Source organism: Streptomyces bauhiniae (assembly GCF_004784475.1).
Lineage (GTDB): Bacteria > Actinomycetota > Actinomycetes > Streptomycetales > Streptomycetaceae > Streptomyces > Streptomyces seoulensis.
The window spans coordinates 629,274-686,944 of record NZ_SRRT01000004.1 but is presented as its reverse complement, the minus strand read 5'-3'; the positions used below and the strand labels follow the sequence as shown (position 1 = coordinate 686,944).

The following is a 57,671-nucleotide window of genomic DNA, read 5'->3' as shown; positions in this document are numbered from 1 at the left end:
ACCGGAGCAGCCGATCACCGTCGAGCAGCCGGAGGACACCGAGCGGCCGGTGCGCGCGGTGCGGTTCGGCGGCGAGAAGGTGCTCATCGTCGACGACGACATCCGCAACGTCTTCGCGCTCACCAGCGTCCTGGAACAGCAGGGCCTGTCGGTGCTGTACGCGGAGAACGGCCGCGAGGGCATCGAGGTCCTGGAGCAGCACGACGACGTGGCCGTGGTGCTGATGGACATCATGATGCCGGAGATGGACGGGTACGCGACCACGAACGCGATCCGCAGGATGCCGCAGTTCGCGGGGCTGCCGATCATCGCGCTGACCGCGAAGGCGATGAAGGGCGACCGGGAGAAGGCGCTGCAGTCGGGCGCCTCGGACTACGTCACCAAGCCGGTCGACCCCGATCATCTGCTGGGCGTCATGCGACAGTGGATGCGCCCCGAGTGACGGCCCGACAGGACCTGTCACGGGGGCGCGGTGCGAAGCGCGGGCCAGGTGTGGGAACCTCGGATTCCGGGAACCTTCCAGGCTCGGCCCGCGTTTGAGCTGTGTGCACCGTGACATCGCGGTGACAGGGTGTGGCGACGGGCGGGGTGCGGCTACGATGACCGGCACAAGGACGGGCGGCGAAAGGGAGTCGTCCCCTGGGGCGGCGCCCGGTGTACCGCCGGGGCGAGGAGGGCGGGCCATGGTGCAGAAGGCCAAGATCCTCCTGGTCGATGACCGGCCGGAGAATCTGCTGGCGCTGGAGGCCATCCTCTCTGCGCTCGATCAGACGCTGGTGCGGGCATCTTCCGGGGAGGAAGCGCTCAAAGCACTGCTCACGGACGATTTCGCGGTCATCCTGCTGGATGTCCAGATGCCGGGCATGGACGGCTTCGAGACGGCCGCGCACATCAAGCGGCGGGAGCGGACCCGGGACATCCCGATCATCTTCCTCACCGCGATCAACCACGGCCCGCACCACACCTTCCGGGGTTACGCGGCGGGCGCGGTCGACTACATCTCCAAGCCGTTCGACCCGTGGGTGCTGCGCGCCAAGGTCTCGGTGTTCGTCGAGCTGTACATGAAGAACTGCCAGCTGCGGGAGCAGGCGGCGCTGCTGCGGCTCCAGTTGGAGGGCGGGCAGAAGGACACGGTCGACGACAAGGAGCCCGCCGGGCTGCTCGCGGAGCTGTCCGCGCGGCTCGCGGCCGTCGAGGAACAGGCCGAGGCGCTCTCCAAGCAGTTGGACGACGAGTCCGCCGACGCGGCGGCGGTGGCCACGGCCGCGCATCTGGAGCGCAAACTCACCGGTCTGCGCCGGGCGCTGGACGCCCTGGAGCCGGGGGCCGACGGCTCCGCCCCACTCCCGCCGCCGAGTTGACGTCCCGCCGGTTCTCCGGCCACCCATGAGCGGGCGTCAATTCGGCGCCCTGCCAAGGGCGACACGAACGGGTGAAGCAGTGGGCACACGTGTCCGCTGTCGTCTCCCCCGGTAACCTCGTTCCCATGGCCTCACGTCCCTCCGCAGCCAAGAAGCCGCCCGCCAAGAGGGCGGCCGCTCCCGCGAAGGCTCCGGCGAGGAAAGCGGCCGCCAAGAAGGCCCCGGCCAAGAAGGCACCGGCCCGCCGGACTCCGGTCCGCAAGGCACCGCCCAAGCCCGCGCCGCGCCCACCCGGCGGCCTCTACCGACTCGTCCGTGCCGTCTGGCTCGGCATGGCGCACGCCGTCGGCGCCGTGTTCCGGGGCATAGGACAGGGCGCGCGCAACCTCGATCCGGCCCACCGCAAGGACGGGATCGCGCTGCTGCTGTTCGCCGTCGCGCTGATCGTCGCCGCCGGGACCTGGGCCGACCTGAGCGGACCCGTGGGCGACCTGGTGGAGATCCTTGTCACCGGCTCCTTCGGCCGCCTCGACCTGCTGGTGCCGATCCTGTTCGCGGTGATCGCCGTCCGGTTCATCCGGCACCCCGAGCAGCCGGAGGCCAACGGCCGGATCGTCATCGGTCTGTCAGCGCTCGTCGTCGGCGTGCTCGGCCAGGTGCACATCGCGTGCGGCTCGCCCGCGCGGGACGACGGCATGCGGGCCATAAGGGACGCCGGCGGCCTCATCGGCTGGGCCGCCGCCACCCCGCTGACGTACACGATGAGCGAGGTGCTCGCCGTACCGCTGCTGGTGCTGCTGACCGTGTTCGGGCTGCTCGTGGTCACCGCCACCCCGGTCAACCACATCCCGCGCCGGCTGCGCGCCCTCGGCATCCGCCTGGGCGTGCTGCACGACTACGCGGCCGACCTGGACGACGTCGAGGGCTACGACGAGCAGTGGCGCGACGAACCTCCCGCGCGCCCCCGGAGCCGCCGAGGCGACCCGCAGGACTACGACCCCGACGCGGCCGAGGACGAGGCGCTCAGCCGGCGCCGCCGCCCCCGCCGGGCCGCGCGGTCCGAGCCGCGCGAGATGGATGCGATCGACGTGGCCTCGGCGGCCAACGCCGCGCTGGACGGCGCCGTGCAGCACGGCATGCCACCGTCCCCGGTCGTCGCCGACCTCACCCAGGGCGTGAGCGTGGGGGACCGCGAGGAGACCACCCCGGTCCCCGTGCCCTCCCCGGCGCCGTCGTCCCGGCCCGTGCCGGGCAAGAAGAACACCGACTCCGGTGTTCTCGACCTCACCAAGGCGCCGCCCGAGCCGCCCCGCGAGATGCCCGCCCGCGCCGAGCAGCTCCAGCTCTCCGGGGACATCACCTACTCGCTGCCCTCGCTGGACCTGCTGACCCGCGGCGGCCCCGGCAAGGCGCGCAGCGCGGCCAACGACGCCATCGTGGACTCCCTGCGCACGGTGTTCTCCGAGTTCAAGGTGGACGCCGCCGTCACCGGCTTCACCCGCGGCCCGACGGTCACCCGGTACGAGGTCCAGCTCGGCCCGGCCGTGAAGGTCGAGCGGATCACGGCACTCGCCAAGAACATCGCGTACGCCGTCGCCAGCCCGGACGTACGGATCATCAGCCCGATCCCCGGCAAGTCGGCCGTCGGCATCGAGATCCCCAACACCGACCGGGAGATGGTCAACCTCGGTGACGTGCTGCGGCTCGCGCAGTCCGCCGAGGACGACGACCCGATGCTGGTGGCCTTCGGCAAGGACGTCGAGGGCGGCTATGTGATGCACTCGCTGGCCAAGATGCCGCACATGCTGGTCGCCGGCGCCACCGGCTCCGGCAAGTCGTCCTGCATCAACTGCCTGATCACCTCGATCATGATGCGGGCGACCCCCGAGGACGTCCGGATGATCCTGGTCGACCCCAAGCGCGTCGAGCTGACCGCCTACGAGGGCATCCCGCACCTGATCACGCCGATCATCACCAACCCCAAGCGCGCCGCCGAGGCCCTGCAGTGGGTGGTGCGCGAGATGGACCTGCGCTACGACGACCTCGCCGCCTACGGCTTCCGGCACATCGACGACTTCAACCGCGCCGTCCGCGAGGGCAAGGTCACCCCGCCGCACGGCAGCGAGCGCGAGCTGCAGCCGTACCCGTACCTGCTGGTGATCGTGGACGAGCTGGCCGACCTGATGATGGTCGCCCCGCGCGACGTCGAGGACGCGATCGTGCGCATCACCCAGCTCGCCCGCGCCGCCGGCATCCACCTGGTGCTGGCCACCCAGCGGCCCTCGGTGGACGTGGTCACCGGTCTGATCAAGGCCAACGTGCCCTCCCGGCTGGCCTTCGCCACCTCCTCGCTGGCCGACTCCCGCGTCATCCTCGACCAGCCCGGCGCCGAGAAGCTGATCGGCAAGGGCGACGGACTGTTCCTGCCCATGGGCGCCAGCAAGCCGACCCGTATGCAGGGCGCGTTCGTGACGGAGGAAGAGGTCGCGGTCGTCGTCCAGCACTGCAAGGACCAGATGGCGCCGGTCTTCCGGGACGACGTCACCGTGGGCACCAAGCAGAAGAAGGAGATCGACGAGGACATCGGCGACGACCTCGACCTGCTCTGCCAGGCGGCCGAACTGGTGGTCTCCACGCAGTTCGGGTCGACGTCCATGCTCCAGCGCAAGCTGCGGGTCGGCTTCGCCAAGGCGGGCCGGCTGATGGACCTGATGGAGTCCCGGAACATCGTCGGACCGAGCGAGGGTTCGAAGGCTCGTGACGTTCTTGTGAAGCCTGACGAACTGGACGGCGTGCTCGCCGTGATTCGCGGGGAGTCTGACGGATAGGGCTTCGGGCCACCCGGCGTGTCGGGACTGCGCCGGGTGGCGGCACCACCGTGATCCACCCGTTAAACATCGGCGGGCAACCGTTTCCCTTCGCAGTACGTCAAGTTGAGCGAGAGCAGGGGTACAGGTACCGGCCTGGGCCTCCCGCTCCCGTCCGCCGTCGGGCTGACCGGCCATCTCGATGGCGTACAAGTCCGTTCGCCCGCTTGCCCCACCCTTTCGTACCCCGCCTAGACTGAACGCTCAGCACAGGTGGCTCACACGCTCGAAAGGCGCCCCCGTGTCCATCGGCAGCAACTCCCCCGAAGACGAGCCCCCGTTCACCGACGCCCCCAAGGCCGACGGTCCCTCCGTCGGCACCGCCCTGCGCCAGGCCCGCGTCGCGGCCGGGCTGAGCGCGGATGACGTCAGCAACGCCACCCGCATCCGCCTCGCCATGGTGCACGCCATCGAGGAGGACGACTTCTCCTCCTGCGGCGGCGACGTATACGCGCGCGGCCACATCCGCAACCTGGCCAAGGCGGTCCACCTCGACCCCGCCCCGCTCATCGCGCGGTTCGACGCCGAGCACGGCGGCCGGCCCGCGCCCACCCCGGCGGCCCCCCTGTTCGAGGCGGAACGCATCCGTCCCGAGCGCCGGGGCCCCAACTGGACCGCGGCCATGGTCGCGGCGATCGTCGTCGTCATCGGCTTCGTCGGCTTCACCGCCATCAAGTCGCAGACCGGCGGCGACACGGACACCCAGGCCGTCGAGGGCAACGCCTCGCCGTCCGCCACCAAGTCGGCCGCGCCCACCCCGAAGACGGGGCAGTCCGCCACGCCGAAGTCCGACCCGTCCGACAGCGCCATCGCGGCCGCCCCGCAGGACAAGGTGACCGTCAGGGTCACCGCCCCCAACGGGCGGAGCTGGATCTCCGCGAAGGACCACAACGGACGCATGCTGTTCGACGGGCTGCTCAACCAGGGCGAGTCCAAGACCTTCCAGGACAGCACCAAGATCAACCTGATCCTCGGTGACGCCGGGGCGATCGAGCTGTACGTCAACGGCAAGAAGATCGACGACGACTTCCGGCCCGGTGCCGTGGAGCGGCTCACGTACACCAAGGGCGACCCCGAGGTCGGCTGACGGCCTTCCGGGCGCCAGGAGCGAGCGGACACAGACGGGGTTGGTCAACAACGGCCAACCCCGTCGACATGGGGTGCGGGACAGACAAAGTAGTCTTGAGCCCATGCCTGAACGCCGTACCGTCGCACTAGTCACTCTCGGCTGCGCCCGTAACGAGGTGGACTCGGAGGAGCTCGCAGGCCGTTTGGAGGCGGACGGCTGGCAGCTCGTCGAGGACGCCGGGGACGCCGATGTCGCCGTGGTCAACACCTGTGGGTTCGTCGAAGCCGCCAAGAAGGACTCGGTCGACGCCCTCCTGGAGGCCAATGACCTCAAGGACCACGGCAGAACCCAGGCCGTCGTGGCGGTGGGCTGCATGGCCGAGCGGTACGGCAAGGAGCTGGCCCAGGCGCTGCCCGAGGCCGACGGTGTGCTCGGCTTCGACGACTACGCCGACATCTCCGACCGCCTCCAGACCATCCTGTCCGGCGGCGTCCACGCCGCCCACACCCCGCGCGACCGCCGCAAGCTGCTGCCGATCAGCCCGGCCGAGCGCCAGGAGTCCGCGGCCGCCGTCGCCCTGCCCGGCCACGGCCCGACCGACCTCCCGGACGGCCTCGCGCCCGCCTCCGGCCCGCGCGCGCCCCTGCGCCGCCGGCTGGACGGCTCCCCGGTCGCCTCGGTCAAGCTCGCCTCCGGCTGCGACCGGCGCTGCTCCTTCTGCGCCATCCCGTCCTTCCGCGGCTCCTTCATCTCCCGCCGCCCCAGCGACGTCCTCAACGAGACGCGCTGGCTGGCCGAGCAGGGTGTGAAGGAGGTCATGCTGGTCTCCGAGAACAACACCTCCTACGGCAAGGACCTGGGCGACATCCGCCTGCTGGAGTCCCTGCTGCCCGAGCTGGCCGAGGTCGACGGCATCGAGCGGGTGCGCGTCAGCTACCTCCAGCCGGCCGAGATGCGCCCCGGCCTGATCGACGTGCTGACCTCCACCCCCAAGGTCGTGCCGTACTTCGACCTGTCCTTCCAGCACTCCGCGCCGAACGTGCTGCGCGCCATGCGCCGCTTCGGTGACACCGACCGCTTCCTGGAGCTGCTGGACACCATTCGGAACAAGGCCCCCGAGGCCGGCGTCCGCTCCAACTTCATCGTCGGCTTCCCCGGCGAGAGCGAGGGCGACCTGGCCGAGCTGGAGCGCTTCCTGACCGGCGCCCGCCTGGACGCCATCGGGGTCTTCGGCTACTCCGACGAGGAGGGCACGGAGGCGGCCACCTACGACACCAAGCTCGACGAGGACGTGGTCGCCGAGCGCCTCGCCCACATCTCCCGGCTCGCCGAGGAACTCGTCTCGCAGCGCGCCGAGGAGCGCCTCGGGGAAACCGTGCGCGTCCTGGTGGAATCCGTAGACGGCGAGGACGGGGTGTACGGCCGCGCCGCGCATCAGGCCCCGGAGACGGACGGCCAGGTGCTGCTCACGAGCGGCGAGGGTCTCGCCGTGGGACGTATGGTCGAGGCGAAGGTGGTCGGCACCGAGGGGGTCGACCTGGTGGCCGAGCCGCTTCCGGGCTCGTCGGTGTGTAGCGAGGAGGCGGCCAGATGACCGGAGTCCCGGCATCCGCCTCGGGCGGCTCCTCCGGCGCGCGCGGCGCGACCGGCCAGGCCGTCGACGGTGCTCCGGAGGTCTCCGACCCGGCCGTCGCCATGGAGGCGCGGCACCCGCGCGGCGGTAAGCTGGCGGCCGCGGCCGTCAACCAGGCCAGCGTCTGGAACGTCGCCAATCTGCTCACCATGCTCCGGCTGCTCCTGGTGCCGGGCTTCGTGGCGCTGATGCTGGCGGACGGCGGCTACGACCCGGCCTGGCGCTCGTTCGCCTGGGCGGCCTTCGCCGTCGCCATGATCACCGACCTGTTCGACGGGCACCTGGCGCGCACCTACAACCTGGTCACCGACTTCGGGAAGATCGCCGACCCGATAGCGGACAAGGCGATCATGGGCGCGGCGCTGATCTGCCTCTCCTCCCTGGGCGACCTGCCCTGGTGGGTGACGGTGGTCATCCTGGGCCGGGAACTCGGCATCACCCTGCTGCGTTTCGTGGTCATCCGGTACGGCGTCATCCCGGCCAGCCGGGGCGGCAAGCTGAAGACGCTCACCCAGGGCGTCGCCGTCGGCATGTACGTCCTCGCGCTGACCGGCTGGCTGGCCACCCTGCGGTTCTGGGTGATGGCGGCCGCGGTCGTCCTCACGGTGGTCACCGGCCTCGACTATGTGAGACAGGCCATGGTGCTGCGCCGCCGGGGAATCGCGGAGCGGGCGGCGGCGTTGGAAGAGCGAGAAGCGTGAACCCCACGGCCACCGAATTGGTGCGGCTACTCAGCGTGAACGGCGAGACGCTCGCCGTGGCCGAGTCGCTGACCGGTGGTCTGGTCGCCGCCGAGATCACCTCGGTCCCCGGCGCCTCCCGGGTGTTCCGGGGTTCGGTCACCGCCTACGCCACCGAGCTGAAGCACCGGCTCCTCGGCGTCGACGCCGCTCTGCTGGAGCGGTCCGGCGCGGTGGACCCGCAGGTCGCGGCCCAGATGGCGGCCGGTGTGCGGGAGGCGCTCGGCGCCGACTGGGGCATCGCCACCACCGGGGTGGCCGGCCCCGATCCACAGGACGGGCAGCCGGTCGGCACGGTGTACGTGGCCGTCGACGGACCCCTCGGCAAGGGCTCGCCTTCCGCCTCCGGCGGAAAAGTGGAGGCCCTGCGGTTGAACGGCGGCCGTGCGGAAATTCGTATGGAGAGTGTACGGAGCGTACTCGCACTGCTTCTTGCGGAGCTTGCGGGCGAACAGACCGGAAATGAGCGGGCACAGGATACGGAACGGAACGGGGGGTTTTGATGTTTGCAGCCCTGAGTGAACACGACATCGCTCCCCGCACGGCCGCGGCGCAAGGCGGTACGGTGGGGCGAGAAGGATGCGGCTACGCGGTCCGAGGAGGGAGCCACCGATGATTCTGCTCCGTCGCCTGCTGGGTGACGTGCTGCGTCGGCAGCGCCAGCGCCAGGGCCGTACTCTGCGCGAAGTCTCCTCGTCTGCCCGGGTCTCACTCGGCTATCTCTCCGAGGTGGAGCGGGGGCAGAAGGAGGCTTCCTCCGAGCTGCTCTCCGCCATCTGCGACGCGCTGGACGTACGGATGTCGGAACTCATGCGTGAGGTGAGTGACGAACTCGCACTCGCCGAGCTGGCCCAGTCCGCCGCCGCCAACGACGGCGTACCGGCACCGGTCCGGCCGATGCTGGGTTCCGTGTCGGTGACCGGTGTGCCACCGGAACGGGTGACCATCAAGGCACCCGCCGAAGCGGTGGACGTGGTCGCCGCGTGACCTGCGCGCACGCGGCCTAGCGCCCGATACGTGTGAGCCCCGGCCGGGCCTCCCTGGATCTTTCAGGTGAGGCGCGGCCGGGGCTTTCTCATGTGCCTGTCCAGGTGCTTTGCGGGTGTTTGCTCCGTTTGCCCGGTCCGGGCGGCCCGGTCATGGTGGGAGGGACCCCAAGCCCGCCGAGGACCCGAGGACAGCGCATGCACGTGGTGAAGAGTTCCCTTCCCGAGGCCGAGCTGAAGACCGTCTCCCAGGCCCTGCAGGGGGCGCTCGTGGACCTGGCCGACCTCTCGCTGGTCGCCAAGCAGATCCACTGGAACGTGGTCGGGCCACGCTTCCGGTCCATCCACCTCCAGCTCGACGAGGTGGTCCTCTCCGCGCGCACCGGCTCCGACCTGGTGGCCGAACGCTCCTCCGCGCTGGGCGTCCCGCCGGACGGACGCGCGGCCACGGTCGCCTCCGGCACCGGCATCAAGGTCCCGCCGGCCGGCTGGATCAAGGACACGGACGCGGTCGCCGGCATGGTCGCCGCCCTCGGCGCGGTCATCGGCCGGATGCGGGAGCGGGTGAATGCCACCGGCGACGCCGACCCGGTGACCCAGGACATGTTCATCCAGATCACGGGCGACCTCGAGAAACACCATTGGATGTTTCAGGCCGAGAGCGCTTAGAAGAAGCGGGTTTTCGCGCCGGTCGTTCCGGGCGTCTGCCCGGCGCTGCTCCGGTGAGCCCTTCGGTGCGCCTTCCGCAGGTGGCAGGCGGTGTTCTAGCTTCTCCGGCTGGAGGTGGCGGGTCCATGGACGGGCGAATAGTGCGCTGGGGGGCAGGACTGGGGTTCGGCGCGGTGTGGTGGTGGGCGGTGCTGCGGCTGACCCTGGGGGACGGGGCGGGAGTGCTGGAGGGGTCCGTGGTGCTCGGGGGATGGGGGCTGGGGGTACTGCCGGTGCACTGTGTCGCCAAGGACCGGGCCGAGGGGGCGGTGCGGACGGGGCGGTGGCGGGAGGCTTGGCGGGGCACGGGGGAGTTTTCCGGCGAGTTTTCCGGCGAGTTTTCCGGCGAGGGTGGGGACGCGGAAGCGGGTGCTGGGGTAACTCGTTCGGGTGAATCGGGGGCGGGGTGAGCGGGGGGTGCTTCGGGTGGGGTGGGGGCTTGGGTTTAGGCGGGGGCGCGCGTCTGCTTCGCGTGCGGTCGGCGGGGAGTCAGCGCGCGGGGCGGGGGTAGCGCTCACGCCAGCGCTGGGCGGTGCCGGGCGCGGGGGTGGGACCGCTCTGGCAGGTGGGGCACCAGTAGGTGGGGCGCTCCTGGGTGCCGTCGCCCTGATCGGCCACGCGGACCCGGGTGCGGCAGCGCAGGCAGGGGCGGGAGGCGCGGCCGTAGACGTAGAGGTCGTTCCGGGACAGGCCGGTGGTCTGGCGGACCGGGCGGGCCCGGTTGACCTCCAGCAGGCGCTGGGCCATGCCGGGAAGCTGGGCGGCGCGGTCCTCGGGGAGTGAGCCGACGGGGAGCCAGGGGGTGACGCCGAGCAGGAAGCACAGCTCGCTCTTGTAGACGTTGCCGATCCCGGCGAGATTGCGCTGGTCCAGCAGAGCCTCGCCGAGGGGGCGCTCGGGGTCGGCGTACAGGTTGGCGAGGGCGCGCTTCGGGTCCCAGTCGGGGCCGAGGAGGTCGGGGCCCAGGTGGCCCACGACGCTCTCCTCGTCCTCGGTGCGCAGCAGCTCCAGCACCGAGAGGCGGTAGCCCACGGCCATGCGGTCGTCGGCGCCCAGGACGATGCGGATCTGGTGTCCGGCGCCGCCCCGCCACGGTTGGCCGGTGCCGTACACCTTCCAGGCGCCCTCCATCCGCAGGTGCGTGTGCAGGGTGAGGCCGCCCTCGATGCGGGTGAGCAGGTGCTTGCCGCGCGGGGCGGTGTTCAGCACGGTGCGGCCGGTGAGGTCGACGGTCGCGTACTGCGGCACCCGGAAGTCGCTGTGGGTCAGCACCCTCCCCGCGAGCGCGTCGTGCAGCCGCTTCGCGGTCTGCCACACCGTGTCACCTTCGGGCATGCGTCCAGGGTGCCACGGCGCGCGGTCCTTCTCCGGCCGCCGGGCTCACGCGCGCAGGCGCAGGCCGCGCGGGGTCGCTATGAAGCCGGCGCCTTCCAGCAGGGGGCCCAGGGGCGAGGTCAGGGCCGCGGTGCCGTTGATCCGCTCCACGGTGACCGTGCCCAGGGAGCCCGCGCGGGCGGCCGCCGCCAGGGCCTCCGCCGCCGCGCGCAGGCGGGGATCGTCGGTCGCCGCGGAGTCCGGGTCGGTGGGCCAGGCCAGCAGGGTCTTGCCGCCGCGCTCCATGTAGAGGGTCAGCTCGCCCTCCACCAGGACGACCAGCGAGCCCGCCTTGCGGCCGGGCTTGTGCCCAGCGCCGGTGGGGGGCTCCGGCCAGGGCAGGGCGGCGCCGTACGCGTTGGCGGGGTCGGCGGCGGCGAGGACCACCGCCTTGGAGTCGGGGGCGGTGTCCCGCGCGCGCGGGCCGTAGCTCCGGTTCGCGGGGGAGCCGTAGCCCGAGCCGCCGCGCGGGCCGCCCTGGCCGGGGGAGTTGTACGGGTCGGGGATGGCCGCCGGGCCGAAGGGGCGCGGGAGACCGCCGTCGTCCCCGCCCTGGGGCGGCCACGCGAAGTCGCCGTCGAGGCTCGGGTGGCCGAAGCCGCCGGAGGGCGGGTCGAAGGGGTCGGACGCGGCGTGGCCGTCGCCCGGGAAGGGCGGGAGAGCGCCGTTGCCCGCAGGCGTGGGGGCGGGCACGATGCGCTCCCCTCGGTCGCGCGCGTTCGACACCGCGCGGAGGCGGTCCACGGCGCCGTCCATGGCGAACTGGGCGGCGCCGAGGCCCTCGACCACATAGCCGCGCCGGGCCTGGCCGCTCTCCTCGAACACGGACAGCACCCGGTACACGGCCGAGAAGCCGCCCTCGACGCCCTCCGCGCCCACGGCTCCGCGCGTCACCACGCCGTGCCGGTCCAGCAGGGCGCGGGCACGCGCGTGGGCGCGCACGGTGGCGTCCGGCTCGGGCACGGGCAGCAGCGACCAGCGGCCGCCCACGGTCGGCGGGCCGGAGCGGGAGGTGGCGCGGGCGGCGGCGGTCAGGGAGCCGTAACGCCCGCGCGGGACATTGCGTTTGGCGCGGTGGGCCGTCGCCCCGGCCGTACGGCCCGAGCCCAGCAGGGCGCGCATCGGGGCCAGGGTGTCGTTGGTGAGCCGGCCCGACCAGGCCAGGTCCCACAGTGCGTCGGCCAGGTGGGCGTCGCTCGCCTCGGGGTGCGTGGTGGCGCGGACCTGGTCGGCGATCTGACGGAAGAACAGGCCGTACCCGCCGGAGAGCGTGTCCAGGATCGACTGGTGGAGCGGGCTCAGCTCCAGGGGGTGCGGGGGCGGCAGCAACAGGGGGGCGGTGTCCGCGAGGTAGAGCGAGACCCAGCCGTCCTTGCCCGGCAGGGAGCCCGCCCCGGCCCAGACGACCTCGCCCGCGGCGGTGAGTTCGTCCAGCATCGACGGCTTGTAGTCCGCCACGCGGGACGGCAGGACCAGCTTCTCCAGCGCGGAGGCGGGCACCGAGGCGCCCTGCAACTGCTCGATGGCGCGCACCAGTCCGTCGGTGCCGCGCAGCGTGTGGCCCTTGCCGATGTGCTGCCACTGGGGGAGGAACTGGGCGAGCGCGGCGGGCGGTACCGGTTCCAGCTCGTGCCGCAGCGCGGCCAGCGAACGGCGGCGCAGCCGGCGCAGCACCGTGGCGTCGCACCACTCCTGGCCGATGCCCGCCGGATGGAACTCGCCCTGTACGACCCGGCCGCTGCCGGCCAGCCGCTGCAGGGCGCCCTCGGTCACCGCGACGCCCAGACCGAAGCGCGCGGCGGCGGAGGCCGAGGTGAAGGGCCCGTGGGTACGGGCGTAGCGCGCGAGGAGGTCGCCGAGCGGGTCCTTCACCGGCTCGGTGAACGCCTCCGGGACGCCGACCGGCAGGGCGGTGCCCAGCGCGTCGCGCAGGCGTCCCGCGTCCTCGACGGCCGCCCAGTGGTCCTCGCCCGCGACGCGCACCTTGATGACCCGCCGGGCGGCGGCCAGTTCACGCGCCCACTCCGGCTCGGCGCCCCGCTCGGCCAGCTCGGCGTCGGTCAGCGGACCGAGCAGCCGGAGCAGGTCCGCGACGCTCTCCGGGTCCTTGGCGCGCCGGTCCTCGGTGAGCCACTGGAGTTCGCGCTCCAGCTCGGTCAGCACCTCGGCGTCGAGCAGCTCCCGCAGCTCCGCCTGGCCCAGCAGCTCGGCGAGCAGCCGGGAGTCCAGGGAGAGCGCGGCGGCCCGGCGCTCGGCGAGCGGGGAGTCGCCCTCGTAGAGGAACTGGGCGACATAACCGAACAGCAGGGAGCGGGCGAACGGGGAGGGTTCGGGGGTGGTGACCTCGACCAGGCTGACCTTGCGGGACTCGATGTCGCCCATCAGCTCGACCAGGCCGGGCACGTCGAACACGTCCTGGAGGCACTCGCGGATCGCCTCCAGGACGATCGGGAAGGACCCGAACTCGCTGGCCACCTCCAGCAGTTGCGCCGCCCGCTGGCGCTGCTGCCACAGCGGGGTGCGCTTGCCGGGGTTGCGGCGCGGCAGCAGCAGCGCGCGGGCGGCGCACTCCCGGAAGCGGGAGGCGAACAGGGCCGAGCCGCCGACCTGGTCGGTGACGACCTGGTCGACCTCGCCCTTGTCGAAGGCGACGTCCGCCGCGCCGACCGGGGCCTGTTCGCCGTCGTACTCCGTGCCGCCCTTGCCGGGGCTCTGGTCCATGAGGTCCAGGCCCATCAGGTCGGCGTCGGGCAGGCGCAGCACGATGCCGTCGTCGGCGTGCATGACCTGCGCGTCCATGCCGTACCGCTCGGAGAGGCGGGCGCCGAGCGCGAGGGCCCAGGGGGCGTGCACCTGGGCGCCGAAGGGGGAGTGGATCACGACCCGCCAGTCGCCCAGCTCGTCCCGGAAGCGCTCCACGACGATGGTCCGGTCGTCCGGGATGTGCCCGCATGCCTCGCGCTGCTCGGCCAGGTAGGACAGGACGTTGTCCGCCGCCCACGCGTCCAGGCCGGCGGTGAGCAGGCGCAGCCGGGCGTCCTCCTCGGACAGCGCGCCGACCTCGCGCAGGAACGCGCCGAGCGCGCGGCCCAGTTCGAGCGGGCGGCCGAGCTGGTCGCCCTTCCAGAACGGCAGCCGGCCCGGCACACCGGGCGCGGGGGAGACCAGGACCCGGTCGCGGGTGATGTCCTCGATGCGCCAGGAACTCGTGCCCAGCGTGAAGACGTCGCCCACGCGGGACTCGTACACCATCTCCTCGTCCAGCTCGCCGACCCGGCCGCCGCCCTTCTTGGGGTCGGACCCGGCGAGGAACACGCCGAACAGACCCCGGTCGGGGATGGTGCCGCCGGAGGTGACGGCGAGCCGCTGGGCGCCGGGGCGGCCGCTGATGGTGCCGGCCACGCGGTCCCACACCACGCGGGGGCGCAGTTCCGCGAACGCGTCCGACGGGTAGCGGCCCGCGAGCATGTCCAGGGTGGCGGTGAACGCGGACTCGGGGAGCGAGGCGAAGGGGGCCGCGCGCCGCACGGTGGCCAGCAGGTCGTCGAACTGCCAGGTGTCCAGCGCCGTCATGGCGACGATCTGCTGGGCCAGGACGTCCAGCGGGTTGGACGGCACCCGCAGCGACTCGATCCCGCCGGAGCGCATCCGCTCGGTGACCACGGCCGCCTGCACCAGGTCGCCCCGGTACTTGGGGAAGACCACGCCGGTGGAGACGGCGCCCACCTGGTGCCCGGCGCGGCCCACGCGCTGGAGGCCGGAGGCGACCGAGGGTGGGGACTCGACCTGGACGACCAGGTCGACGGCGCCCATGTCGATGCCCAGCTCCAGGCTGGAGGTGGCCACCACGGCGGGCAGCCGCCCGGCCTTCAGGTCCTCCTCGACGAGCGCGCGCTGCTCCTTGGAGACCGAGCCGTGGTGCGCGCGGGCGATCACCTGCGGGGCGCCCTGGGCCGCGCCCGAGCCGCCCATCAGCTCTGCGGGGGAGTGGTGCTCGTCCAGCTTCTCGCCGGTGGCGCGCTCGTAGGCGATCTCGTTGAGCCGGTTGCACAGCCGCTCCGCCAGGCGGCGGGAGTTGGCGAAGACGATGGTCGAGCGGTGCGACTGGACCAGGTCGGCGATCTTCTCCTCGACGTGCGGCCAGATCGACGGCTTCTCCGCCTTGTCGTCGCCGTCGGCGGCGGGGGAGCCGCCCAGCTCGCCCATGTCCTCGACGGGCACGACCACCGAGAGGTCGAACTCCTTGCCCGACTCGGGCTGGACGATCTCCACCTTGCGCCGGGGCGAGAGATAGCGGGCCACCTCGTCCACCGGCCGCACGGTCGCCGACAGGCCGATCCGGCGCGCGGGCTTGGGCAGCAGCTCGTCCAGCCGCTCCAGGGTCAGCGCCAGGTGCGCGCCGCGCTTGGTGCCCGCGACCGCGTGCACCTCGTCCAGGATCACGGTCTCGATGCCGGTGAGCGCGTCCCGCGCGGACGAGGTCAGCATCAGGAACAGCGATTCGGGCGTGGTGATCAGGATGTCCGGCGGGCGCGTGACCAGGGCGCGCCGCTCGGCGGGCGGGGTGTCGCCGGAGCGGATGCCCACCTTGACCTCGGGCTCGGGCAGGCCCAGGCGCACGGACTCCTGGCGGATGCCGGTCAGCGGGCTGCGCAGATTGCGCTCCACGTCCACCGCGAGCGCCTTCAGCGGGGACACGTACAGCACCCGGCAGCGCTTCTTCGGGTCGGCCGGGGGCGGGGTGGAGGCGAGCTGGTCCAGCGCGGCGAGGAAGGCGGCCAGCGTCTTGCCGGAGCCGGTCGGCGCCACCACCAGGGCGTCCGACCCCTCGTTGATGGCCTTCCAGGCGCCCGCCTGGGCCTCGGTGGGCGCGTGGAACGCCCCCGTGAACCATTCGCGGGTCGCGGGGGAGAAGCCTTCGAGGGCCGGGTGGGCGGAACTGACCATGCCTCCATCCTGCACCCGCCCACTGACAATCGGCCTGACCTGGGCAAACAGGACAGATCAGGGCGTGCCGCGACCGGCGGACGTGGCCGACAATGGGCGTATGGCGGGATCGGACGAGCGGGCACGGCACTGGCGGTACGCGGAACTGCCCGGCGTCGACCTGCTCCGCGCCCGCTACATCCGCAAGACCTTCGTCCGCCACACCCACGAGAACTTCGTGATCGCGGCCATCACGGACGGCATCGAGGTCTTCCACCACCGGGGCTCCGACGTCTCCGTGGGCGCGGGTGCCCTCGCCCTGGTCAACCCCGACACCCCGCACACCGGCCGCGCGGGCGTCCCCGAGGGCTGGCGGTACGGGGCGGTGTACCCCTCGCCCGAGGTGGTGGCCCGGATAGCCGCCGAGACGACCACCATCCGGGGCACGCCCGGCTTCGCCGCGCCGATGGTGGACGACCCGTACACCGTCCGCCTCGTCCACCAGGTGCTGCGCGCCGCCGAGGAGGGCAACGCGCTGGCCGCCGACACCCTGCTGAGCGTCGCGGTGACCCGGCTGCTGCGGCTCAACGGCGGCCCGCTGCCCGAGCGCCGCATCCGCTCGGCGGGGGCGGGAATCGCCGCACGCGCGCGTGCCGTGCTGGAGGAGCGGATGGCGGAGCCGCCCGGCCTGGAGCGCCTCGCCACCGACCTCGGCACCAGCCGCTTCGCCCTGCTGCGGGCCTTCCGGGACGCCTACGGCATGCCTCCGCACACCTGGCTCACCGACGCGCGCGTGCGCCGCGCCCGGCTCCTGCTGGACACCGGCACCTCACCCGCCGAGGCCGCCGCGCTCGTCGGCTTCACCGACCAGCCCCACCTCAACCGCCACTTCGCCCGCATCGTCGGCGTGCCTCCGGGGGCCTACCAGCGCGAACGCGAGAACCGCGAGAGCGCGGGTGGGCGCAACAACGTACAAGACGGCGCCGCGCGGGCGGCCGTAGCGTCCGGGGCGTGGCACAGCGACAGACAGCACTCGCGGACAGAGCCGCCGAGGACGTGGGAAAGCCGGACAGCGCCGTCGTACGGGACGCCCTCGGGGTCGGCGTCGCCGTAGGGCTCTCCGGCTTCGCCTTCGGCGTCACCTCGGCCGGCAGCGGACTCGGACTCCTGCAGACCTGCACACTCAGCCTCCTGGTCTTCACCGGCGCCTCCCAGTTCGCCCTCGTAGGGGCGCTCGCGGCGGGCGGCAACCCGTTCACGGCCGCGGCGGGCGCGTTCTTCCTGGGCGTGCGGAACGCGTTCTACGGGCTGCGGCTCTCGCAGTTGCTCGCCCTCCCGCGCGCGTTGCGGCCGTTCGCCGCCCAATGGGTGATCGACGAGACCACCGCCGTCACCGTGGCCCAGCCCGACCGCCGCTCCGCGCGGCTCGGCTTCACCGTCACCGGGCTCAGCCTCTACGTGCTGTGGAACCTCACCACCCTGCTCGGCGCCCTCGGCGCGCAGGCCCTCGGCGACACCGACGCCTGGGGGCTGGACGCGGCCGGACCCGCCGTCTTCCTGGCGCTGCTCGCGCCCATGCTGACCACGTTCACCGAACGCGCGGTCGCCGCCCTCGCGGTCGTCCTGGGCCTCGGCCTGCTGCCCGTCCTGCCCGCCGGGGCGCCCGTGCTGGTGGCGGCCCTGGCAGCGCCGCTCGCCCTGTTCGTCCAAGGACTGAACTCCGCGCGGCGGCCGGACGCCCCGGAGGAGGACCGTTGAACACCTGGCTCGCCATCGGCGCCACCGCGCTCGGCTGCTACGCCGTCAAGCTCGCCGGACTGCTCGTCCCCGCCAGCGCCGTGGAACGGCCGCTGGTCAAGAAGCTCGCCGCGCTGCTGCCGGTCGCCCTGCTGGCCGCGCTCACCGCCCAGCAGACCTTCGCCGACGGCCACGCCCTCGTCCTGGACGCGCGGGCCGCAGGAGTGGCCGCGGCGGCCGTCGCGCTGCTGCTCCGGGCGCCGTTCCTGGTGGTCGTCGCGGTCGCCGTGGTGGTGACCGCCGGCGTACGCGCCCTGACCGGCTGAGCGCCGGGTCAGCCGACGTAGCGGCCGTACGCCCTGAGGGTGCGCAGCGCCTCGATGGTCACGCCGGCGCGCGCCTCCAGCGCCGGAGCCGGTGCCCATTGCCGCCATCGGACCGGCCACCCGCCGTCCTCCTCCTGCTCGGCGGCGAGGAAGTCCAGCGAACGCGCCATCTCCTCGTCGGTGAACCACGCGCGCGCGAGCGAGCCGGGGGTGCGCGCGAAGTCGTGCGGGAAGTGGTGCTCGCCGGGCGCGTAGCCGGGGGCGACGGGGTACGCGTCGAGCTTGTCCGGGTCCAGCGCCGCGAGCCGCCGCTCGCGCACCAGGCGGCCGAGCCGGTCGGCGGCCGCTTCCGCGCGGGCACGGTCGGGAGCGGCGTCCAGGAAGGCCACGGCGGCCTCGACCTCGTAGGGATGCGACGCCTCCAGGGCGTCCACGGCCTGCCAGCAGAAGTCGGTGGCCCGGAACAGCCACGCGTGCCACACCTCGTTGCGGTGCAGCAGGCCCACCACCGGGCCCGTCGCCAGCAGCTCGCTCGGCGGGTCGTCCACCACCGGCACGAAGGGCGCCGCCGGATAGCCGCGCTGGCTCGGACAGACCGCGGGCAGGGCGCCGTCGGCGGTGGACACCGAGGTCAGATAGCGGCACACCCGCTCCACCCGCTGCCCGCCGCACCGGCCGACCGCGTCCAGCACGTGCAGCGCGCGGGCGGTGTGCAGCGGCTGGCTCACCGGGCCGCGCAGGTCGGGCTCCAGGGCGTGGCCGTAACCGCCGTCCTCGTTGCGATAGGCGTCCAGCGCCCGCTCCACCGGGTCCGCGCCGCCGTTCAGGAAGCGGTGCGCGAAGAGCCGCTGCTCCAGCACGCGCGCGGTGAGCCAGACGAAACGCTCCGCGCGGAGGAGCGGGGTGTGCGCCGGGCGCGCGGAGGGGAGTGAGGGACCACCTGATTCGGCCATGGACCAGACCGTAGAGCCCCCGGACCCCGCCGAGAACGGTCCCGGCCACTCCCGCCCCCCGAGGCGGGATACTTGAGGCATGCGGTTGACGGTCTTCTGGCAGCGGATGGCGGAGCACTTCGGTGCGGGGTACGCCGACTCCTTCGCGCGCGATCACATCATGTCCGAGCTGGGCGGACGGACGGTGCACCAGGCACTGGACGCCGGCTGGGACGCCAAGGACGTGTGGCGCGTGGTGTGCACCGTGATGGACGTGCCGGGGGACAAGCGCTGAGCCGCGGTCGTCGCCCGGCGTCGGGCGACATCGGCCGAAAGGCGGGGGCGAAATACGCGGATCGCCGGTCCCCCGGTCGACGGACGGTCCGAGGGGTGTGTTGACGGCCACATACCGAGTAGGTCACCCGGGCCCTCATACGGTCCGCGCTGTCGGTGGCGTGGGCGAGACTTGGCCCGTGGCACGCATCGACGACATCGAGCCGACCGACCCGCAGACGGCACCTCCGGCCGGGGCGGCGGCCTCCGCCGACGGCACGCCGCCGCGCGAGCCCGCGGCCGGTGCGCCGGGCGGTGCCCGGATGCCGCGCTGGCTGCCGCGCGCCATGGTGCTCGCGCTCGCACTGGTCGCGCTGTTCCAGTTGGGGAGCTGGGCCTTCCACGAGCTGACCGGGCTCCTCCTCAACATCCTGATCGCGTTCTTCCTGGCGCTCGCCATCGAGCCCGCCGTCAGCCGCATGTCCGCGCGCGGGATGCGCCGGGGGCTCGCCACCTTCCTGGTCTTCCTCGGCCTGGCCGTCGTCACCGCGGGCTTCTTCACCCTGCTCGGCTCGATGCTCGCGGGCCAGATCATCAAGATGATCGAGGGCTTCCCCGAGTACCTCGACTCGGTCATCAACTGGGTCAACCAGACCTTCCACCTGGAGGTCCGCCGGGTCGACGTCCAGGAGGGCCTTCTCCACTCCGACTGGCTGCGCAAGTACGCGCAGAACAGCGCCGCCGGCGTCCTCGACGTGTCCGCCCAGGTGCTCGGCGGGCTCTTCCAGATCCTCACCGTCGGCCTGTTCTCGTTCTACTTCGCCGCCGATGGCCCCCGCCTGCGCCGCGCCCTGTGCTCGGTGCTGCCGCCCGCGCGGCAGGCCGAGGTGCTGCGCGCCTGGGAGATCGCCGTCGACAAGACCGGCGGCTACATCTACTCGCGCGGCCTGATGGCGCTCATCTCCGGCGTCGCGCACTACATCCTGCTCCAGGCCCTCGGCGTGCCGTACGCGCCCGTGCTCGGCGTCTGGGTCGGCCTGGTCTCGCAGTTCATACCGACCATCGGCACCTACCTCGCGGGCGCGCTGCCGATGCTGATCGCGTTCACCGTGGCGCCCTGGTACGCGGTCTGGGTGCTGATCTTCGTGGTGGTCTACCAGCAGTTCGAGAACTACATGCTGCAGCCCAAGCTGACGTCCAAGACCGTCGACATCCACCCGGCCGTCGCCTTCGGCTCGGTCATCGTGGGCACCGCGCTGCTCGGGGCGGTGGGCGCCCTGATCGCCATCCCGGCGGTCGCCACGCTGCAGGCGTTCCTCGGGGCGTACGTGAAGCGGTACACGGTCACGGACGACCCGCGCGTGCACGGCCACCGGCTGCGCCGGCAGGGCCGCCCGGACACCTTCATCCGCCTCCGCCTGGGGCGCCCTCGGGCACCGGAGCCGGACTCCGAGGGCCAGTAGGGGCTCTCTAGGGGGCTTCCCGCTGGGCGCGGGCGCGGCGGTGGGCCGCGACGCGCTCGCGGGTGGCGCAGCGGCGTGAGCAGTAGCGGCGGGGCGGGCCGCTGCCCTGGGTGACATAGACGTTGTCGCAGCTCGGGGAGGCGCAGGTGCCGCCCGGTGGCCGCTGACGGTCCCAGAGCAGGACGGTGAGCGCCAGGCAGGAGGAGGCCAGGAGCCACTCGGCCCAGGGAGCGTCATCGGCGCGGTCCAGGTGGGGGTGCCAGGGGGTGGCGCCGTCGTGCGAGGAGAGCCTGAGGCGGCCGGTGTGCGCGTGCAGCAGGCGGTTGAGGGTCGCGGCGGCCGTGTTGGTGTCCTCGGCGGCGAAGACCTCGCGCAACAGGGCTGCGGACGCGCGCATCTCGGTGACCTCGCGCGGGGAGAGGCCGACGTCCGTCTCGCCGTACGCGCGGAGTACGGCTGTTACGTCCGCCGGGGCGGGGTGGTCGTCGGCGAGGGCGTTGATCAGGTCTGCGGTGCGCTGGGCCGTCGTCAGCACCGAGTGGCGGGTGGACCAGTCGTCGGGGGCGGGGCCGGAGACGGGGGTGGAGGGCACGGGGCGAATGTAACGCATATTGCGGACGTTTGAGTTACCTCCGTAACGTCGGGGTGGTGAAAAGGCGTTACGGGTTTGCCGCGTACCTCGCGGGCGCGGTGGCCGCCCGGGTGGGGGACGAGATGTCGGGGCCCGCGCTGATGCTGGGCGGGTTCGCGGTCACGGGTTCGGCCACTGCCGGGTCGGCACTGCTCGCGGGGGTCACGGTCTCCGCCGTGGTGGGTGGGCCGGTGCTGGGGCTGTTGCTCGATCGGGTGGAGCGGCCGGGGTGGTTGCTCGCGGGGGCGATGGGGCTTTACGGCGGGGGATTGGGGCTGGTTCTGCTCGGGCTCGGCCGGGTGCCCTTTGTCGCTGTGCTGGGGCTTGCCGTGGTGGTCGGGGTGGCGGGGCCTGCTGTGGCGGGTGGGTGGACGGCGCAGTTGCCTCGGGTGGTGCCTGGTGGGGGGTTGGGGCGGGCGAATGTCCTTGACGCCATGACGTTCGGGGTGGCGAGTCTGGCTGGTCCCGCGTTGGCGGGGGGTGTGGCGGAGGGGGTGGGGGCGGCTGGTGCGGTGGTGGTTGCCGGGGTGCTGATCGGGGTGGCGGTGCCTGTGGCGTGGGGGTTGCCGAGGGGGTCTGCTGGTCGGGAGGCGGCTGGCGGGGGTTTTGCTGCTGGGGTGCGGTTCGTGCTGGGGAATCCTGCTCTGGCGCGGGCGACCTTCACTTCGGTGGGCTGCTGTCTGGCGCAGGGGGTGCTTACGGCTTGCGTTCCCTTGCTGGGGGAGCGGGCGCTGGGCGGGGCGGCGCGTGGGGCGGTGTTGCTGTCGTGTGCGGCGGGGGCGGGGCTGGTGGCCAACGCTGTGCTTGCCCGGCTGGTGGTGGCGCCGGATGCGGTGATCCGCCTGGGCGCGCTGGTGCAGGCCGCCGGACTGGCGCTGGCGGCTACGGGGCGACCGGCCGCGTTGATCGGGGCCGCGCTGCTGATCGGCGCCGGCGAGGGGCCGCAACTGACGGCCCTGTTCGCCGTCCGGCACCGGGAGTCCCCGGACCACCTGCGGAGCCAGGTCTTCACGACGGGCGCCAGCATGAAGATCACGGGCTTCGCCTTGGGGGCTGCCCTCGCGGGGCCGCTCGCGGCCCGTTCCCTGCCGGGGGCTCTGCTGCTGGCGTCGGGGGTTGCCGCTGTGGCCTGTGTTCGGGGCCGCCCGCAGCCGGGCCGCGCGCTCGACCACACCTGACCCGCCGGAGGCCCGACGTGCTTGACACGAAAATCGAACATCCATTCTTATGGAAGCTCAGGCGAGGCCGACGGCAGGGATTTACGTACGGTTCGGGTAGGGATGTACCCCAGTTATCCACAGGCCGGGCCGGCGTCGGGGCGCGTTGTCAGTGGCAGGCGTTAGCGTCTTTGACGTGAAGCGATCGACTCAAGCAAACCGGGTGGAACCCATGGCAGGAACCGACCGCGAGAAGGCGCTCGACGCCGCGCTCGCACAGATTGAACGACAATTCGGCAAGGGCGCAGTGATGCGCATGGGCGAGCGGTCGATGGAGCCCATCGAGGTCATCCCGACCGGCTCGACCGCCCTCGACGTGGCTCTCGGTGTCGGTGGTCTGCCGCGCGGCCGAGTCGTGGAGATCTACGGCCCGGAGTCCTCCGGTAAGACGACCCTCACCCTGCACGCCGTGGCCAACGCGCAGCGGGCCGGCGGCCAGGTCGCCTTCGTCGACGCGGAGCACGCCCTCGACCCCGAGTACGCGAAGAAGCTCGGCGTCGACATCGACAACCTGATCCTCTCCCAGCCGGACAACGGCGAGCAGGCGCTGGAGATCGTGGACATGCTGGTCCGCTCCGGCGCCCTCGACCTCATCGTCATCGACTCCGTCGCCGCGCTCGTCCCGCGCGCGGAGATCGAGGGCGAGATGGGCGACAGCCACGTCGGTCTCCAGGCCCGTCTGATGAGCCAGGCCCTGCGGAAGATCACCAGCGCGCTCAACCAGTCCAAGACGACCGCGATCTTCATCAACCAGCTCCGCGAGAAGATCGGCGTCATGTTCGGCTCGCCGGAGACCACGACCGGTGGCCGCGCGCTGAAGTTCTACGCCTCGGTACGCATCGACATCCGCCGCATCGAGACCCTGAAGGACGGCACGGACGCGGTCGGCAACCGCACCCGCTGCAAGGTCGTCAAGAACAAGGTCGCCCCGCCGTTCAAGCAGGCCGAGTTCGACATCCTCTACGGCCAGGGCATCAGCCGCGAGGGCGGTCTGATCGACATGGGCGTGGAGCACGGCTTCGTCCGCAAGGCCGGCGCCTGGTACACGTACGAGGGCGACCAGCTCGGCCAGGGCAAGGAGAACGCCCGCAACTTCCTCAAGGACAACCCCGACCTCGCCAACGAGATCGAGAAGAAGATCAAGGAGAAGCTGGGCGTCGGAGTGCGTCCCGAGAAGCCCGCCGCCGAGCCGGGCACGGACGCCGCCGCGGTCACCGCGCCGGGCGCCGACGCCAAGGCCACGGACGCCAAGGCGGCCCCCGCCCCGGCCAAGGCCACCAAGCCCAAGGCCGCCGCAGCCAAGAGCTGACCCGTGACGCGACGAACCGACTGGGCCGAGTACGACCACTCCGCGTCCGGTGCCCCACGGGGGAGGGGCATCGGACGCGACCCGGCCACGGCCGCGCCCGGTGACGACGCGGACGGACCTGAGGACAGCCACCCGGCGCCACACCGGTCCGGGTGGGACGGCACACGCTCGGAGGGGTCCCACGGGGGCGGCTCCTCCCGGCGCGGCCGTCGGCGGCGCGGCTTCGGGGAGCCCGCCGGCACGGACGAGGACACCCCGCGCTCGTCGAGGGCCGGGCAACGGGTGTCCTCCACGGAGGCGGACCCGGCCGAGAAGGCGCGGAACATCTGTCTGCGCCTGCTCACCGGAACCCCGCGCACCCGCAAGCAGCTCGCGGACGCCCTGCGCAAGCGGGAGATCCCGGACGAGGTCGCCGAGGAGGTGCTGTCGCGGTTCGAGGAGGTGGGACTCATCAACGACGGCGCCTTCGCGGACGCCTGGGTGGAGTCGCGGCACCACGGCCGGGGGCTGGCCCGTCGCGCCCTCGCCCGTGAACTGCGCACCAAGGGCGTCGACTCGGCACTGATCGACGAGGCCGTGGGCCAGCTCGACTCCGAGCAGGAGGAGGCGACCGCCCGCGAGCTGGTGGACCGCAAGCTGCGCGCCACCCGTGGGCTGGACCGGGACAAACGGCTCCGCCGCCTCGCCGGGATGCTCGCCCGCAAGGGGTATCCCGAGGGCATGGCCCTCCGCGTCGTCCGCCAGGCGCTGGAGGAAGAGGGCGAGGACACGGAGTTCCTGGCGGAGGACGGTTTCTGACGGGCGGACAGAAGGGTCCGCTCAGGGCGCCGAGCCCCGAGCGGACGTACTGCTCAGGCCACCGGCTCCACCGGCAGCCCCGCCGCGCGCCACGCCTGGAAGCCGCCCACCAGGTCGGTCGCGCGGCGCAGCCCGAGCTGGTGCAGGGAGGCGGCCGCGAGGCTGGACGCGTAGCCCTCGTTGCAGATGATCACGGCCCGCAGATCGTGCCCGGTGGCCTCCGGCACCCGGTGGCTGCCCTGCGGGTCGAGCCGCCACTCCAGCTCGTTGCGCTCGATCACCAGGGCGCCGGGGATCAGCCCGTCCCGGTCGCGCAGGGCCGCGTACCGGATGTCGACCAGCAGGGCCTCGCCGTCGCGGGCCGCCTCGTGCGCCGCGCGCGGCTCGATACGCCGGTAGCCGGAGCGGACCCGCTCCAGCAGCTCGTCGATCCCGACCGGACGCAGCGCGTCGCCGTCGCCGCTCACTGCCAGTCCTCCGGGCTCTCGACCTGCTCCAGCCGGAGCACCTGGCCGGTGCGGCTGTAGCGGCGGATGCGCGGCAGCGGCGGGTAGTAGGCGTGGACCGAGACCGCGTGCCGGTCGGGGGAGTCGTTGAACACCTCATGCACATGGTGCCGGCCGAAGGCGCGGCCCTGACCGGCGCCGAGGCGGCGTTCGCGGTCGACGTCCTCGGTGAGTTCGAGGGTCCGCCAGCCGTCCGTGGGCAACCGGGCGGCCAGCGAGTTCTCGTGCAGCTCGCCGGACGCGGTGAGGAAGGCGCCGACCGAGTCGGCGTGGTCGTGCCAGCCCGTGCCGGTACCGGGCGGCCAGCCGATCAGCCACGCCTCGCTGCCGCCCGGCCCCTCCAGCCGGAGCCAGGTGCGGCCCTCGGGGTCGAGCGGGAGGGAGGCGATCAGTTCCGCGTCGGCGGCGGCGCGCCGGACGAAGTCGAGCAGCTCGGCCTGGCTTGGGGCCGAGGTGGGCGTGGGGGAGGTGAGGGGGGAGACAGACACGTGCACCGTCCTGAAGAGGGTTCGCCGAACGGGCGCGCGGCGGCGCCCGGAGAAGGGGGATGCGAATTCAGCAGGACGGGCGACACACGCAGCCCGCGTAGCGGAGCAGGTCCATATGGACCCTCCGCCACAGGCGTACACGGGTGTCGGTCACGATCCGGAGTACAGCATGCCGCCGCACTCCGGTCAATCGGTCGTCATCATGTGGACAGTCAGGGGCGCGCCCGAGGTCAGCGCGCCCCCGAACCGGCCTCCGCCTCTTCCTTCAGGGCGTCCTCCAGCGGTGCCGCGCCGCCGAGCGCGGCCTCCGCCGCCGCGTACAGATCGGCGGGCCGTACCCCGCTGAGCGCGGTCACCAGATGGCCGTCCGGACGGATCAGGAGCACGCTGTGCGCCGGGGCTCCCGGATAGCTCTCCGCGACCAGCAGCTCCGCCCGGTGCGGCAGCGCGGTCACCGCGGCCGCCAGCCGGGGCATGACCCCGGCGGACATCCAGTGCTTGCGGTCCCACACCCCCGTACCCGGCGCGATCAGGACGACGAGCAGCGCCCCCCGGCCCAGCCGGTCGCGCAGCCGCACGAAGGAGCCGTCCTCCGCGGTGACCCGTACATCGGCGACGGGGGCGCCCGGCTCGGTGTCGACCGGGATCTCGCCCTCCAGGTAGCGGGGCGCGAGCGGCGAGGTGGCGTACGCCCCCGGTTCGCCGAGCGCACCGCGCCCCAGGTGACCGTCCGTCACCAGGGTGTCGTGGTTGCGGGACGCGCCGGGCATGTAGCCGCGCAGTCCGCCGGTGCCGCGCAGCACCGGGAGCAGTTGGTCGGCGGCGCGCAGCCGGGTGGCGACCACCGCGCGCCGCTCGGCCTGGTAGCTGTCGAGCAGCGTCTCGTGCGCGCCGTGGTGCCAGGCGACGGCCAGCTTCCAGGCGAGGTTGTCGGCGTCCCGCAGCCCCTCGTCGAGGCCCTGCGTGCCGAGCGCGCCCAACAGGTGGGCGGCGTCCCCGGCGAGGAACACCCGGCCGGAGCGCCAGCGGCGGGCCAGCCGGTGGTGGACGGCGTGCACACCGGTGTCCAGGAGGTCGTAGGCCGGAACCGCGCCGCCGGTCCAGCCGGCGAGGGTCTTGCGGACGTTGCTGACCAGGAATTCGGGCGTGATCAGGTCCTTGCCGGCCGGCAGCAGCCAGTCCAGGCGCCAGGTGCTGTCCGGCAGCGGCCGGGCGCTCACCTCTGTGGAAGGGTGGCCGGACGACCGCCACGGCGGCATCCGGTGCAGCAACGCGCTGCCTTCCCACGGGAGTTCGACGCGCAGGGTGGCGACCGCGTGCCGCTCCACCGCCGTCCGGCCGGGGAAGCGGATGTCCATCAGCTTGCGGACGGTGGAGCGGGGGCCGTCGCAGCCGACCAGATGACTGCCCCGCCACCAGGTGCCCCGCGGGCCGCGGGTGTGCGCGGTGACACCGGAGCGTTCCTGTTCGAGGGAGTCGAGACGGCTGTCCAGGGCGACCTCGACCAGCGGTTCGGCATCGGCGGCCGCGCGCAGGGCGGCGGTGAGGATGTGCTGCTCGACGTGGAGCGGCGCGGGGTCCCCGGCCGCGAAGGCGATCTCGCCCACCACCTGCCGGCGCCGCTGCGACCGCCAGCCGGTCCAGCGCAGCCCCAGGTCATCGGCCCGTACCGAGGTCAGCCGCTCCAGCAGTGCGGCGGTGTCCTCGCGCAGGACGACGGTGCGCGCCGGCCGGGGCTCGTCCTTGCCGCCGGTCTCGTCGAGCACGACGGACGGCACCTCCTGACGGGCCAGCGCCAGGGCGAGCGTGAGCCCGACAGGCCCCGCTCCGACGATGATCACCGGGTCCACGGTGTGGCGCCCCCTGCCCATGACGATGCCTCGACGAACACGCGGGAACAGGAAGGTGAAGCGGGGTGCACGATCACAGAACGTATGCAACCCATTGGCAGAGTATGCGTCAAGTGACCGGGGCCCGTGGCGATCACCCCACCAGGATCGGGCACGGAGCCCCGGACCGCAATGGGGGGCCGGAACGGCGCACGCACGCCGACCCGGCCCCCCAGGGGCTCTTCTGAGCAGGTGTCAGACGGACACCGCACCGCCGGCGTCGCCCGCGTTGAGGTCATCGACCGTGCCGGCCCCGAGCACCGCGCCGGTGCCGCGCGTGCTGCGGCGCAGCCGGCCCTCCAGCCAGGAGGCGAAGGAGGTGAGCAGGAAGTTCAGCACGATGTAGAGGACCGCCACCACGGCGAAGCTCTGGATGACGTTGGCGTAGTTGGCCGCCAGGGTGCTGCGGGCGTTGAGCAGGTCGGTGAACTGGAGCATCACACCGCCGAGCGCCGTGTCCTTCACGATCACCACGAGCTGGCTGACGATGGCCGGGAGCATCGCGGTGACGGCCTGCGGCAGCAGGATGCCCGCCATCGTCTGGCCCTTGCGCAGGCCGATGGCGTACGCGGCCTCCGTCTGCCCCTTCGGCAGCGAGAGGATGCCCGCCCGGACGACCTCGGCGAGCACCGAGGCGTTGTACAGCACCAGGCCGGTGATGACGGCGTACAGCGGCCGGGAGTCGCTGGGGATGTCGGTGGAGCGGACGTAGAACTCAGCGGCGAACAGCATCAGCAGCAGTACCGGGATGGCGCGGAAGAACTCCACGACCACGCTCGCCGGTACGCGCACCCAGCGGTGGTCGGACATCCGGGCTATGCCGAATATCGCGCCCAGGGGCAGCGCGATCACCATGGACAGCGCGGCGGCCTTCAGGGTGTTGCCGAGGCCGGGCAGCAGATAGGTGGTCCACGCCTCGCCGGTGGTGAAGGGTTTCCACAGCGCCCATGCCAACTGGCCCTTGTCGTCCAGCTTCATCACGGCCCACCACAGCACCAGGCCGAGCAGGGCGAAGAAGACGACCGAGAGGACGACATTGCGCGTCCGGGCGCGGGGGCCGGGCGTGTCGTAGAGGACGGAACTCATCGCTTCACCGCCAGTCGCTTGCCGAGCCAGCCCAGGAAGAGGCCGGTCGGCAGGGTCAGTACCACGAAGCCGAGGGCGAAGACGGTGCCGATGGCGAGGGTCTGGGCCTCGTTCTCGATCATCGACTTCATCAGGGTGGCGGCTTCGGCCACGCCGATGGCGGCCGCCACCGTGGTGTTCTTGGTCAGGGCGATCAGGACGTTGGCCAGTGGGCCGATGACCGCGCGGAACGCCTGCGGCAGCACGATCAGCCGCAGCGTCTGCGAGAAGCTCAGCCCGATGGCGCGGGCCGCCTCGGCCTGCCCGAGCGGCACCGTGTTGATGCCGGAGCGGATCGCCTCGCACACGAACGCCGCCGTGTAGGCGATCAGCCCGAGCACCGCCAGTCGGAAGCCCTGGATCTTGAAGTCCTCGGCGCCCATGGTGACGCCGAAGATGTCGGCGAGGCCGAGCGAGGTGAACAGGATGATGATCGTCAGCGGGATGTTCCGCACGATGTTGACGTAGGCGGTGCCGAACCCGCGCATCAGCGGGACAGGACTGACCCGCATGCCGGCCAGCAGGATGCCCCAGACGAGGGAGCCGACGCCGGAGAAGACGGTGAGCTGCACCGTCGTCCAGAACGCCCCCAGGACGTCGTAGCCTTCAAGAAAGTCGAACACGTTCTCCCGCGCTTCCGGGTGTGTGGCCTACGGGGTGGTCGGGGCGCGCCGCCGTCCGGGAAGCGGTGGACGGCGGCGCGGGCCGTGGACCGTGCGGAGCCCGCCAGGTCCTCGCGTCGTGGAGCCGGGACTACTTGACGATGTCGCCGATCTTCGGGGCGGGCTCGTTCTTGTAGTGGGCCGGGCCGAAGTTCTTCTCGACGGCCTTGTCCCACGACTTGTCGGAGACCATCTGCTCCAGCGCCCTGTTGATCTTGTCGACGGTCGCGGAGTCGCCCTTCTTGACGCCGATGCCGTAGTTCTCGTTGCTGAGCTTCAGACCCGCGAGCTGGAACTGGCCCTTGTACTTGTCCTGCGCGGCGAAGCCCGCGAGGATCGAGTCGTCCGTGGTCAGCGCGTCCACGGCGCCGCTCTGGAGACCGGCGACGCACTCGGAGTAGCCGGACAGGGGACGCAGGTTGGCCTTCGGGGCGATCGTCTTCTGGACGTTCTGCGCCGAGGTGGAACCGGTCACGGAACACAGCTTCTTGCTGTTGAGGTCCGTGCCCTTGGTGATGTCCGAGCCCTTCTTCACCAGCAGGTCCTGGTGGGCCAGCAGGTACGGGCCGGCGAAGTCCACCTTCTGCTTGCGCTCGTCGGTGATGGAGTAGGTGGCCGCGATGAACTTGACGTCGCCGCGCTGGAGGGCGTTCTCGCGGTCGGCGCTCTTGGTCTGGACCCACTCGATCTGGTTCGGCTGGTAGCCGAGCTTCTTGGCGACGTAGGTGGCGACGTCCACGTCGAAGCCGGAGTAGGAGCCGTCCGGCTCCTGCAGACCGAGACCCGGCTGGTCGAACTTGATGCCGATCTTGATCTTCTTGCCGCCCGAGGCGTCGTCCTTCTTGTCACCGCCGCAGGCGGTGACGGACACGGCGAGGGCGAGCACCACGGCGGAGGCGGCGGTGACCTTGCGGAGCTTCATGGTGGACATCCTTTGCGTGATGCGTGACGGAGCGAACGTGAGAAAGAGCGCGAGGACGCGGGCCGCCGCGCGGACGGCGCCGGGCCGCCCGGAGATCCGGACGGCCGGGGCGGCACGGTCGGCGCGGGAGCCCGGCCCCGGGCTCAGTGGTGCAGGATCTTGGACAGGAAGTCCTTGGCCCGGTCGCTGCGCGGATTGCTGAAGAACTGCTCGGGGGCGGCCTGTTCGATGATCCGGCCGTCCGCCATGAAGACCACGCGGTTGGCGGCCGAGCGGGCGAAGCCCATCTCGTGGGTGACGACGACCATCGTCATGCCCTCGCGGGCCAACTGCTGCATGACCTCGAGGACTTCGTTGATCATCTCGGGGTCGAGGGCCGACGTGGGCTCGTCGAAGAGCATCACCTTCGGGCCCATCGCCAGCGCCCGCGCGATGGCCACGCGCTGCTGCTGGCCGCCGGACAACTGCGCCGGGTACTTGTCGGCCTGGCTGCCGACGCCGACCCGGTCGAGCAGGGCGCGCGCCTGCTCCTCGGCCTTCTTCTTGTCCGTCTTGCGGACCTTGAGCTGGCCCAGCATCACGTTCTCGAGCACGGTCTTGTGCGCGAAGAGGTTGAAGGACTGGAACACCATCCCGACGTCCGCCCGCAGCCGGGCCAGCGCCTTGCCCTCCTGGGGCAGCGGCTTGCCGTCGATGGTGATGCTGCCGGAGTCGATCGTCTCCAGACGGTTGATGGTGCGGCACAGGGTCGACTTGCCGGACCCGGACGGCCCGATGACCACGACGACCTCGCCGCGGCCGATCGTCAGGTCGATCTCCTGGAGCACATGCAACGCGCCGAAGTGCTTGTTGACGCTCTTCAGGACGACCAGGTCGTCGGACGCGGCCACGTCTTCCTTGGCCACCGCTACTTCGGTCATCGCTCTCGGGCTCCGTCCTCCTCGGTTTCGGTGGACAGTAGTGACGACCCCGCGTCGGCGTCACCACATCTGAGGTGAATCTGAGCATCACGATCCGATAGCAATCGGACACGTGTCGTAGCACTTGCGTTCTGTGCGCGTATCGGCCGGATAACGGAAGGCTTGGGCAACCGGAACGCTCTTGACGGCGTCGTCCTTCATCGGCGTCACTGCATGGTGCACACGCGCGCACCATCGGTACGCGCCCGAGAAGAACCCAGACCGTACGAACGCTGAACCGAAGGGGGCCGGTATGAGACTGCTGCTCGTCGAGGACGACAACCACGTCGCCGCGGCCCTCTCCGCGGTCCTCGCCCGGCACGGCTTCGACGTCACCCACGCCCGCAGCGGCGAGGAGGCGCTCCAGGCGCTCGTCCCCGAGGGTCCCGGCTTCGGCGTGATCCTGCTCGATCTCGGCCTGCCCGACCAGGACGGCTACGAGGTCTGCGGCAAGATCCGCAAGCGCACCGGCACCCCGGTCATCATGGTCACGGCCCGCTCCGACATCCGCTCCCGCATCCACGGGCTCAACCTGGGCGCCGACGACTACGTGGTGAAGCCGTACGACACCGGCGAACTCCTCGCCCGCATCCACGCGGTGAGCCGCCGTACCGTCCCCGAGGACGCTGTGACCGGCGACGACAGCGCCGCCCTGCTGCTCGGCACGGTCCGTATCGAACTGCCCACCCGGCAGGTCAGCGTGGCCGGGGCCACCGTCGCGCTGACCCGCAAGGAGTTCGACCTGCTCGCGCTGCTCGCCCAGCGGCCCGGTGTGGTCTTCCGGCGGGAGCAGATCATCAGCGAGGTGTGGCGCACCAGTTGGGAAGGGACCGGGCGCACGCTGGAGGTGCATGTGGCGTCGCTGCGCGCCAAGCTGCGCATGCCCGCGCTGATCGAGACCGTGCGCGGGGTCGGCTACCGGCTCGTCGCCCCGGCCGGATAGCGGGGCCGGGTGCGCACTCGGCTCCTGCCGCTGCTCATCGTGCTGATGGCGGCCGTGCTCCTCGCGCTCGGCGTACCGCTCGCCGTCAGCGTGGCCGCGGCCGAGCAGCAGCGCGTCATCGTGGACCGGATAGACGACACCGCGCGCTTCGCCGCGCTCGCCCAGTTCGTCACCGACACCCCCAGCGGCAGCCGCTCCACCGCCCCCGACGAGCGCCTCCAGACCCTCCACCGCGAGCTGGAGAGCTACCACGACGTCTACGACATCCGTGCCGGCGTCTTCTACAGCGACCGCTCCGCCATGGTCAACGCACCCGGCGACTGGTTCGTACCGCAGGAGGGGGCGGTCCGGGCGGCCTTCGAGGAGGCGCTGCTCAGCCGCCGCAGCCACGACCCCGGCCAGGTGTGGCCCTGGCAGCGGTCCCGGCTCGTGGTCGCCTCGCCGGTGATCCGGGACGGAGACGTGGTCGCGGTCGTCGTCACCGACTCGCCCACCGAGCAGATGCGGTGGCGGGTCCTGCGCGGCTGGGCGCTGATCGCGGCCGGGGAGATCGCGGCGATGCTGCTCGCGGTGGGCGCGGCGCTGCGGCTGACCGGCTGGGTGCTCAGGCCGGTGCGCATCCTGGACGCCACCACCCACGACATCGCCACCGGACGCCTGAAGTCCCGCGTCGCGGTTGGTGGCGGGCCGCCCGAACTGCGGCGACTGGCACGGTCGTTCAACGAGATGGCGGACAACGTCGAGGACGTGCTGGAACAGCAGCGCGCCTTTGTCGCGGATGCTTCCCATCAACTGCGCAACCCCCTTTCGGCTCTGTTGCTGCGGATCGAACTGCTCTCTCTCGAACTCCCCGAGGGCAACGAGGAGATCGCCTCCGTGCGCACCGAGGGCAAACGGCTGGCCCAGGTGCTGGACGACCTGCTCGACCTGGCGCTGGCCGAGCACGCCGAGACCGAGGCCCGGCTGACCGACATCGGCGCCCTGACCGAGGAACGGGTCGCCGCCTGGACACCGACCGCCGAGGCCAAGGGCGTCCGGCTGATCGGCGACTGCCCGCCCACGACCGCCTGGGCCGACGCGATCTCCCTGTCCAGCGCGCTGGACGCGGTGATCGACAACGCGGTCAAGTTCACCCCCGAGCACGGCACGGTCGAGGTCGGTGTCCTCGCGAGCGGTGACACCACCACGGTCCAGGTCACCGACACCGGGCCAGGCCTGACCGACGACGAACTCGAGCGCGTGGGCGACCGGTTCTGGCGCAGCGGACGCCATCAGAACATCAAGGGCTCAGGGCTGGGCCTGTCCATCACCCGCGCCCTGCTCGCCGCGACGGGCTGCTCCATCTCCTACGGCCACCACGAGCCCGAGGGCCTGCGGGTCACCGTCACCCTGCCCCGGCAGGCCCCCCTCCCCGGCCCCCGTCAGGGCTTGACGGAGCGGTAGTAACGCCGGGCGCCGGTGTGCAGGGGGAGCGGGTCGGTGTAGATGGCGGTGCGCAGATCCACGCGCTGCGCGGAGTGCACATGCTTGCCTATCTCGTCCCGGCTCTTGATCACGATGCGGGTTATCCACTCCGTGAGCCTCGGGTCCAGGTCCGAGCGCGTCATCAGCAGGTTGGACACCGCGATGGTGGCCACCGTGGAGCCGCCCTGCACGAGCGGATACGCGGACTCCGGCATGTTCGTCGCGCGGTAGTAGCGCGCCGGCTCCCCCTCGGCGTGCAACCGGGAGACGAGCTTCCCCTCTATCGGTATGAACCGGAACCCCGACTTGTCCGCCAGCTCCGTCAGCCCACCGGTCGGCAGGCCACCGGACCAGAAGAACGCGTCGATGTCGTGGTCCGCCAGCATGTCCGGGCCGGTGTCGATCCCCGCGGACACCGGGACGATGTCCTTCTCCGGGTCGATCCCGGCGGCCTTCAGCACCCCGTTCGCGATCAGCCGCACCCCGGAGTTGGGCAGCCCGGTGGCCACCCGCTTGTCCCTCAGGTCGGCAACGCTGTCGATCTTGGCGCCGGGCGCCACGATGAGCTGCACATAGTCGTCGTAGAGCCGGGCCACCCCGCGCAGCCGGTGCTCGGCGGGGTGCGCCTGCTCATACGTCTGTACCGCGTCGGCCGCCGCGATGGTGAAGTCGGCCTTGCCCGACGCCACCCGCTGCACGTTCTCCTGTGAACCGGCGCTGCTGGTGAGCTTCACCGTCAGACCCGGCATGTCCTTCGCCAGCTCGTTGCGCAGGCGGCGGCCGTACTCCTCGTACACCCCGCGGGTGCCGCCGGTGCTGAACACGATCGTCCCGCTCGGCGGCTTCTCGCCGAGCGGCGCCAGCCACCAGAGCAGCAGACCGAGCACCACGACTCCCACGCCCGACGCCCACAGCAAGCGGCGCCGGCCGGGCAGCCGGGCGGAGATCTCGGCGAACGGGAACACCTTGGACATGCGGGCGATCCTGCCAGGCCGGAAGCGGCCGGACCAGGGCTGTGGACAACCGGACGGCCCTCGCTCCTGCCGCCTGTGGACAACCGGCCGGGGTGTCGGAGGAGCCGGTTACAGTCGCCGCATGAGCACTTCTCCCGCCCGTCTCGTCAGCGAGTTCCACCGCGCCTTCGGTCTCGACGCCCGCGCCATACCCACCGAGATCAGTCCCGAACTCGCCGCGCACCGAGGGGAACTGCTCGCCGAGGAAGCGGCGGAGGCGGCCGAGGTCTCGGTCACCGGCCCGCTCGACCACCTCGCGCAGGAACTGGCGGACGTGGTCTACGTCGCCTACGGCACCGCCCTGGTCCACGGCATCGACCTCGACGAGGTGATCGCCGAGATCCACCGCGCCAACATGAGCAAGGTCGGGCCGTCCGGCGAGATCAGCCGCCGCGAGGACGGCAAGGTCCTGAAGGGCGACCACTACCGGGCGCCCGACGTGTCGGCGGTCCTGCGCCGCCAGGGATGGACCCCGGCCGAGCGCTGACGACCCCGCTGTGTCCCCGGTCACCGGCCGCCGGGAGCGGGGACGGAGGGCCTCCGGGGACCGCCTACCCTTGACCCATGACCACCAGCAGCGACCGGAGCCCGGCAGTGGACGTTCGAGAAGCCAAGACGTACGAGGTGCGCACCTACGGGTGCCAGATGAACGTCCACGACTCCGAGCGATTGTCCGGGCTGCTCGAGGACGCCGGTTACGTACGGGCGCCCGAGGGTTCCGACGGGGACGCCGACGTGGTCGTGTTCAACACGTGCGCGGTCCGCGAGAACGCGGACAACCGGCTCTACGGCAACCTCGGCCGGCTCGCGCCGCGCAAGGTGTCGCGCCCCGGGATGCAGATCGCGGTCGGCGGCTGTCTCGCGCAGAAGGACCGCGACACCATCGTGAAGCGGGCCCCCTGGGTCGACGTGGTCTTCGGCACGCACAACATCGGCAAGCTGCCCGTCCTGCTGGAGCGCGCCCGCGTCCAGGAGGAGGCGCAGGTCGAGATCGCCGAGTCGCTGGAGGCGTTCCCCTCCACCCTGCCGACCCGGCGCGAGAGCGCGTACGCGGCCTGGGTGTCGATCTCCGTCGGCTGCAACAACACCTGCACCTTCTGCATCGTCCCGGCGCTGCGCGGCAAGGAGAAGGACCGCCGGACCGGCGACATCCTCGCCGAGATCGAGGCGCTGGTCGCCGAGGGCGTCAGCGAGATCACCCTGCTCGGGCAGAACGTCAACGCCTACGGCTCCGACATCGGTGACCGCGAGGCGTTCAGCAAGCTGCTGCGGGCCTGCGGAAAGATCGAGGGCCTGGAGCGCGTCCGCTTCACCTCCCCGCACCCCCGCGACTTCACCGACGACGTGATCGCCGCCATGGCCGAGACGCCGAACGTGATGCCGCAGCTCCACATGCCGCTCCAGTCCGGCTCGGACACCGTGCTGAAGGCGATGCGCCGCTCGTACCGGCAGGAGCGCTACCTCGGCATCATCGAGAAGGTCCGCGCCGCCATCCCGCACGCGGCCATCACCACCGACATCATCGTGGGCTTCCCCGGCGAGACCGAGGAGGACTTCGAGGAGACCATGAAGGTCGCCCGCGAGGCCCGCTTCGCCCAGGCGTTCACCTTCCAGTACTCCAAGCGCCCCGGCACCCCGGCCGCGACCATGGAGGGCCAGATCCCCAAGGAGGTCGTGCAGGCGCGCTACGAGCGCCTCGTCGCCCTCCAGGAGGAGATCTCCTGGGAGGAGAACAAGAAGCAGGTCGGCCGCACCCTGGAGCTGATGGTCGCCGAGGGCGAGGGCCGCAAGGACGGCGCCACCCACCGCCTCTCCGGCCGCGCCCCCGACAACCGCCTGGTCCACTTCACCAAGCCGGACGAGGAGGTGCGCCCCGGCGATGTCGTCACCGTCGAGGTGACCTACGCCGCCCCGCACCACCTGCTCGCCGAGGGCCCGGCCCTCGCCGTGCGCCGCACGCGCGCGGGCGACGCCTGGGAGAAGCGCAACGCGGCCGAGACCGCAGAGAAGGCCGGAGTCATGCTCGGCCTGCCGAAGATCGGCGTCCCCGCGCCGCTGCCGGCCGCCACGAGCGGCTGCGGCTGCGACTGACTCGTACCGCGCCTCATCCCTGGTCCACGGCATGCGCGGGCCGGGGGTGAGGCGGGTTACGCTGCCGATCATGCTTGTCGCAGCCGCCGTCTGCCCGTGCCCACCGCTGCTCGTCCCCGAGGTCGCCGCGGGCGCCGCGCCCGAACTGGACGCCGCCCGAGCCGCCTGCGCGGACGCGCTCGGCGTGCTCGCCGCCGCCCGCCCCGACCGCCTGGTGGTCCTCGGCCCCGCCGAGCAGGGCGGGCACTATCCGCAGGGCGCGCGGGGTTCGTTCCGGGGCTTCGGCGTCGAGCTGGATGTGAGGCTCGGCCCCGGGGAGGCACCCGGTCCGGAGCTGCCGGCTTCTCTGGCCGTCGCCGCGTGGCTGCTGGAGCGCATCGGCTGGGCCGAAGTGCCGGTCGAGGGAGTGGCCGTGGACGCGGATCTCCCCGCCGGCCAGTGCGCCGAACTCGGCGCGGAGATCACCGCCGGGAACGACCGGATCGCCCTGCTGGTGATGGGCGACGGCAGCGCCTCCCGCACGCTCAAGGCCCCCGGCTACCTCGACGACCGCGCGGCCCCCTTCGACGCCGAGGCCGCACGCGCCCTCGGCACCGCCGACCTGTCGGCCCTCGCCGCACTCGACGCCGGGCTCGCCCGCGAACTCCAGGCGTCCGGCCGCGCCCCCTGGCAGGTCCTCGCCTCGGCTGCCGAGGGCGCGGGCCTGGGCGGCACCCTGCTGCACGACGAGGCGCCGTACGGCGTCGGCTACCTCGTCGCCGCCTGGAACTAGCCCTTCGGCGGGGTGTGGGGCGGGGTCTGCGGGCCCTCGCCGGGCTTGTGGCCCTCCTGGCCGAGGCGGTCCACCGCTTCCTTCGCCTTGTCCGTACCGGCGTGGATCTTGTCGGTGTACTTGCCCTTGGTCTGCTTGTCGACCACCTGCGCGGCCTTGTCGAGACCGTCCTGCACCTTGTCGCCGTGCTGGCGGGCCAGGTCCGTCACCTTGTCCTTGGCCGGGCCGAGCGCGGCCTTCACATTGTCGAACAGACCCATGATCCACCTTCCGGAACTACCCAAATGCGCGTGATGCGGCGCTTGTGAGGGACGTTTACCCCTCCCCACCGGGCATCACACCACGCGATCACCCAGGCCACGCCCGTAACCCCTGCCCGCCGAGTCGCACGTCATTCACCGTCGGCCACCGGCGGGGCCGCGCGGTTTGCGAGACTGGTGCGGTGAGCAGTGCATCCCCCGCCCCCCGTGTCATCGCCGTCGTCGGCCCCACCGCGGCCGGAAAGTCCGACCTCGGCGTCTTCCTGGCCCAGCAGCTCGGCGGCGAGGTCATCAACGCCGACTCGATGCAGCTCTACCGGGGGATGGACATCGGCACCGCCAAGCTCACCCCCGAGGAACGCGGCGGAATCCCGCACCACCTCCTCGACATCTGGGACGTGACGGTCGCCGCCTCCGTCGCCGAGTACCAGAAGCTCGCCCGCGCCCGCATCGACGCCCTGCTCGCCGAGGGCCGCTGGCCGATCCTGGTCGGCGGCTCCGGACTGTACGTGCGCGGCGCCGTCGACAACCTGGAGTTCCCCGGCACCGACCCCGAGGTCCGGGCCCGCCTGGAGGACGAGCTGGCCCTGCGCGGTCCCGGCGCCCTGCACGCGCGCCTCGCCGCCGCCGACCCCGAGGCCGCCCGCGCCATCCTGCCCAGCAACGGCCGCCGCATCGTCCGCGCCCTGGAGGTCATCGAGATCACCGGGCGCCCGTTCACCGCCAACCTCCCCGGCCACGACTCGGTCTACGACACCCTCCAGATCGGCGTCGACGTCACCCGCCCCGAGCTGGACGAGCGCATCGCGCGCCGGGTCGACGTCATGTGGGAGGCCGGGCTCGTGGACGAGGTGCGCGCGCTGGAGGCCCAGGGGCTGCGCGAGGGCCGTACCGCGTCCCGGGCGCTCGGGTACCAGCAGGTGCTCAACGCGCTCGCCGGACAGTGCACCGAGGAGGAGGCGCGCGTGGAGACCGTGCGCACCACCAAGCGCTTCGCGCGCCGCCAGGACACCTGGTTCCGGCGGGACCCCAGGGTCCACTGGCTCAGCGGGGCCGCGGCGGACCGCGGGGAACTTCCGGGGCGGGCGCTGACGTTGGTCGAACGACCGGTCACAGCCTGATCACGTCCTGGCATCGGGATGCGCCACCGGTCAGCCCGGCCTCCGGCGCCGTGCCATCATCGAGCTTCGATCGACCAGTGAAGTCCTAGTTGGGAGGGCGCGTGGCGATGGAGGCCGGCCCTCGTGACACCGCAGCAGGCACCGAGCACCTCACCACCGACGGTGACGAGTCCGGCGTCGAGGACCGTCTGACCGACGACGGCCCGGACGACCTCCCGATCGTGGTCGTCGCCGACGGACCGACGCCCGAGGAGATGTTCGCGGGCGGCCCCGAGGTCGAGGTGGAACTGCGCCCCCAGCGGCGGCTGCGCATCTGGCAGCTCGCGCCCATCGTGGGTCTGGCCGCGCTCGGCTCGCTGATGTTCGCCTTCCCGCTCGCCTTCGACTTCGGCGACAGCGGCGCGGTCATCGCCATGCTGGGCCTGCTGATCTGCTCCTGCGCCGCCGGGTGGGGCATGATGGCCGCCCGCCGCGTCGGCTACACCTGGCCCGGCCTGCCCCCGCGCGGCTCCGGCCGCCGCGCCGACTGGCGCGTCGCCCTCTCCTACGCCCTGCTCGTGGGCGTCGTCGCGGTCCTCGCCGTATGGCGGGTCGCCCGCCTGCGCTAGGGGGTGTCCGCCCCCGGACGGTGTCCGGGGCACCCCGTACGATCGAGGGATGAGCACGCGGATCGCATTCCTCAAGGGGCACGGCACCGAGAACGACTTTGTGATCGTGCCCGACCCCGAGAACGCCCTCGACCTGACGCCCGCCGCGGTCGCCGCGCTCTGCGACCGCCGGGCCGGCATCGGCGGCGACGGGGTGCTGCACGTGGTGCGCTCCGCCGCGCACCCCGAGGCGCGGGAGATGGCCGGCGAGGCCGAGTGGTTCATGGACTACCGCAACGGCGACGGCTCGGTCGCCGAGATGTGCGGCAACGGGGTGCGTGTGTTCGCGCGCTACCTCCAGCACGCCGGACATGTGGGCGAAGGTGACCTCACCATCGCCACGCGCGGAGGCGTGAAGCGGGTCCACATCGCCAAGGACGACGCCGGCGCCGGAGACGTCACCGTCGGCATGGGCCGGGCCCGGCTGCCCGAGGGCGAGGTCACGGTCAGCGTCGGTGGGCGGAGCTGGCCGGCGCGGAACGTGAACATGGGCAACCCGCACGCCGTCGCCTTCGTGGACGACCTCGCGCACGCCGGTGACCTCTACAGCGCGCCGCCGGTCGGCCCGGAGGGCGCCTACCCGGACGGCGTCAACGTGGAGTTCGTCGTCGACCGGGCCCCCGGCCACGTCGCCATGCGCGTGCACGAGCGCGGCTCCGGCGAGACCCGCTCGTGCGGCACGGGCGCGTGCGCCGTCGCCGTGGCCGCCGCCCGGCGCGACGGCGCCGACCCGGCCGCCACCGGCACCCCGGCGACGTACGCCGTGGACGTGCCCGGCGGGCGGCTGGTCATCACCGAACGACCGGATGGTGAGATCGAGATGACGGGTCCCGCCGTGATCGTCGCCGAGGGTGAGATCGACGCCGAGTGGCTGGAAAGCGCGACCCGCTGACCTGGACGGACCGGTCACCGGTGGCTCCGCACGCCGGGGACCAGCCGTTCTCCGACAGCGAGGCCGTTCGAAACCGCGGCCGACGGGAGGGCACGTGGCGCAAAATCTAAACCTCCGTTCCGTCGCTCGAATGGGTGATCCGTTTCACGCTGGCCGAGAGGCGGTCGGTAGCACGTGATGGGCTCGATAGCATCAAGCACCGGCACGGACGGGGGAACGTCGCCAACCCTGAGCCGCGTATGCCCTTCGGGCCCCGTCCGCCGGTCCACGAGCCGGAGGTGCCCATGAGTGCGGAGGCCACGAACCCCGCGAGCCCAGGCCCGGTAGCGCCCACGGCGCCCACGGTGGCCCGCAGGAAGTCCCGGCCCCGGATCGACCTGCGCAGGCTGGGCCGGGCCGCGCTGCTCGGCCCCGCCGTCCGGAGCAAGCTGCCCGACGCCATCGGACACATCGCCGAGGCCCACCGCGCCCACCACCCCGACGCCGACCTCGACCCGCTGCGCCGCGCCTACCTCCTGGCGGAGACCTCCCACCGCGGCCAGATGCGCAAGAGCGGCGAGCCGTACATCACCCACCCCCTCGCCGTCACCCTCATCCTCGCCGAACTCGGCGCCGAGACCACCACCCTGACCGCCTCCCTCCTCCACGACACCGTCGAGGACACCGAGGTGACGCTCGACCAGGTCGGGGAGGAGTTCGGGAAGGAGGTCCGCTATCTCGTCGACGGCGTGACCAAGCTGGAGAAGGTCGACTACGGCGCCGCCGCCGAGCCGGAGACCTTCCGCAAGATGCTCGTCGCCACCGGCAACGACGTCCGCGTGATGTCGATCAAACTCGCCGACCGGCTGCACAACATGCGCACCCTCGGCGTGATGCGCCCCGAGAAACAGGCGCGGATCGCCAAGGTCACCCGCGACGTCCTCATCCCGCTCGCCGAACGCCTCGGTGTGCAGGCCCTCAAGACCGAGCTGGAAGACCTCGTCTTCGCCATCCTCCACCCCGAGGAATACGCCCGCACCAGCGAACTCATCGCTCAGAACGCGGCCGGGGGAGACCCGCTGGCCGAGGTCGCCGACGAGGTGCGCGCGGTGCTCCGCGAGGCCGACATCCCGGCCGAAGTCCTCATCCGGCCCCGCCACTTCGTCTCCGTCCACCGCGTCTCCCGCAAGCGCGGCCCGCTGCGCGGCACCGACTTCGGCCGCCTGCTGGTGCTGGTGAACGAGGACGCGGACTGTTACGCCGTCCTCGGGGAGCTGCACACCTGTCTCACCCCGGTGGTCTCGGAGTTCAAGGACTTCATCGCCGTACCGAAGTTCAACCTCTACCAGTCGCTGCACACCGCCGTGGCCCGCCCGGACGGACAGGTCGTCGAGGTCCTCATCCGCACCCACCGCATGCACCAGGCCGCCGAGGCCGGGGTGATCGCGCTGGGCAACCCCTACACCCCGCCCGCCGAGGAGCAGACCGCCGGCCTCGACGGCGAGCGGGCCGACCCCACCCGCCCCGGCTGGCTCTCCCGCCTCCTCGACTGGCAGCGCGGCGCCCCCGACCCCGACACCTTCTGGTCCACCCTGCGCGACGACCTCGCCCAGGACCGCGAGATCACCGTCGTCCGGCCCGACGGCGGCACCCTGGGCCTGCCCGAGGGCGCCACCTGCGTCGACGCCGCCTACGCGCAGTACGGCGACGACGCCCACGCCTGCATCGGCGCCCGCGTCAACGGCCGCCTCGCCGCCCTCGGCACCGTCCTCCGCGACGGCGACACCGTCCAGCTCCTCATGGGCCAGGACCCCGCCTCCGAGCCCTCCCGCGAATGGCTGGAGCACGCCCACACCCCGGCCGCACGCATCGCCATCCAGCGCTGGCTCGCGGCCCATCCCGGCGCCGACGCCCGCCCCTCGGACACCACCGACGGCCCCGGCGGCAGCCGCCCCGCCAGCAGCGCCCCCGCCGCGCGCCCCCGGGGCGCCGACGTACTGCTGGACCGGCCGGGCGGCCCGGTGCGCCTGGCCGGCTGCTGTACGCCCGTACCGCCCGACGACATCGTGGGCTTCGCCGTGCGCGGGGGAGCGGTGACCGTGCACCGGGTGGAGTGCTCCATGGTCGAGGACATGAAGGGCCGGGGGCGCGAGGAGATCGCCGTGCGCTGGGGGGACACCACCGCGTGCCGGGTCACCCTGGTCGCCGAATCGTTCAGCCGTCCTCATCTGCTCGCCGACCTCACCGAGGCGATCGCCGTGGAGGGCGCCGAGATCGTCTCGGCCACCGTGGAGTCCCCCAATCAGCAGCGGGTCCGCCACACCTACACCCTCCAGCTCCCCGACGCCGCCGAACTGCCCGCCCTGATGCGCGCGATGCGCGACGTGCCCGGCGTGTACGACGTCAGCCGCGCCCAGGCGCCCGCCGCCTGACCGACCCGATCGGGTGGGCCTGGCGCGCGCCGTCGCCACCCGGCGGCCGGGCGCTGGTAGCGGTGGGGCATGCTGCTCACTCGCCCCACGCGCCCGCACCCCGCACTCCGGTTCCTCCGGCGCCCGAAGGCGGCCCTGCTCGCCTCGGCCGTCACGGTCTGTCTCGTCGCCGCCGGAGCCCCCGCCGAACCGCTGGGCGTCGGCGACCGGATCTTCCCGGAGCTGGGCAACCCCGGCTATGACGTGGCCGCGTACGACCTCGCCTTCACCTACCCCGGCAGCAACGACAGGCCGCTGAAAGCCGTCACCACCATCGACGCCCGGCTCACCAGCTCGCTGAACCGGATCAACCTCGACTTCGCGCACGGCACCGTCGAGTCCGTCGAGGTCGACGGCCGCAGGGCCGCCTTCACCAGCGCCGGTGAGGATCTCGTCGTCACCCCGGACCACGCGCTGCCGCTCGGCAGCGTCACCCGGATCACCGTGCGGCACACCAGCGACCCCCGCCCCGCCGACGATGAGGACGGCGGCTGGGTCCGGACCACCGACGGGCTCGCCATGGCCAACCAGGCCGACGCCGCGCACCTGGTCTTCCCGTGCAACGACCACCCGTCCGACAAGGCGATGTTCACCTTCCACGTCACCGCCCCGAACGGCTACACCGCCGTCGCCAACGGCCTGCCCACCGGCGTGGTCAAGGCGGGCGGCTCGGGTGGCTCCACCACCTGGAACTACCGCTCCCGGCACCCCATGGCCACCGAACTCGCCCAGGTGTCCATCGGCCACTCCGCCGTCATCCGGCGCACGGGCCCGCACGGACTGCCGCTGCGCGACGTGGTGCCCGCCGCCGACAAGAAGGAACTGGAGCCCTGGCTCGCCAAGACGCCGGACCAGATCGGGTGGATGGAGAGCAAGATCGGCCCGTACCCGTTCGAGACCTACGGCGTGCTGATGGCGCAGGCCAGCACGGGGTTCGAGCTGGAGACACAGACCCTGTCGCTGTTCGAGAAGGACATCTTCACCGAGCCTGCCTACCCCAAGTGGTACATCGAGTCGGTCATGGTCCACGAGCTGTCCCACCAGTGGTTCGGCGACAGCGTCAGCCCCCGCACCTGGTCCGACGTCTGGCTGAACGAGGGCCACGCCACCTGGTACGAGGCCCTCTACGCGGAGGAGAAGGCGGACCGCCCCCTTGAGGACCGCATGAAGGCCGCCTACGGAGCTTCCGACCGCTGGCGCGCCGCCGGCGGTCCGCCCGCCAGGCCCAAGCCGCCCGCCCCCGGCCAGAAGATCGGCATCTTCCGCCCCAACATCTACGACGGCGCCGCCCTGGTCCTCTTCGCCCTGCGCCAGGAGATCGGCAGGGACGCCTTCGAGCGTCTTGAGAAGGTGTGGGTCCAGGAGAACCGGGACACCAGCGTCGGCACCGCCGACTTCGTCCGCCTCGCCTCCGCCATCGGCGGCCGCGACCTGACCGGCTTCTTCCGGGACTGGCTGTACGGCGAGAAGACCCCGCCCATGCCCGGCCACCCGGACTGGAAGCAGGTCCCGGCGCCGGCCTCCGCGGGCTCCGCCAAGAAGAGCTGACCCCTGGTGCCCGGGCGATAACCCGATGACGCGGTACTCCGCGCCGTGCGACCATCTTCCGGTCGGCGCGGCGCGGCGCACGGGAATCTCCCGGGACCCGCGCGCGTTGCACCTCATGAACACCGGTCCCTCGCCGACCCCACGGTCGACCGACCGCCGGACCGGTACCTCCCTCGACGTAAGGAACCAATGACCTCCTCTTCTTCCCCTTCACAGGACGCCAAGCGCCTCGCGCACGCCTATCCCGAAGGTCTTCGGGCCGATGCCCTGATGGAAGAGGACGTCGCCTGGAAGCACGACATCGACGGCGAGCGTGACGGCGACCAGTTCGACCGCTCCGAGCGCGCGGCCCTGCGCCGGGTGGCGGGGCTGTCCACCGAGCTGGAGGACGTCACCGAGGTCGAGTACCGCCAGCTCCGCCTGGAGCGGGTCGTACTCGTCGGAGTGTGGACCACCGGCACCGCCCAGGACGCGGACAACTCCCTCGCGGAGCTGGCCGCCCTCGCGGAGACGGCGGGCGCCCTCGTGCTCGACGGCGTGATCCAGCGCCGCGACAAGCCCGACGCGGCCACCTACATCGGCTCCGGCAAGGCCCTGGAGCTGCGCGACGTGGTGATGGAGACCGGCGCGGACACCGTCATCTGCGACGGTGAGCTGAGCCCCGGCCAGCTCATCCAGCTCGAGGACGTCGTCAAGGTCAAGGTCATCGACCGTACGGCCCTGATCCTGGACATCTTCGCCCAGCACGCCAAGTCCCGTGAGGGCAAGGCGCAGGTCGCGCTCGCGCAGATGCAGTACATGCTGCCGCGACTGCGCGGCTGGGGTCAGTCGCTGTCCCGGCAGATGGGTGGCGGCCGCGGTGGCCTGGCCACCCGTGGTCCCGGTGAGACCAAGATCGAGACGGACCGGCGCCGCATCCGCGAGAAGATGGCGAAGATGCGCCGGGAGATCGCGGAGATGAAGACCGGCCGCGAGATCAAGCGCCAGGAGCGCCGCCGCAACAAGGTGCCCTCCGTCGCCATCGCCGGCTACACCAACGCCGGCAAGTCCTCCCTGCTCAACCGCCTCACGGGCGCGGGGGTCCTGGTGGAGAACGCCCTGTTCGCCACCCTGGACCCGACCGTCCGCCGCGCGGAGACCCCGAGCGGCCGGCTGTACACGCTGGCCGACACCGTGGGCTTCGTCCGGCATCTGCCGCACCACCTGGTCGAGGCGTTCCGCTCCACCATGGAGGAGGTCGGCGACTCCGACCTCATCCTGCACGTGGTGGACGGGTCGCACCCGGTCCCGGAGGAGCAGCTCGCCGCCGTGCGTGAGGTGATCCGGGAGGTCGGCGCGACCGACGTGCCCGAGATCGTCGTGATCAACAAGGCGGACGCGGCCGACCCGCTGGTGCTCCAGCGGCTGCTGCGGGTCGAGAAGCGGTCCATCGCCATCTCGGCGCGCACCGGCCAGGGCCTGGAGGAGCTGCTCGCCCTGATCGACGAGGAGCTGCCCCGCCCCTCGGTCGAGGTCGAGGCGCTCGTGCCGTACACGCAGGGCAAGCTGGTCGCCCGCGCGCACACCGAGGGCGAGGTGCTCTCCGAGGAGCACACCGCCGAGGGCACGCTGATCAAGGTCAGGGTGCACGCGGAGCTGGCGGCCGACCTGGCCCCGTACACACCCACCGCGACCGCCTGACCGGCTCTTCCGCCGGAGCACGAAGAGGCCCGCCGTCCCCTCGCGAGAGGGGCGGCGGGCCTTCGTCATGAGTGCGGGGCGGCTACCGGTTCGCGAACTTCGCGCTGACCGAGTCGTACACGCCCTTGGCGACCTCACCGAGCCGGGGACCGGCCAGCCAGCCCGAGGAGGCGGGGCCGATCGAGGTGTTGGAGACCAGCGTGGGCTTGCCGTTCGCGCCCTGCTCCACCCAGCCGCCGCCGGAGGAGCCGCCGGTCATGGTGCAGCCGATGCGGTACATGGTCGGGTCCGCCTCGGCGATCGACAGCCGGCCCGGCTTGTCCTGGCACTGGTACAGCAACTGGCCGTTGTACGGCTCCGCCGCCGGGTAGCCGCTCGCGGTGACCGCGCTGACCTCGGTCGCGGCCGGCGCGGCGAAGTCCACCGGCAGCGCGCCGCCGACCGTCTCCTCCAGCGACTTGCCCCCGTTGCCCTGCTCCGGCGTCACATGGATCACCGCGAAGTCGTACGAGGCACCGTTGCCGCCGGTCTCGCCGCCCCCGTCGATCCACTGCTGCGAGGTCTTGGCCGCGTCGGCCCACCAGACACCGTACGGCGCGACCTGCGCGCGGGAGGCGCCCTCCATCTGAGAGGAGGACAGACTCTGGTTGTTGTACGACGGCACGAAGGCGATGTTGCGGTACCAGCCGCCCTTCTTGCCCGCGTGCACACAGTGGCCGGCCGTCCAGATCAGGTTGGACTTGCCCGGGTGCGCCGGGTCCTCGACCACCGTGGCCGAGCAGACCATCGTGCCCTTGGGGGAGTCGAAGAAGACCTTGCCGGAGGTGGCCGCGTTGGTGTGGTACGGCGGGCGGACCGCCTTGGCCTGCACCGGCTGCGGCTCGGGGTCGGTCACGCCCTGGTCGCCGGAGAGGTCGTTGTCGTCGACCCGCTTGGCCGGGTCGTCGGCGCCCCGCATCCGGTCCTTGTCCCACAGGCCGTTGATGATCGGGTTGATGAAGTCGTTGGCCTCGCGCAGCCAGTCGTCCCGGTCCCAGTTCTTCCAGGCGCCGTTCTTCCACTTGTCCATGTCGATGCCGTGCTGGCGGAGCTTGTCCTGGAGGTCCTGCGGGACGCGGACCTTCCCGTCCGAGCCCCGCGCGGTGGAGGACGAGCTGCCGCCGGCGTTGTCGTCACCGTCTCCGTCGCACGCGGTGGCGGTCAGCGCCAGCGCCGAGGCGAGGGCGACGGCCGCCAGCACGCGGGAGGTCCTGCGGGGCGTACCCCTTCCTCGGCGAGCGGTGGACGACGGCCGTATGGAGTGCATGGTGGTGACTCTCCCTGTGGTGAAGGAACTTGGCGCTTCGGCCCGGTTCCGGCACCCAACTCGCTGCGGACGGGCACCGGTTCCCCGGACTTCCGGGACGGGACCACACACTATGCGTTCGCTGTAGGTGACTTCCGACGGAACCGCAACGGTTACGTCACGGCAAGGATCTTGGAGCAACCCGTAACCACGCGGCCGGTCGGCTGTTGGTAGCCGTGGGGGACCGCTGCCTGCGCCCGCCCCCGTCGAGCAACTCGCCTCTGGACAGCGGGAGGACAGCGAGCCGTGGCCGTGACCGAGTCGGAGGCCGACAGCACCCACCGGGGAACTCCGGCCGTGCACGAGGGGATTCTCAGGCGCCAGTCGGCGCGCGAGTCCGCCGCGCGTACCTATGCCCGGGCCCTGCCCATCGTGCCCGTGCGGGCGCGTGGCCTCACCATCGAGGGCGCGGACGGCCGTCGTTACCTCGACTGTCTCTCCGGCGCCGGGGCGCTGGCCCTCGGCCACAACCACCCCGTGGTGCTGGAGGCCATCCGCAAGGTCCTCGACTCCGGCGCACCTCTCTCCGTGCTGGACCTGGCGACCCCGGTGAAGGACGCCTTCATCACCGAGCTGTTCCGCACCCTGCCGGCCGGGTTCGCCGACCGGGCCCGCGTGCAGTTCTGCGGCCCGGCCGGGACCGACGCCGTCGAGGCCGCCCTCAAACTGGTCCGCGCCGCGACCGGACGCAACGGCATCCTCGCCTTCACCGGCGCCTACCACGGCATGACCGCCGGCGCCCTGGCCGCGTCCGGCGGCGCCCCCGACCTCCAGGTGGGCCGCCTGCCCTATCCGCATGACTACCGCTGCCCCTTCGGTGTCGGCGGCCCGCGCGGTGCCGAACTCGCCGCCCGCTGGACCGAGTCCGTCCTCGACGATCCCAAGTCCGGCGTGCCCCGGCCCGCCGGGATGATCCTCGAACCCGTCCAGGGCGAGGGCGGCGTGATCCCGGCGCCGGACGACTGGCTGCGCCGGATGCGCCGGGTCACCGCCGACCGGTCCATCCCCCTGATCGCGGACGAGGTCCAGACCGGCGTCGGCCGCACCGGCGCCTTCTGGGCCGTCGACCACAGCGGGATCACCCCCGACGTGATGGTCCTGTCCAAGGCCATCGGCGGCAGCCTCCCGCTGGCCGTCGTCGTCTACCGCGAGGAACTCGACGTCTGGCAGCCCGGCGCCCACGCGGGCACCTTCCGCGGCAACCAGCTCGCCATGGCCGCGGGCACCGCCACCCTCACTTACGTCCGCGAGAACGGCCTCGCCGAACGAGCCGCCACCCTCGGCGACCGCATGATGAAGCAACTCCGTCAGCTTCAGGACGAGTTCGCCTGCGTGGGAGACGTGCGGGGACGCGGGCTGATGATCGGGGTCGAGCTGGTCAACCCGGCGGGCGGGTCCGTACCGCAGGCGCGCGGCTCCGAGTCGGACGGCTGGGACTCCGCTGCGGCGCCCCCTCCCGCCGACCCCGAACTCGCTGTCGCCGTCCAGCGTGAGTGCCTCGACCGGGGGCTGATCGTGGAACTCGGCGGCCGCCACAACAGTGTCGTACGGCTCCTGCCGCCGCTGACCATCAGCGACGAGCAGGCGTCGGCCGTACTGGACCGCCTCGCCGACGCGGTCACCGCCGCGAACCGCGACCGCCAGCGCACGGGCTAGCCCCCGCCGGGCCACCCCACCGCCGACGCGCACCATCCAAGCGCGTCGGCGGAGAGCGGCGAACCCACCTCCAGGCATCGCCACCCTGCCGAACCGTTGCGCGTCGGCACCCCCTGCTCTCGTCACCGCCCCACCTCTCATCCGCCGTGTGGAACCCCTCCGCGACCCAACCCGCACCCGCATCACCCCCGAGGAACTGTCATGAACGCCACCCCCGCACCCGACGGCCGTTCCGAGACCCCCGACGACCCGGCGGACCCCGGCAGCACTCCCGTACCGCTCGCCGACGCGGTGCCGCACCAGAAGCGGCGCACACCGGTGGCCGGACGGCCCGGCGAGCCCGACGCCGATCCGCTGGAGGCCCCCGATCCGCACATCGCGGCTCAGTCGGCGGCCGTGGAAAACCTCCTGCGCTGCTGGGTACGCGAGACCGGCCTCCCCGCCCCCGACAACGGCACCCTGCACATCCCGCTCCCGGCCAGCGGCACCGTCCTCCTCACCCCCGTCCGCCACTGGTCCCCGACCGGCTGGCACCGCTTCGGCCCGCCCCGGCTCGCCGGTGCCCCCGAGCACGCCCCCTCGGTCAACGCCGTCACCCTTGCCGCCCTCCTCACCCGCGAGAGCCCCGGCCAGGCGGACTCCGTCGAGCCCCCGGGCACCGCTCCGGCGGACGGCGCCGACCTCGTCGCCCGTGTCGCCGACTCACAACGCCGCACCGCCACCTTCCTGCTCGACCGCCGCGCCCACCCCGAGGACGGCCCCGACCTCTTCCTCAGCGCCGAACAGGCCCTCCTCCTCGGTCACCCCCTGCACCCCACCCCGAAGAGCCGCGAGGAACTCACCGATGCCGAAGCCCGGCAGTACGCGCCGGAACTGCGCGGCTCCTTCCCCCTGCACTGGCTGGCCGTCGCCCCCTCCCTGCTCGCCTCCGACTCGGCCTGGACCGAACGCGGCCGCCCCGTCCCCGCCGGCCAGCTCCTCCGCCGGCTCGCCGGAACCGACCTGCCCCTCCCCGACGGCTACAGCGCCCTTCCGCTGCACCCCTGGCAGGCCCGCGACGTATGCCACCGCCCGGCGGTCGCCGCCCTGCTGGACGCCGGCCTCCTCCGCGACCTCGGCCCCCTCGGCTCGCCCTGGCACCCCACCTCCTCCGTACGGACCGTCCACCGCTCGGGCTCCCCGGCGATGCTCAAGCTGTCGCTCGGCCTGCGCATCACCAACTCCCGCCGGGAGAACCTGCGCAAGGAACTCCACCGGGGCGTCGAGGTGCACCGCCTGCTGCGCGCCGGGCTGGCGAAGGAGTGGCAGGCCGTCCACCCCGGCTTCGACATCGTCCGCGACCCCGCCTGGCTCGCCGTGGACGACCCGGACGGGCTGCCCGTGCCCGGCCTCGACGTGATGATCAGGCACAACCCCTTCGCTCCCACGGACGACGTCGGCTGCGTCGCCGGACTGGTCTCCCCGCGCCCGGACTTCGAGCCGAGTCCGACGGCAGGCCCCAGGGGCCTCCACTCCCGCCTGGCCCAGCTCGTCTCGCGGCTCGCCGCCCGCACCGGCCGTCCGGTGGGCGCGGTCTCCGCCGAGTGGTTCCTGCGCTACCTCGAACAGGTCGTCCGGCCCGTGCTCTGGCTCGACGGCGACGCGGGGATCGCGCTGGAGGCGCACCAGCAGAACACCCTGCTCCGCCTCGACCAGGACGGCTGGCCGTCCGGCGGCCGCTACCGCGACAACCAGGGCTACTACTTCCGCGAGTCCCGCCGTGGCGAACTCGACGCCCGGCTGCCGGGCATCGGAGAGCGCAGCGACACCTTCGTCTCCGACGAGGTCACCGACGAACGCTTCGCCTACTACCTCGCTATCAACAACGTGTTCGGCCTCATCGGCGCCTTCGGCTCGCAGCGCCTGGCCGACGAACACCTCCTCCTCGCCGCGTTCCGCCGCTTCCTCACCGCTGCCGCCTCCGGCCCCGCCGCCCTGCGCAGCTCCCTGCCGGGCAACCTGCTCGACTCACCCGTACTGCGCTGCAAGGCCAACCTGCTGACCCGGCTGCACGGCCTGGACGAACTCGTCGGACCCGTCGACACCCAGTCCGTCTACGTCACCATCGCCAACCCCCTTCATTCCTGATCCCCTTCTCCAGCCGCCCCCATGAGAGGAGCGCACGTGTCCCTCACCGACACCGGCGCCGCCGAAGCCCTTCCCGTCCCGGTCACCCCCGACTGCCCGGGCAGCGCTGACACCGGGGCAAACGCGCTCCTCTGGGACAACGAGGAGACGCTGGACCTGCGCCTGCCCGCCGAATTCACCGCGCCGCGAGCCGCATTGCCCGGCCAGACGGCCTCACCCCGCGAGGCAGACCCGCTGGACGGCATCCGCACCTGGGGCCCAACCCCTACTCCCGTGGGCACTTTTGAGCTGGCCCCGGTCCGCCTCGACCGCGATCTCCCCCTCATCCACGGGTGGATGAACGACCCCGCGGTCGCGGAGTTCTGGGAGCTGGCCGGCCCCCAGGACCGGACCGAGCGCCACCTCCGCGCCCAGCTCGACGGCGACGGACGTAGCGTGCCCTGCCTGGGCATGCTCGACGGCACCGCCATGAGCTACTGGGAGATCTACCGGGCCGACCTCGACCCGCTGGCCCGCCTCTACCGGGCGCGCCCGCACGACACGGGTATCCACCTGCTGATCGGGGACGCCGCGCACCGGGGTCGAGGGCTCGGCTCGGCCCTGGTCACGGCCGTGGCCGAGCTGGTTATGGAACGCCGCCGTGCCTGCACACGCGTCGTCGCGGAACCTGACATGCGCAACACCCCCTCGGTGGCCGCTTTCCGCAAGGCCGGATTCCGGTGCCGGGCGGAGGTCGATCTGCCCGGCAAGCGGGCCGCCCTCATGATCCGGGACCGGGTCCGGCAGGAACCCTCGTAGCACCGCGTGATCGGGTGCTCACCTGTTGTACGTACGGGGATTCCGCCGAGTTCCCGCTTTCGCGGAAAAAAGTTCAGGAGTTCGGAAGTGTGCGCATCCCGCTCCACCCGCCCCGGCGAGCGGGCACGATTGTCAGTGGAGGGCCGTAGGGTGGTCGGGCTATGACGAAGCCCTCACTCCCCGAACTCCTCCACGCCGCCGTCTCCGCCGTCGGCGGCACGGAGCGCCCCGGCCAGGTCACCATGGCCGAAGCGGTCGCCGAGGCGATCGACGACACCTCCCATCTGCTGGTCCAGGCCGGTACCGGCACCGGAAAGTCGCTCGGTTATCTCGTGCCCGCGCTCGCGCACGGGGAGCGGGTCGTCGTCGCCACCGCCACGCTCGCGCTCCAGCGCCAGCTCGTGGAGCGCGACCTGCCGCGCACGGTCGACGCCCTGCACCCGTTGCTGCGGCGCCGGCCGGAGTTCGCCATGCTCAAGGGCCGCTCCAACTATCTGTGTCTGCACCGGCTGCACGAGGGCATGCCGCAGGACGAGGAGGACGGCCTCTTCGACCAGTTCGAGGCGGCCGCGCCCACCAGCAAGCTGGGCCAGGACCTGCTCCGGCTGCGCGACTGGTCCGACGAGACGGAGAACGGCGACCGGGACGATCTCACGCCGGGCGTCTCCGACCGGGCCTGGGCCCAGGTGTCGGTGTCGTCGCGCGAGTGCCTGGGTGCTTCGAAGTGCGCGTACGGGGCCGAGTGCTTCGCGGAGATGGCCCGTGAGCGCGCCAAGCTCGCGGATGTCGTGGTGACCAACCACGCGCTGCTGGCGATCGACGCCATCGAGGGTGCCCCGGTGCTGCCGCAGCACGAGGTGCTGATCGTGGACGAGGCCCACGAACTCGTCTCCCGCGTCACCGGCGCCGCCACCGGCGAACTCACCCCCGGCCAGGTCAACCGGGCGGTCCGCCGCTCGGCCAAGCTCGTCAACGAGAAGGCCGCCGACCAGCTCCAGACCGCCGCCGAGGGCTTCGAGCGGCTGATGGAGCTGGCCCTGCCGGGCCGCCTGGAGGAGATCCCCGAAGACCTCGGCTACGCCCTGGCCGCTCTCCGCGACGCCGCCCGCACGGTGATCACCGCCCTCGGCGCGACACGCGACAAGTCCGTGCAGGACGAGGACGCCGTCCGCAAGCAGGCGGTGGCCTCGGTCGAGACGGTGTACGCCGTCGCCGAGCGGGTGCTGAACGGCTCGGAGTGGGACGTCGTCTGGTACGAGCGCCACGACCGCTTCGGCGCCTCCCTGCGGGTCGCTCCGATGTCGGTGTCCGGGCTGCTCCGGGAGAAGCTCTTCACCGAGCGCAGCGTGATCCTGACCTCGGCGACCCTGAAGCTCGGTGGCGACTTCAACGGCGTCGGCGCCTCGCTGGGCCTGGCTCCGGAGGGGACCGAGGGCGACGACCTGCCGCAGTGGAAGGGCATCGACGTCGGCTCGCCCTTCGACTACCGCAAGCAGGGCATCCTCTACATCGCCAAGCACCTCGCCCGCCCGGCCCGGGACGGTGACCGCGGCGACATGCTGGACGAGCTGACCGAGCTGATCCAGGCCGCCGGCGGCCGCACGCTCGGCCTGTTCTCCTCCATGCGGGCCGCGCAGCTCGCGGCGGAGGAACTGCGGGTGCGTATCCCCGAGTTCCCCATCCTGCTCCAGGGCGAGGAGACGCTCGGCGAGCTGATCAAGAATTTCGCGGCCGACCCCCGCACCTGCCTCTTCGGCACGCTGTCGCTGTGGCAGGGCGTGGATGTGCCGGGACCCAGTTGTCAGCTCGTGGTCATGGACAAGATCCCGTTCCCGCGCCCCGACGATCCGCTGATGAGCGCCCGCCAGAAGGCGGTGGAGGATGCGGGTGGCAACGGCTTCATGGCGGTCGCCGCCACCCACGCCGCGCTGCTCATGGCTCAGGGCGCCGGCCGGCTCGTCCGGGCGTCCGGGGACCGTGGCGTGGTCGCGGTGCTGGACCAGCGGCTGGCGACCGCCCGCTACGGGTCGTACCTGAAGGCGTCGCTGCCCGACTTCTGGACCACGACCGACCGCAATCAGGTGCGCAAGTCGCTCGCGGCGATCGACGCGATGGCCAAGCAGGCCGAGGAAGAGTGAGCCGGAGGCGGGAGTGGCCCGGCGTACCGGCCTGCTCCTGCCGCTGACGGCAATGGCAGGGCCCCGGAACCGGCGCAGGGGTTCCGGGGCCCGGTGCAGGGGGACGAGCCGAGAGGCTTGTCCGGTGCGGGCGTCACACGCGGCGGAGTACCGCGACGACCTTGCCGAGGATGGTGGCGTCGTCGCCGGGGATGGGCTCGTAGGCCGCGTTGTGCGGGAGGAGCCAGACATGGCCGTCCTCGCGCTTGAAGCGCTTGACCGTGGCCTCGCCGTCGAGCATGGCGGCCACGATGTCGCCGTTCTCCGCGACGGGCTGGCGGCGGACCGTGACCCAGTCGCCGTCGCAGATCGCGGCCTCGATCATGGAGTCGCCGACGACCTTGAGGACGAACAGCTCACCGTCGCCGACGAGCTGCCGGGGGAGGGGGAAGACGTCCTCGACGGACTCCTCGGCGAGGATTGGGCCACCGGCCGCGATGCGGCCCACCAGCGGGACGTACGACGCGGCGGGCTTGCCGGCGGTGTCCGTGGGCTGCACGCTGACCGCCTGGTCGGAACCGCGCACCTCGTACGCGCGGGGCCGGTGCGGGTCGCGGCGCAGGAAGCCCTTGCGCTCCAGCGCCATGAGCTGGTGCGCGACCGAGGAGGTGCTGGAGAGGCCGACGGCCTGGCCGATCTCCCGCATGGACGGCGGATAGCCACGACGCTGCACGGAGTCCCGGATGACCTCGATCACCCGGCGCTGCCGGTCGGTGAGCCCCGAGCTGTCCGCGCGGATGCCTGGAGGTCGGCCCGGCAGGGAGCGCTTGTGGCCCTCGGGCGCGGCTTCGTTCATCGCGTGCACCGGCTCCACCCGGCCCTGGGAGCGGTCCTGGGCGGTGATGGCGGCACTGTCTGCGGTCGTGGTCACGTCGGCCCCTCTCGATGGTCTCCCTGCTGCACAACGGTAGTAGCTTTCGAAAGGTTGCGCCAAACACACGTTCGAGTGAAAAAGTCCGATTCACCTGACGCGATCAAGTGTCCGGGTGTATGGCTTACGCGACGTCCAGCGGGCAAAAGTGCCCATTGTTGTACTCTTCACCGCCGGGGCGGATGGCCTCGCGGCCGTCGCCAGTGTGCCATTCGAACGGTGACCGACCGGTGGCCGGGTCCACCCGCGGTGCGATCCCCGCCGTAATTCCCCGAGGGCTCCGCGCGGTGTTCACCGTATCCCCGTGCGCCCGCCCGGCGCTCCGGGGCACTTGTGCGTGTCGCGCCGGCGGGCTCTCGAGCCGCTCTCCGTGCCCCTGTCCACGGCGACACGCGCGTTTCCCGCGAAATCTGGGTCATCCCTACATGTAGTGGTGAGGCGGCTACAGGCCCCCACAAGTTGTGGTTGATCATGGACCCCGGGTCTTCCGGGCCTCCGCGATCGCCTATGCTTGGGGCTGCTTCGTGAGGCCCCTGAGGCCCGGCGAGGCCATCGAGTCTGCTGTGAGGAGGGTTGGAGATCATGCACTGCCCCTTCTGCAGGCACCCCGACAGCCGGGTGGTCGACAGTCGTACGACCGACGACGGCACGTCGATCCGCAGGCGCCGCCAGTGCCCCGACTGCTCCCGTCGTTTCACGACCGTGGAGACGTGTTCGCTCATGGTGGTGAAGCGGTCCGGTGTCACCGAGCCGTTCAGCCGCACCAAGGTGATCAACGGTGTGCGCAAGGCGTGCCAGGGGCGTCCCGTGACCGAGGACGCGCTCGCCCAGCTCGGCCAGCGGGTCGAGGAGGCGGTGCGGGCCACCGGGAGTGCCGAGCTGACCACCCACGACGTGGGGCTGGCCATACTCGGCCCGTTGCAGGAGCTCGACCTCGTCGCCTATCTGCGGTTCGCCTCGGTCTACCGGGCGTTCAACTCGCTGGAGGACTTCGAGGCCGCCATCGCCGAACTGCGCGAAGCGACGCCGGACCCCGCCGCGGACGACGAGGACGTCGAGAACGCGGCCCCGGGGAGCCAGGAAGACCAGAGCGGGACGGGACGGACCACCCAGGTCCCCGTGCCCGCACGCGCCGCCGACTGACCGGCCGGCGCACCGAAGACCTGTCGCGGGTCGTAGCTGAGGGTGCCCGCGACACCAGACAGAACACGTGCCCTGGGAACATCGGGGCATTTCAGGGCGTTTTCGCCCGTACATGGGAGGCGGCATGACAGAGACGGCGAGCGGTCCGGCACGAGGTTCCCGTACCAAGGGCACCAAGGCCGGCAAGGGGCTGCGCATCGAGCGCGTCCACACCACCCCCGGCGTGCACCCGTACGACGAGGTGGCGTGGGAGCCCCGTGACGTCGTCATGACCAACTGGCGCGACGGCTCGATCAACTTCGAGCAGCGTGGCGTCGAGTTCCCCGACTTCTGGTCGGTGAACGCGGTCAACATCGTCACCAGCAAGTACTTCCGGGGCGCCGTGGGCACCCCGCAGCGGGAGACCGGGCTCAAGCAGCTCATCGACCGCATCGTGAAGACGTACCGCAAGGCCGGCGAGGACCACTCCTACTTCGCCTCGCCCGCCGATGCCGAGATCTTCGAGCACGAGCTGGCCTACGCCCTGCTGCACCAGATCTTCAGCTTCAACAGCCCGGTCTGGTTCAACGTGGGCACGCCGCAGCCCCAGCAGGTCTCCGCCTGCTTCATCCTGTCCGTCGACGACTCCATGGAGTCGATCCTCGACTGGTACAAGGAAGAGGGCATGATCTTCAAGGGCGGTTCGGGCGCCGGTCTGAACCTGTCCCGCATCCGCTCCTCCAAGGAGCTGCTCTCCTCCGGCGGCAACGCCTCCGGTCCCGTCTCCTTCATGCGGGGCGCCGACGCCTCCGCCGGAACCATCAAGTCCGGTGGCGCCACCCGCCGCGCGGCCAAGATGGTCGTCCTCGACGTCGACCACCCCGACATCGAGGACTTCATCCAGACGAAGGTCAGCGAGGAGGAGAAGATCCGCGTCCTGCGCGACGCGGGCTTCGACATGGACCTGGGCGGCGACGACATCGCGTCCGTCCAGTACCAGAACGCCAACAACTCGGTCCGCGTGAACGACGAGTTCATGCGCGCGGTCGAGAACGGCACCGACTTCGGCCTGCGGGCCCGGATGACCGGTGAGGTCATCGAGGAGGTCGACGCCAAGGCGCTCTTCCGCAAGATCGCCGAGGCGGCCTGGGCCTGTGCCGACCCGGGCATCCAGTACGACGACATGATCAACAACTGGCACACCTGCCCCGAGTCCGGCCGGATCACCGCGTCGAACCCGTGCAGCGAGTACATGCACCTGGACAACACGTCCTGCAACCTCGCCTCGCTGAACCTGATGAAGTTCCTGAAGGACGACGGCAAGGGCAACCAGTCCTTCGAGACCGAGCGCTTCCAGAAGGTCGTCGAGCTGGTCATCACCGCGATGGACATCTCGATCTGCTTCGCGGACTTCCCGACCCAGAAGATCGGCGAGAACACCCGCGCCTTCCGCCAGCTCGGCATCGGCTACGCCAACCTCGGCGCCCTGCTGATGGCGACCGGCCACGCGTACGACTCCGACGGCGGCCGCGCCCTCGCCGGTGCCATCACCTCCCTGATGACCGGCACGGCCTACCGCCGCTCCGCCGAACTGGCCGCGGTCGTCGGCCCGTACGACGGTTACGCCCGCAACGCCGACGCCCACAAGCGCGTCATGAAGCAGCACGCCGACGCCAACGCCGTGGCCGTCCACATGGACGACCTGGACAACCCGGTGTGGGCCGCCGCCACCGAGGCGTGGCAGGACGTGGTGCGCCTGGGCGAGAAGAACGGTTTCCGTAACTCGCAGGCGT

The 57,671-nt window shown here is 72.1% G+C and carries 50 protein-coding genes (2 of these 50 cut by a window edge); 34 read left to right on the top strand and 16 right to left on the bottom strand.

Translation table 11 applies throughout. From position 1 onward, the window contains the following. From E5083_RS16925 to E5083_RS16885, 9 genes are all read left to right on the top strand, one after another. A protein-coding gene (locus E5083_RS16925; RefSeq protein ID WP_135786512.1) for a HAMP domain-containing protein crosses the window boundary here: on the top strand, positions 1–442 show its end. Its footprint begins 5,018 nt before the window's first position; only the last 442 of its 5,460 coding nucleotides appear in the window; its start codon lies beyond the left edge, outside the window; its stop codon occupies positions 440–442. Between the two features lie 241 nt (positions 443–683). Next, complete coding sequence (locus tag E5083_RS16920; RefSeq protein ID WP_135786511.1) at positions 684–1,361, top strand: response regulator; 678 nt, start codon at positions 684–686, stop codon at positions 1,359–1,361. Positions 1,362–1,486: 125 nt separating this feature from the next. Further along, on the top strand, positions 1,487–4,189 hold the full coding sequence (locus E5083_RS16915; protein ID WP_208754064.1) for a DNA translocase FtsK: 2,703 nt from the start codon (positions 1,487–1,489) through the stop codon (positions 4,187–4,189). Positions 4,190–4,469: 280 nt separating this feature from the next. Further along, positions 4,470–5,315: a helix-turn-helix domain-containing protein gene (locus E5083_RS16910; RefSeq protein WP_135786509.1), complete on the top strand. Its 846-nt coding sequence runs from the start codon at positions 4,470–4,472 to the stop codon at positions 5,313–5,315. Between the two features lie 103 nt (positions 5,316–5,418). Further along, complete coding sequence (rimO, locus tag E5083_RS16905; RefSeq protein WP_135786508.1) at positions 5,419–6,891, top strand: 30S ribosomal protein S12 methylthiotransferase RimO; 1,473 nt, start codon at positions 5,419–5,421, stop codon at positions 6,889–6,891. Further along, the gene (gene pgsA, locus E5083_RS16900; protein ID WP_130337423.1) at positions 6,888–7,631 is read left to right on the top strand and encodes a CDP-diacylglycerol--glycerol-3-phosphate 3-phosphatidyltransferase; all 744 of its coding nucleotides are present in this window, start codon (positions 6,888–6,890) and stop codon (positions 7,629–7,631) included. Before rimO ends, pgsA begins: the two co-directional genes overlap by 4 nt. Continuing rightward, positions 7,628–8,173: a CinA family protein gene (locus E5083_RS16895; RefSeq protein WP_135786507.1), complete on the top strand. Its 546-nt coding sequence runs from the start codon at positions 7,628–7,630 to the stop codon at positions 8,171–8,173. Before pgsA ends, E5083_RS16895 begins: the two co-directional genes overlap by 4 nt. 109 nt (positions 8,174–8,282) lie before the next feature. Next, complete coding sequence (locus E5083_RS16890) at positions 8,283–8,657, top strand: helix-turn-helix domain-containing protein (protein ID WP_031183054.1); 375 nt, start codon at positions 8,283–8,285, stop codon at positions 8,655–8,657. Positions 8,658–8,854: 197 nt separating this feature from the next. Further along, complete coding sequence (locus E5083_RS16885; RefSeq protein WP_135786506.1) at positions 8,855–9,325, top strand: Dps family protein; 471 nt, start codon at positions 8,855–8,857, stop codon at positions 9,323–9,325. A 528-nt stretch (positions 9,326–9,853) separates the two neighbouring features. On the opposite strand, the gene E5083_RS16875 is transcribed toward E5083_RS16885, so the two are convergent. Both E5083_RS16875 and E5083_RS16870 read right to left on the bottom strand, forming a co-directional pair. Continuing rightward, entirely contained in the window at positions 9,854–10,699 is an 846-nt protein-coding gene (locus E5083_RS16875; protein WP_135786505.1) for an Fpg/Nei family DNA glycosylase, read from the bottom strand. 45 nt (positions 10,700–10,744) lie between these two features. Next, entirely contained in the window at positions 10,745–15,685 is a 4,941-nt protein-coding gene (locus E5083_RS16870) for an ATP-dependent helicase (protein ID WP_135786504.1), read from the bottom strand. A gap of 100 nt (positions 15,686–15,785) precedes the next feature. On the opposite strand from E5083_RS16870, the gene E5083_RS16865 reads away from it, so the two are divergent. Genes E5083_RS16865 through E5083_RS16855 form a run of 3 tightly spaced genes read left to right on the top strand, consistent with a single transcriptional unit; the run spans position 15,786 to position 17,727 of the window. Continuing rightward, positions 15,786–16,778 carry an AraC family transcriptional regulator gene (locus E5083_RS16865; protein WP_135786503.1) on the top strand — a complete coding sequence of 331 codons (993 nt, stop codon included), beginning with the start codon at positions 15,786–15,788 and terminating at the stop codon, positions 16,776–16,778. Next, entirely contained in the window at positions 16,676–17,422 is a 747-nt protein-coding gene (locus tag E5083_RS16860) for an AzlC family ABC transporter permease (RefSeq protein ID WP_135786502.1), read from the top strand. The genes E5083_RS16865 and E5083_RS16860 overlap by 103 nt, the downstream gene beginning before the upstream one ends. Beyond that, entirely contained in the window at positions 17,419–17,727 is a 309-nt protein-coding gene (locus E5083_RS16855) for an AzlD domain-containing protein (RefSeq protein WP_135786501.1), read from the top strand. The genes E5083_RS16860 and E5083_RS16855 overlap by 4 nt, the downstream gene beginning before the upstream one ends. Positions 17,728–17,735: 8 nt before the next feature. Here the strand turns inward: E5083_RS16855 and E5083_RS16850 are convergent, their stop codons facing one another. Next, on the bottom strand, positions 17,736–18,680 hold the full coding sequence (locus E5083_RS16850) for a prenyltransferase/squalene oxidase repeat-containing protein (RefSeq protein WP_135786500.1): 945 nt from the start codon (positions 18,678–18,680) through the stop codon (positions 17,736–17,738). 79 nt (positions 18,681–18,759) lie between these two features. On the opposite strand from E5083_RS16850, the gene E5083_RS16845 reads away from it, so the two are divergent. Then, positions 18,760–18,954: a DUF3046 domain-containing protein gene (locus tag E5083_RS16845; RefSeq protein WP_031183082.1), complete on the top strand. Its 195-nt coding sequence runs from the start codon at positions 18,760–18,762 to the stop codon at positions 18,952–18,954. Positions 18,955–19,255: 301 nt separating this feature from the next. Continuing rightward, positions 19,256–20,395, top strand: coding sequence for an AI-2E family transporter (locus E5083_RS16840; protein ID WP_244317532.1), 1,140 nt, complete (start codon positions 19,256–19,258; stop codon positions 20,393–20,395). 7 nt (positions 20,396–20,402) lie between these two features. On the opposite strand, the gene E5083_RS16835 is transcribed toward E5083_RS16840, so the two are convergent. Beyond that, the gene (locus E5083_RS16835; protein ID WP_135786499.1) at positions 20,403–21,005 is read right to left on the bottom strand and encodes a CGNR zinc finger domain-containing protein; all 603 of its coding nucleotides are present in this window, start codon (positions 21,003–21,005) and stop codon (positions 20,403–20,405) included. A gap of 38 nt (positions 21,006–21,043) precedes the next feature. On the opposite strand from E5083_RS16835, the gene E5083_RS16830 reads away from it, so the two are divergent. The 3 genes from E5083_RS16830 (at position 21,044) to recX (ending at position 24,350) form a co-directional block, all read left to right on the top strand. Continuing rightward, positions 21,044–22,204 carry an MFS transporter gene (locus E5083_RS16830; protein WP_167513554.1) on the top strand — a complete coding sequence of 387 codons (1,161 nt, stop codon included), beginning with the start codon at positions 21,044–21,046 and terminating at the stop codon, positions 22,202–22,204. A gap of 211 nt (positions 22,205–22,415) precedes the next feature. Then, complete coding sequence (gene recA / locus E5083_RS16825) at positions 22,416–23,552, top strand: recombinase RecA (protein ID WP_135786498.1); 1,137 nt, start codon at positions 22,416–22,418, stop codon at positions 23,550–23,552. A gap of 3 nt (positions 23,553–23,555) precedes the next feature. Continuing rightward, positions 23,556–24,350: a recombination regulator RecX gene (gene recX / locus E5083_RS16820; RefSeq protein WP_135786497.1), complete on the top strand. Its 795-nt coding sequence runs from the start codon at positions 23,556–23,558 to the stop codon at positions 24,348–24,350. A gap of 53 nt (positions 24,351–24,403) precedes the next feature. On the opposite strand, the gene E5083_RS16815 is transcribed toward recX, so the two are convergent. From E5083_RS16815 to E5083_RS16785, 8 genes are all read right to left on the bottom strand, one after another. Next, entirely contained in the window at positions 24,404–24,817 is a 414-nt protein-coding gene (locus E5083_RS16815) for a rhodanese-like domain-containing protein (protein ID WP_425276728.1), read from the bottom strand. Next, positions 24,814–25,344, bottom strand: coding sequence for a cupin domain-containing protein (locus E5083_RS16810; protein ID WP_135786495.1), 531 nt, complete (start codon positions 25,342–25,344; stop codon positions 24,814–24,816). The genes E5083_RS16815 and E5083_RS16810 overlap by 4 nt, the downstream gene beginning before the upstream one ends. Before the next feature lie 67 nt (positions 25,345–25,411). Continuing rightward, the gene (locus E5083_RS32150; RefSeq protein WP_324608464.1) at positions 25,412–25,498 is read right to left on the bottom strand and encodes a putative leader peptide; all 87 of its coding nucleotides are present in this window, start codon (positions 25,496–25,498) and stop codon (positions 25,412–25,414) included. Between the two features lie 76 nt (positions 25,499–25,574). After that, positions 25,575–27,194, bottom strand: coding sequence for an FAD-dependent monooxygenase (locus E5083_RS16805; protein ID WP_135786548.1), 1,620 nt, complete (start codon positions 27,192–27,194; stop codon positions 25,575–25,577). Between the two features lie 234 nt (positions 27,195–27,428). Beyond that, the gene (locus tag E5083_RS16800) at positions 27,429–28,319 is read right to left on the bottom strand and encodes an amino acid ABC transporter permease (RefSeq protein ID WP_135786494.1); all 891 of its coding nucleotides are present in this window, start codon (positions 28,317–28,319) and stop codon (positions 27,429–27,431) included. Beyond that, positions 28,316–28,981, bottom strand: a complete 666-nt coding sequence (locus E5083_RS16795) for an amino acid ABC transporter permease (protein ID WP_135786493.1) — start codon at positions 28,979–28,981, stop codon at positions 28,316–28,318. Before E5083_RS16795 ends, E5083_RS16800 begins: the two co-directional genes overlap by 4 nt. Positions 28,982–29,111: 130 nt before the next feature. Then, on the bottom strand, positions 29,112–29,942 hold the full coding sequence (locus E5083_RS16790) for a glutamate ABC transporter substrate-binding protein (RefSeq protein WP_135786492.1): 831 nt from the start codon (positions 29,940–29,942) through the stop codon (positions 29,112–29,114). Between the two features lie 143 nt (positions 29,943–30,085). Further along, on the bottom strand, positions 30,086–30,862 hold the full coding sequence (locus E5083_RS16785; protein WP_086693898.1) for an amino acid ABC transporter ATP-binding protein: 777 nt from the start codon (positions 30,860–30,862) through the stop codon (positions 30,086–30,088). Between the two features lie 292 nt (positions 30,863–31,154). On the opposite strand from E5083_RS16785, the gene E5083_RS16780 reads away from it, so the two are divergent. Continuing rightward, complete coding sequence (locus tag E5083_RS16780; protein WP_130337398.1) at positions 31,155–31,844, top strand: response regulator transcription factor; 690 nt, start codon at positions 31,155–31,157, stop codon at positions 31,842–31,844. Positions 31,845–31,853: 9 nt separating this feature from the next. Beyond that, positions 31,854–33,287, top strand: coding sequence for a sensor histidine kinase (locus E5083_RS16775; RefSeq protein WP_135786491.1), 1,434 nt, complete (start codon positions 31,854–31,856; stop codon positions 33,285–33,287). On the opposite strand, the gene E5083_RS16770 is transcribed toward E5083_RS16775, so the two are convergent. Then, entirely contained in the window at positions 33,266–34,282 is a 1,017-nt protein-coding gene (locus E5083_RS16770) for a TAXI family TRAP transporter solute-binding subunit (protein ID WP_135786490.1), read from the bottom strand. The genes E5083_RS16775 and E5083_RS16770 overlap by 22 nt on opposite strands. Before the next feature lie 121 nt (positions 34,283–34,403). Between E5083_RS16770 and E5083_RS16765 the strand changes: the two genes are divergently transcribed. The 3 genes from E5083_RS16765 to E5083_RS16755 all read left to right on the top strand — a co-directional run bounded on the left by E5083_RS16765 (position 34,404) and on the right by E5083_RS16755 (position 37,184). After that, positions 34,404–34,808, top strand: a complete 405-nt coding sequence (locus E5083_RS16765; protein WP_135786489.1) for a pyrophosphohydrolase domain-containing protein — start codon at positions 34,404–34,406, stop codon at positions 34,806–34,808. 77 nt (positions 34,809–34,885) lie between these two features. Then, the gene (gene miaB, locus E5083_RS16760; protein WP_135786488.1) at positions 34,886–36,412 is read left to right on the top strand and encodes a tRNA (N6-isopentenyl adenosine(37)-C2)-methylthiotransferase MiaB; all 1,527 of its coding nucleotides are present in this window, start codon (positions 34,886–34,888) and stop codon (positions 36,410–36,412) included. Positions 36,413–36,482: 70 nt separating this feature from the next. Continuing rightward, entirely contained in the window at positions 36,483–37,184 is a 702-nt protein-coding gene (locus E5083_RS16755) for a class III extradiol dioxygenase subunit B-like domain-containing protein (RefSeq protein ID WP_135786487.1), read from the top strand. Here the strand turns inward: E5083_RS16755 and E5083_RS16750 are convergent. After that, complete coding sequence (locus E5083_RS16750; protein ID WP_135786486.1) at positions 37,181–37,444, bottom strand: antitoxin; 264 nt, start codon at positions 37,442–37,444, stop codon at positions 37,181–37,183. The genes E5083_RS16755 and E5083_RS16750 overlap by 4 nt on opposite strands. Positions 37,445–37,626: 182 nt before the next feature. On the opposite strand from E5083_RS16750, the gene miaA reads away from it, so the two are divergent. The 6 genes from miaA (at position 37,627) to hflX (ending at position 45,782) form a co-directional block, all read left to right on the top strand. Then, entirely contained in the window at positions 37,627–38,565 is a 939-nt protein-coding gene (miaA, locus tag E5083_RS16745; RefSeq protein ID WP_135786485.1) for a tRNA (adenosine(37)-N6)-dimethylallyltransferase MiaA, read from the top strand. A 107-nt stretch (positions 38,566–38,672) separates the two neighbouring features. Continuing rightward, the gene (locus tag E5083_RS16740) at positions 38,673–39,173 is read left to right on the top strand and encodes a hypothetical protein (RefSeq protein ID WP_135786547.1); all 501 of its coding nucleotides are present in this window, start codon (positions 38,673–38,675) and stop codon (positions 39,171–39,173) included. 49 nt (positions 39,174–39,222) lie between these two features. After that, complete coding sequence (gene dapF, locus E5083_RS16735) at positions 39,223–40,104, top strand: diaminopimelate epimerase (protein WP_135786484.1); 882 nt, start codon at positions 39,223–39,225, stop codon at positions 40,102–40,104. Between the two features lie 284 nt (positions 40,105–40,388). After that, complete coding sequence (locus tag E5083_RS16730) at positions 40,389–42,515, top strand: RelA/SpoT family protein (RefSeq protein ID WP_135786483.1); 2,127 nt, start codon at positions 40,389–40,391, stop codon at positions 42,513–42,515. 69 nt (positions 42,516–42,584) lie between these two features. Continuing rightward, positions 42,585–44,102: a M1 family metallopeptidase gene (locus E5083_RS16725; RefSeq protein WP_135786482.1), complete on the top strand. Its 1,518-nt coding sequence runs from the start codon at positions 42,585–42,587 to the stop codon at positions 44,100–44,102. Positions 44,103–44,291: 189 nt separating this feature from the next. After that, positions 44,292–45,782, top strand: a complete 1,491-nt coding sequence (gene hflX / locus E5083_RS16720) for a GTPase HflX (protein ID WP_135786481.1) — start codon at positions 44,292–44,294, stop codon at positions 45,780–45,782. A gap of 82 nt (positions 45,783–45,864) precedes the next feature. On the opposite strand, the gene E5083_RS16715 is transcribed toward hflX, so the two are convergent. Then, positions 45,865–47,088 (bottom strand): trypsin-like serine peptidase, encoded by a 1,224-nt coding sequence (locus E5083_RS16715; RefSeq protein WP_208754063.1) that lies wholly within the window; start codon positions 47,086–47,088, stop codon positions 45,865–45,867. 285 nt (positions 47,089–47,373) lie between these two features. Between E5083_RS16715 and E5083_RS16710 the strand changes: the two genes are divergently transcribed. From E5083_RS16710 to E5083_RS16695, 4 genes are all read left to right on the top strand, one after another. Next, on the top strand, positions 47,374–48,783 hold the full coding sequence (locus E5083_RS16710) for a diaminobutyrate--2-oxoglutarate transaminase family protein (RefSeq protein ID WP_135786480.1): 1,410 nt from the start codon (positions 47,374–47,376) through the stop codon (positions 48,781–48,783). A gap of 201 nt (positions 48,784–48,984) precedes the next feature. Next, positions 48,985–50,910 carry an IucA/IucC family protein gene (locus tag E5083_RS16705; RefSeq protein WP_135786479.1) on the top strand — a complete coding sequence of 642 codons (1,926 nt, stop codon included), beginning with the start codon at positions 48,985–48,987 and terminating at the stop codon, positions 50,908–50,910. Between the two features lie 21 nt (positions 50,911–50,931). Further along, on the top strand, positions 50,932–51,708 hold the full coding sequence (locus E5083_RS16700) for a GNAT family N-acetyltransferase (RefSeq protein WP_135786478.1): 777 nt from the start codon (positions 50,932–50,934) through the stop codon (positions 51,706–51,708). Positions 51,709–51,869: 161 nt separating this feature from the next. Next, positions 51,870–53,846: an ATP-dependent DNA helicase gene (locus E5083_RS16695; RefSeq protein WP_135786477.1), complete on the top strand. Its 1,977-nt coding sequence runs from the start codon at positions 51,870–51,872 to the stop codon at positions 53,844–53,846. Positions 53,847–53,979: 133 nt separating this feature from the next. Here E5083_RS16695 and lexA read toward each other — a convergent pair whose 3' ends face one another. After that, on the bottom strand, positions 53,980–54,756 hold the full coding sequence (gene lexA / locus E5083_RS16690) for a transcriptional repressor LexA (protein WP_030803240.1): 777 nt from the start codon (positions 54,754–54,756) through the stop codon (positions 53,980–53,982). A 582-nt stretch (positions 54,757–55,338) separates the two neighbouring features. On the opposite strand from lexA, the gene nrdR reads away from it, so the two are divergent. Next, positions 55,339–55,899 (top strand): transcriptional regulator NrdR, encoded by a 561-nt coding sequence (gene nrdR / locus E5083_RS16685; RefSeq protein WP_135786476.1) that lies wholly within the window; start codon positions 55,339–55,341, stop codon positions 55,897–55,899. 124 nt (positions 55,900–56,023) lie between these two features. Beyond that, a protein-coding gene (locus E5083_RS16680; RefSeq protein WP_135786475.1) for a vitamin B12-dependent ribonucleotide reductase crosses the window boundary here: on the top strand, positions 56,024–57,671 show its 5' portion. 1,253 nt of this gene lie beyond the right edge of the window; only the first 1,648 of its 2,901 coding nucleotides appear in the window; it begins with the start codon at positions 56,024–56,026; the stop codon falls past the right edge of the window.

Excerpts from the sequence above, each read along its gene's own strand:
- rimO (WP_135786508.1), top strand. The coding sequence starts at position 5,419 with ATGCCTGAACGCCGTACCGTCGCACTAGTCACTCTCGGCTGCGCCCGT.
- E5083_RS16835 (WP_135786499.1), bottom strand. The coding sequence starts at position 21,005 with ATGCGTTACATTCGCCCCGTGCCCTCCACCCCCGTCTCCGGCCCCGCC.
- miaB (WP_135786488.1), top strand. The coding sequence starts at position 34,886 with ATGACCACCAGCAGCGACCGGAGCCCGGCAGTGGACGTTCGAGAAGCC.
- E5083_RS16920 (WP_135786511.1), top strand. The coding sequence starts at position 684 with ATGGTGCAGAAGGCCAAGATCCTCCTGGTCGATGACCGGCCGGAGAAT.
- dapF (WP_135786484.1), top strand. The coding sequence starts at position 39,223 with ATGAGCACGCGGATCGCATTCCTCAAGGGGCACGGCACCGAGAACGAC.
- E5083_RS16865 (WP_135786503.1), top strand. The coding sequence starts at position 15,786 with ATGGCGGGATCGGACGAGCGGGCACGGCACTGGCGGTACGCGGAACTG.
- E5083_RS16870 (WP_135786504.1), bottom strand. The coding sequence starts at position 15,685 with ATGGTCAGTTCCGCCCACCCGGCCCTCGAAGGCTTCTCCCCCGCGACC.
- E5083_RS16695 (WP_135786477.1), top strand. The coding sequence starts at position 51,870 with ATGACGAAGCCCTCACTCCCCGAACTCCTCCACGCCGCCGTCTCCGCC.
- E5083_RS16780 (WP_130337398.1), top strand. The coding sequence starts at position 31,155 with ATGAGACTGCTGCTCGTCGAGGACGACAACCACGTCGCCGCGGCCCTC.
- E5083_RS16755 (WP_135786487.1), top strand. The coding sequence starts at position 36,483 with ATGCTTGTCGCAGCCGCCGTCTGCCCGTGCCCACCGCTGCTCGTCCCC.
- hflX (WP_135786481.1), top strand. The coding sequence starts at position 44,292 with ATGACCTCCTCTTCTTCCCCTTCACAGGACGCCAAGCGCCTCGCGCAC.
- nrdR (WP_135786476.1), top strand. The coding sequence starts at position 55,339 with ATGCACTGCCCCTTCTGCAGGCACCCCGACAGCCGGGTGGTCGACAGT.
- E5083_RS16730 (WP_135786483.1), top strand. The coding sequence starts at position 40,389 with ATGAGTGCGGAGGCCACGAACCCCGCGAGCCCAGGCCCGGTAGCGCCC.
- E5083_RS16790 (WP_135786492.1), bottom strand. The coding sequence starts at position 29,942 with ATGAAGCTCCGCAAGGTCACCGCCGCCTCCGCCGTGGTGCTCGCCCTC.
- E5083_RS16885 (WP_135786506.1), top strand. The coding sequence starts at position 8,855 with ATGCACGTGGTGAAGAGTTCCCTTCCCGAGGCCGAGCTGAAGACCGTC.
- pgsA (WP_130337423.1), top strand. The coding sequence starts at position 6,888 with ATGACCGGAGTCCCGGCATCCGCCTCGGGCGGCTCCTCCGGCGCGCGC.
- E5083_RS16700 (WP_135786478.1), top strand. The coding sequence starts at position 50,932 with ATGAGAGGAGCGCACGTGTCCCTCACCGACACCGGCGCCGCCGAAGCC.
- recA (WP_135786498.1), top strand. The coding sequence starts at position 22,416 with ATGGCAGGAACCGACCGCGAGAAGGCGCTCGACGCCGCGCTCGCACAG.
- E5083_RS16750 (WP_135786486.1), bottom strand. The coding sequence starts at position 37,444 with ATGGGTCTGTTCGACAATGTGAAGGCCGCGCTCGGCCCGGCCAAGGAC.
- E5083_RS16915 (WP_208754064.1), top strand. The coding sequence starts at position 1,487 with ATGGCCTCACGTCCCTCCGCAGCCAAGAAGCCGCCCGCCAAGAGGGCG.
- E5083_RS16850 (WP_135786500.1), bottom strand. The coding sequence starts at position 18,680 with ATGGCCGAATCAGGTGGTCCCTCACTCCCCTCCGCGCGCCCGGCGCAC.
- E5083_RS16725 (WP_135786482.1), top strand. The coding sequence starts at position 42,585 with ATGCTGCTCACTCGCCCCACGCGCCCGCACCCCGCACTCCGGTTCCTC.
- E5083_RS16765 (WP_135786489.1), top strand. The coding sequence starts at position 34,404 with ATGAGCACTTCTCCCGCCCGTCTCGTCAGCGAGTTCCACCGCGCCTTC.
- E5083_RS16875 (WP_135786505.1), bottom strand. The coding sequence starts at position 10,699 with ATGCCCGAAGGTGACACGGTGTGGCAGACCGCGAAGCGGCTGCACGAC.
- E5083_RS16770 (WP_135786490.1), bottom strand. The coding sequence starts at position 34,282 with ATGTCCAAGGTGTTCCCGTTCGCCGAGATCTCCGCCCGGCTGCCCGGC.
- E5083_RS16740 (WP_135786547.1), top strand. The coding sequence starts at position 38,673 with ATGGAGGCCGGCCCTCGTGACACCGCAGCAGGCACCGAGCACCTCACC.
- E5083_RS16890 (WP_031183054.1), top strand. The coding sequence starts at position 8,283 with ATGATTCTGCTCCGTCGCCTGCTGGGTGACGTGCTGCGTCGGCAGCGC.
- E5083_RS16840 (WP_244317532.1), top strand. The coding sequence starts at position 19,256 with ATGCCGCGCTGGCTGCCGCGCGCCATGGTGCTCGCGCTCGCACTGGTC.
- E5083_RS16785 (WP_086693898.1), bottom strand. The coding sequence starts at position 30,862 with ATGACCGAAGTAGCGGTGGCCAAGGAAGACGTGGCCGCGTCCGACGAC.
- E5083_RS16845 (WP_031183082.1), top strand. The coding sequence starts at position 18,760 with ATGCGGTTGACGGTCTTCTGGCAGCGGATGGCGGAGCACTTCGGTGCG.
- E5083_RS16705 (WP_135786479.1), top strand. The coding sequence starts at position 48,985 with ATGAACGCCACCCCCGCACCCGACGGCCGTTCCGAGACCCCCGACGAC.
- E5083_RS16800 (WP_135786494.1), bottom strand. The coding sequence starts at position 28,319 with ATGAGTTCCGTCCTCTACGACACGCCCGGCCCCCGCGCCCGGACGCGC.
- E5083_RS16715 (WP_208754063.1), bottom strand. The coding sequence starts at position 47,088 with ATGCACTCCATACGGCCGTCGTCCACCGCTCGCCGAGGAAGGGGTACG.